This window comes from Pseudarthrobacter sp. J1738 (assembly GCF_050490315.1).
In the GTDB taxonomy this organism is placed as follows: Bacteria; Actinomycetota; Actinomycetes; order Actinomycetales; family Micrococcaceae; genus JBNPEO01.
In genome coordinates this window covers 343,345-401,015 of the sequence record NZ_JBNPEO010000003.1, presented here as the reverse complement: position 1 = coordinate 401,015, position 57,671 = coordinate 343,345, and the positions used below count along the sequence as shown (strand labels likewise).

The following is a 57,671-nucleotide window of genomic DNA, read 5'->3' as shown; positions in this document are numbered from 1 at the left end:
TGGCTCAGTGCTGGAAGTATCCGGGCGTGAGTTCCCCACCAATGGCGGCGGCCTGTGCCGTAAGGGGTGGACCTCCAGCCAGCTGTTGCAGCACCCGGACCGGCTGACCACTCCCCTGCAGAAAGGGCCCGACGGCGTCCACCGGCCCATCAGCTGGGACGTGGCACTTGAACTGCTAGCCTCCCAGCTCAAGCGCAGCAAGGAGATGCACGGTGCAGATTCGGTGGGGGTTTTTGGTGGTGGCGGTCTGACCAATGAAAAGGCCTACATGTTAGGAAAGTTCGCCCGGGTAGCTTTGGGGACCTCACGGATCGACTACAACGGCCGGTTTTGTATGTCCTCTGCTGCTGCCGCAAGTAACCGCGCCTTCGGTATGGACCGTGGGCTACCTTTCCCGGTAGCGGATTTGGGCCGAGCCCAGGCAATTCTGCTGCTCGGTTCAAACGTTGCCGAAACCATGCCACCCTTTATGCGCCACTTACAGTCGGCGCGCGACGCCGGAGGGCTAGTGGTGGTGGATCCGCGAACTTCCGCTACGGCTAAGTTCACCCACGACGGTGCAGGGATTCACCTCCAACCGCTTCCCGGCACGGACTTAGTGCTGCTCTTGGGGCTAGCTCACGTAGCAATTCACGAGGGGTTGGCGGACCTGGACTATCTTCACAACCGCACCCACGGTTTTGAACAAGTTCAGGCCAGCGTTTCCGAGTTTTGGCCCGAACGCGTTGCCTCAATCACTGGCGTCCCTGCCACCCAGTTGCGCGAAACAGCTCGACTCCTTGCAACGGCAGCACGGGGCCGTGGCTGCTACATCCTCAGCGGCCGGGGCGTTGAACAGCATACTGACGGAACGGACACCGCCACAGCTGCCATCAATTTGGCCCTGCTATTGGGACTGCCCGGCACTGCCACCAGTGGCTACGGCACTCTCACCGGTCAAGGAAACGGCCAAGGTGGACGCGAACACGGTCAAAAGTCAGACCAGTTACCCGGCTACCGGAAGATCACCGATCCCGCGGCGCGCGCCCACATGGCCAGTGTGTGGGGTATCAACGAAGCTTCAATCCCCGGCCCAGGGCTTCCCGCCGTCGCTCTTCTCGAGTCTTTGGGAAAAACTGATGGCGTCCGGACGTTTTTGGTCCACGCAGCGAACGTGGTGGTCTCAGCGCCGAACAATCTAGCGGTGCTGGAGGGGCTCCGCAGCTTGGACTTCCTAGCTGTCTGTGACTTTTTTATGTCCGAGACGGCTGCCGAAGCGGACCTTGTTTTGCCAGTACTTCAATGGGCTGAAGAAGAAGGCACCATCACTAACCTTGAGGGCCGCGTCCTGCGCCGTCGTCGGGCAATTACCGCTCCGGAAGGTGCCCGCAGCGAGCTGTGGATCTTCGCTCAACTGGCCGATATGCTCGGCGCCCCCTCAACATTTAGTGAGGAACCTCGCGTCGTCTTTGAAGAACTTCGGGCGGCATCAGCTGGCGGCATCGCTGACTACTCTGGCATCACCTACGAGGCCCTGGACGCTGGCGAGGCTGCCTACTGGCCCTACGGCGAGGCCGGAACTGAGAGCAGCGGCGGGACACCACGGCTGTTCCTAAACAATTTTGCTCACAGTGACGGGCACGCGGTTTTGGTGCCGGTCAAGCCTCGGCGGACCGGCAACAACGCCCCGCGTGAACGGCGGCTTGCCCCGCGGCGCCAGGGCACCGCGGCGAGTGAAAGTAAACTATTCCTTGCTACCGGCAGGCTCTTGGAGCACTATCAGTCCGGGGCGCAAACCCGCAGAGTGAGTGAATTACTGGCCACCAAGCCGGAGACTATATTGCAGATTCACCCCGAAACGGCTGCCGCCCGGTCCATTGCCGACGGCACTTGGGTCAGTGTCTCCAACGGTCGCGGCGAAGTTCAGTGCCGTGCGCAACTAAGTGCCGACGTTCGTCCTGACACAGTCTTTTTACCGTTCCACTTCCCCGCTTTGGGTAGCGCTAACCGTCTCACCAGTTCCGCTACAGACCCGATCTCCGGGATGCCCGAATTTAAAACCTCGGTGGTAACCGTTGAGGCCCTACAGGACTCCAACCGTGCCACAACAAGTCCGCCGTCTGCCGAAAGTGTAGGTGTTTTCTGATGACCGCTGATTCAACTCCGTGGGGCCAGCCGGGGCCGGAACCATCCAGCACGGGCCCGAGGGCGCGTGCCGCACTGCGGATTGTGGTGGTGGGTTTTGGGCCGGTGGCCGCCCGTTTGGTTGATGAACTACTCCCAGCGGTGTCCACCGGTTCAATTCACCTGACGGTCATCGGTGAAGAGGAAGAAGCCGCCTACAACCGGGTTCTGGTAGCCGATCTTGGCGTTGGCCGCACTACGGCAGAGGCTCTACAGCTCACGGACCCCAAAGAACTGCTCACCTCCGGTGTGAACCTCATCCGCAATCAGCGGGTCACCCGGGTGGACCGCGCCCGCCGTCGGGTCCTCTTGGCCAATGGGACAACGTTGAACTTTGACCGGCTGGTGCTGGCTACCGGTTCCAAAGCCGTCATTCCGAACCTCACCGGGCTAAACCCGGACCCGCGCAACCCGGGCCTGCCACAAGGTGTGACCACCTTGCGAACTTTGGCGGACGCTGAGGTTCTACGCAGCGCCGTATCAGCGGGCCGGAGGGTCATTGTTTTAGGTGGCGGAATATTGGGCCTCGAAGCTGCCATCGCAGTGGCCGAAGAAGGGGCAGCTGCAACTCTGGTTTTCAACGGTCCCCACGCCTTGGGGCGCAACATTGACCGCGGTGGCGGAAGCGTATTAGGCGATGCCCTCAGAAATTCAGGCGTTGCCCTCTCCGCAAACGCCCGCTCCACGGGCGTTGAATGCGACCCTCAAACGGGCGCCTTTAAAGCCTTGATCCTGGAAGCTCAAGAAGGAAAAGCCGAGTCGATCGAGGGAGACCTGCTCTTGCTCTCCTGCGGCGTCCGGCCCAACATTGAGCTCGCCGAAGGCGCAGGGCTGCCCACCGCTCGCGGAATCCTGGTGGACCACCGGCTGAGAGCTCACCATGAACCGTCAATTTATGCCATCGGCGACTGCGCCGAGGTTCGCTGCCCTGAGGCTAAGTGTGCCGAATGTTTGCACTCCCCCGGGCCCACTGGACTCATCGGCCCCGCCTGGCGGCAAGCCGAGTGGCTCGCCCAAGAACTCCTGAGTGCTTGCGCTGGCATCCTGGACGTGCCTGGGGAACCACAAGAAAACATTGCCCCCGAGCGCCCCGCGCTGATCCTGCTCAAAGCCCGCGGTGTGAACTTGGCCTTGGCCGGTCAAAACATGATTGACCCTTGGGACGCCGAAGCACTCAGTGCAGGAACAGCGCCCGGACAGCCGCCACTGAGCGTTTCACAATGGGCAGATCCGGAGCACGGGCGCTACGTCAAAATGACCACCCGTGCCGGCGTCCTCGAAGGCCTGGTCTGCGTGGGTATGCCCCGCACGGCCTCGGAGCTGGTGATGCTCTTTGAACGCGGCGCAGAGCTCCCCGCTGACCGTTCGCTACTCTTGCGCCTCGATGGCGCAGCAGCAAGCATTCCAACACCCGGCGGTGGCTCAGCTTCGCTGAATGATCCGGCAGCGACAGTTTGCCGGTGCGCCGGAGTGAGCGTCCAAAAAATTGGCGAAGCCGCCGCTCAGGGCTGTTCCTCAGTGGCTGAAATTTCTCGAGCTACCCGCGCCGGAACCGGGTGCGGAGGATGTCACTCGGACATCAAAACCATCATCGAACAGCACTTTCAACCCACCGCTGCTTAGGCACAGCTTGGCCTCTGTTGGCCATTGAACAGCGACACGCCACGGCACTCTACATGTGAACGTGCAGGCTACATGTGCACGTGCAAGCGCCGGGCAGCCTCAGAAATTGAACCGCTCAGCGAGGGGTACACGGTGAAGGTGCTGGCGACGTCGTCTACGTGAAGCTTTTGCGCCACAGCAACAGCGATCGGGAAGATCAACTCAGACGCGTTCGGGCCAACTACCACACCACCGATCACGGTGCCTGAACCCTTACGAGCGATAATCTTCACAAAGCCGTCTTTGTGATTGCGCATCTTGGCGCGGGCATTGGACTGCAGTGACAGCTTCACCACATCACCCTGATACTTACCAGCGGCCAGATCAGCCTCGGAAACACCCACAGACGCGATTTCCGGCGAGGTGAAGATGTTGGCAGCAACCTGCTTGATACGCAGCGGCTTCACACCGTCACCCATCAAGTGGGCAATCGCTATGCGGCCCTGCATGGCAGCAACTGATGCCAAAGCAAAAACACCGGTGCAGTCACCCGCAGCGTAAATGCCGGGCGCGGTGGTGCGGGAGACGCCGTCGACCTTTACATGGCCACTCTCGGTGAGTGCCACACCGGCCTCTTCAAGACCAATACCGGCGGTGTTCGGAATGGAACCAACGCAGACGAGGCAGTGGCTGCCGGTCACGGTGGAGCCATCACCTAGGGTCACCACAACGCCGTCCTCGGTGCGTTCAACCGTTTCTGCGCGCGAACGGCCCAAAACCCGCACACCGCGGCGTTCAAACACTTCTTCAAGTACCTCAGCAGCGTCTGAGTCTTCGCCCGGAAGCACGCGGTCACGGCTGGAAATCAATGTGACTTTGGAACCCAAACCGTTGTAGGCCGAGGCGAACTCCGCACCGGTAACGCCCGAACCTACAACGATCAACTCTTCGGGAAGTTCTTCGAGGTTGTAAATCTGCGCCCAGTTGAGGATTCGTTCCCCGTCTGGACGTGCTGTGGGCAGTTCGCGCGGGTGGGCACCAACAGCCAGCAGGATCGCGTCCGCTTCGATGGTCTCCGTGCCTTCAGCGGTGAGAACTTCAATGGTTTTGTTGTCCAGAAGTTTCCCGGAGCCGATCAGTACTCGCACCCCTTGGTGCTCCAGACCGGACTGAATGTCCCGGGACTGTTCGCGAGCTAGGCCCAAAAGCCGGTCATTCACTTGCTTCAGGTCAGCGCGCATGGTCGGGACGCAGTCACCGCCGTCGACGTCAAACTTCACGCCCAGCGCACCCGCCTCACCTACACGGGTCATCAGATCAGCCGTAGCGATCAGAGTTTTTGAGGGAACAACGTCCGTCAGAACTGCGGAACCGCCGAGTCCGGCGCGTTCGATAATGGTGACTTTGGCGCCGAGGGATGCTGCAACAATTGCCGCTTCATAACCACCAGGCCCTCCACCGAGGATTGCAATACGGGGGACAGTGAAATCAAGTTGGCTCGTCACACGATCCATTCTCGCCTATGTGCAGGTGCACTTCCACTTCAGGCGGGTTCCGGGTGATGAAAATCCCAGCAATTGACGCACAAATCGGAGTTACCCGGGCAGAGTTACTGTGCATTCGGCGTAAACACGGGTACCTTGATCCGGTGACTATTTCTGAGCCTTTTGACGCCGCCCAAGCCGCCGCAGACTACATCGCCGCCCAAACTGGCGTAGCGCAGCACGACGTAGCCCTGGTTTTGGGGTCAGGTTGGGGTGAATCCGCAGAGCTGATTGGCGGGACCACTGCAACACTAAATGCGGCAGACGTGCCCGGGTTTTCGGCTCCAGCAGTAGTGGGTCACACCGGCACCATTCGCTCTGTTCTCACCAAAGAAGGTAAGCGCGCTCTGGTTCTCGGCGCTCGTACGCACTACTACGAAGGCAAAGGCGTGCGCGCTGTGGTTCACGGAGTCCGTACCGCTGCAGCCGCCGGTTGTAAAACACTTGTCCTGACCAACGGTTGCGGTGGCCTGAATGAAAACTGGGCGCCGGGAACACCCGTCCTGATCAGCGACCACATCAATCTCACGGCCACTTCCCCGCTCGAAGGTGCCACCTTTGTTGATCTGACTGACCTGTACTCCTCACGCCTACGCGATCTGGCCAAGTCGGTTGACCCTACTTTGGACGAGGGCGTTTACGCACAGTTCACAGGTCCGCACTACGAAACCCCGGCTGAAGTTCAGTACGCCAAGCGCATCGGCGCAGACCTCGTGGGCATGTCCACCGCTTTGGAAGCGATTGCCGGCCGTCACGCCGGAATGGAGGTGTTCGGCATCTCCTTGGTGACCAACCTGGCCGCCGGAATCAGCCCCGTACCGCTGAGCCACGCCGAAGTTCTCGAAGCTGGCGAGGCTGCAGGACCACGGATCTCCCGTTTGCTCGCAGACATCATCGCCAAGCTCTAGTTCACTTGCACAGCGACTCCCACCCGATTTGAGGATAGTTTTAGAGCTATGACGCTTCCAGACGCCGACGTACTGCAACTGTGTAACGACGCCCTCGAGTGGGCTTCCCAGGACCCGGATCCGGCCACCGCCGCTGAGCTCAAGGCCCTTGTTGCCAGGTCGGCGGAAGATCCGGCCGCGCTCCAGGAGCTTCAGGACAGTTTCTCAGGTACCTTGCAGTTCGGAACAGCTGGTCTTCGGGCAGCACTGGGCCCTGGTCCAATGCGTATGAACCGTGTGGTGGTGCGTCGCGCCGCAGCGGGGTTGGCAAAGTTTCTCACCGAAAAAGTGAACGACGCCGAAACCTCCGATGCACGTACGGCGCCACGCGCCGTCGTCGGTTTTGACGCTAGATATAACTCAGACATTTTCGCTGAAGAAACGGCCGCAATTTTTACCGCGGCCGGGATCCAAACGTTTCTGATGCCGTCCGCGCTGCCCACACCGTTGCTGGCCTACGCGGTGCGATCCTTGGACTGCGACGGTGGCGTCATGGTGACAGCAAGTCACAACCCACCCCAGGACAACGGCTACAAGGTGTATCTGGGCGGCCGCGCTGTGGAAGAGAGCGGCCGTGGTTCACAAATTGTGGCACCGTACGACGCTGAAATTGCAGCCCGCATTGAAGCGGTTGGTTCCTTGGACAGCATCCAGCTCGCGGAGGAAGGGTGGACGGTTCTGCCCGAATCCATTGCCTCTGAATACCAGGCCGCGGTGGCTGGCTTGGCTGAAGCCGAGCGCTTCCCGTCGCGGGATTTGAAGATCGTTTTGACGCCAATGCACGGGGTGGGCGGTCAAACCGCGATCAACGTTTTGGCGGCTGCCGGATTTACCGACGTTAGCTTGGTTGCTGAACAGGCCGAACCGGATCCTGACTTCCCCACCGTGGCATTCCCTAACCCGGAGGAACCTGGCGCGCTGGATTTGGCACTCGCAGCGGCCGCTGAGTTGGACGCGGATAGCGTTCTGGCCAATGACCCTGATGCTGACCGCGCAGCTGTGGCGGCGAAGGACCCTGCCACGGGCGAATGGCGAATGCTCCGCGGCGATGAAGTGGGCTCTTTGTTGGGTGCTCACGTGGTGGCCCGGCTGGCTAACGGTACTTCAAACGAAGCTGCTATCGATGGTGCCGGCATTTCCACTGGTGCATCCTCTGGCCAGGTTCCGGAACTCAGTGGCGACGCCGAAACCGCCTCGAACGGCGTTTTTGCCAATTCGATCGTTTCTTCGCGTCTACTGGCGCGCATTGCGACCGCTGGCGGCTATTCACATTGCGAGACTCTCACTGGGTTCAAGTGGATTTCCCGTGTGCCCGGGCTCGTTTACGGCTACGAGGAAGCTCTGGGCTACTGCGTGGCGCCCGATCTAGTTCGCGACAAAGACGGTATTTCCGCTGCAGTGTTGATTGCCGAGCTTGCAGCCGAAGCAAAGGCTGCTGGAAAAACGATTTTTGACACCCTGGATGAGCTCTACTTGTTCCATGGCCTGCACGCGAGCGACCAGCTCAGTGTTCGAGTGGCAGATTTAGGGCTTTTGGATGCCATGATGAACCGTCTGCGCGTGGCACCGCCACAGTCGTTCGCTGGCTCTACAGTTGATGTGTTTACTGACCTTGCCGAAGGTACCGAGGAGCTACCCCCCACTGACGGGCTATTGTTTATAACCCGCGACAATACACGGGTCATCATTCGTCCCAGCGGCACCGAACCGAAGCTCAAGTGCTACCTAGAGGTCATCCGCCCGGTGGGCTCCTCAGCAGAGTTACCTGCCGTACGTCAAGACGCCCGGGAAGCGCTCGACGCCGTACTTGAGGACGTGCGCGAAGCTCTCGGTTTGTAGGTACTTCGCTAGCTGGTGGCTGGCTCAACGACTGTTGTTCGCGAGCAAGGGATCTGGTGCGTTCTCGCCAGGCTTTTACGTTGGCCCTGAAGCGTGCCGGGACTAGGTCACCGGGTGGACAGCCACAGGACAAGCAATAGCGCCAGCACCAGCCAAAACCAGGCACTCGGCAAAAAGTGTTCCAAAATCCCCAGACAGCGCCCAGAGTAAAACGCCCTAGGCGGCTAGCTGAATTTCGATTGAGCCCTCAGTGAGGCGTGTGGGGTATGCGGTCAGCCGCAGGGCGGGATTGGACAAGCACTCACCGCTCTGGAGATCGTAAACGTCTTTGTGAAGTGGCGAGGCGATCGTCAAGCGCTCACCCCTGGACCCAACGATTCCGCGAGCCATCACTTGTGCACCAGTGGCGGGGTCTGTGTGGGAAACAGCAAAAACCGAACCATCGGCCATACGGAACAGCGCAACCTGCTGGCCCTGAATCAACGCTGCCTCGCCCCAGCCCGGTTCAAGATCCTCGGTGGCACAAACCCTCAACCACGAGCTAGCCGCTTCGGGCCCAACAACGGACGGCGCCTGAATGTCAGTGACGTTGTATTCGAGTACTGCGGTGCTGCTCATGATGAATGTCCTTCCGGGTGGGCCTGCTAAGGCTGTGTTTTCAGGCTAGGCAAGCGGTGTTTCACGGCGATGCGTTCAATGTGTCTTTTACGTAAAAGCCACCTCACCGAGCCCGAAACCTCAGCGTGACAAGAAAGTTAATGCGCTGTTACACAAGAGAAACTGCTGGGCAATGGCAGTTGCCTAGGCTCGAAGCACGAGCCGCGGTGAACGAGCTGTGGCTGAAGTGAAAGGCCATCCCCGTGACCGAAAAGCAGTTGCACCCGCAGAACATCCGCCACGTTGTGGTAGCCGGCGGTGGCCCCGCCGCGCACCGCTTCACCGAGGCAATGCAGGCCCGCGGGCTCGACGGCTGGCACATCACGGTGCTCAGCGAAGAAGCTCACCTCCCGTACGACCGGGTAGCCCTCAGCAAAGCCCTCACCGAACCGGACGTTGATCTCTCTCTAGGTGAGACCAGCTTGTGGGAACACGCAGCGATTGAGCTGAAAACCGGCGAGCGTGTGGTGAGAATTGATACCAACAACAAAACTGTCCACACAGCTGCCGGCCACACGTACCCTTATAACGAGCTTGTCGTTGCTACGGGTTCGGACGCTGCCCGCTTATCCATCCCGGGCTCCGAATTGACCCATGTCTACCGCACCTTGGACGACGTGTGGGCCATTAACAAGTCCATCAAGGAGCTCGAGATTAAGCTCGGCCGGCCAGTCAATGCAGTGACCATTGGCGGTGGTCTGTTGGGCCTTGAAGCGGCTGCGGGCTCAGCCCAGCTTGGCGCGGTTCCAGCGGTGATCGGCGGCGGAAAGTGGTTGATGAACGCCCAGCTGGACGAGGGCGCTGGCCAAGCACTCGGTCGTCTGGTGGCCGCGAAAGGACTCACCGTTCACAACGGCGTTTACCCGGCGGCCATTAACAGTGATGACGAGGGCAATGTCACCGGCGTTCTTATGGCCGATGACCGTGTCATTCCGGCGGACTTGGTGATCGCTGCCGTTGGTGTGAAACCTCGTGATGATCTGTTCCGCGCAGAAAACAGCCAGGCAGAAAACGGCACAGGGCAGCAATTCTCCTTGGGTCCTCGCGGCGGCGTGGTCATTAACGAAGCTTGCGCCACAGACGTACCTGGCATTTGGGCTATCGGGGAGGTGGCCAACTTTGAAGGTATGTGCCTTGGTCTGGTGGCGCCGGCCAACACTATGGCCGAAATCGTTGCGGACCGTTTGCACAACGGCGAGGCGACTTTCCCCGGTTTTGACACCGCCACCAAGCTCAAGCTCTCGGGCGTAGACGTGGCCAGCTTTGGTGACGCCTTTGCCACGGCTGAACACAGTTTGGAGATCGTCTACGCTGACCCGGCGCGTGGGATTTATCAAAAAATTGTGACCACTGACGATGCCAAAACCCTTTTGGGTGGCATTTTTGTTGGCGACGCCACGGCCTACACATCTTTGCGTCCGCTTTTGGGCCGCGAGCTTCCAGCCGAGCCGGGCGCCTATTTGAGCGCCGCCGGTGGAAGCGCTCCAGAGACGGAACTGCCCGACGACGCCACTTTGTGTTCGTGCAAAAACGTCACCGCCGGGGCTATTCGGGACGCCATTGGCGGCTGTGGAACGTGCGAAGGATCAGATCCCGTCTCCGATGTGACTGGCCTGAAGGCCTGCACCCGGGCCGGAACCCAGTGTGGCTCGTGTGTCCCACTGATCAAAAAGCTTTTGGAAACAGAGCTACGCAAAAACGGTGTGGAAGTTTCCAAGGCCCTGTGCGAGCACATCAGCTTGTCTCGTCAAGAACTCTTTGAGTCGGTGCGCGTGCTCGGCCTGAGCTCCTTCGAAGAGATTATGAACAAGTACGGCACCGGTGCCGGTTGCGATATTTGCAAGCCGACCATCGCCAACATTCTGGCCAGCCAGAACAACGCCTACGTGCTCGATGCCGGTCGCGGAACCCTTCAGGACACTAACGATCGCGCTTTGGCGAATATGCAAAAGGACGGCACCTATTCGGTAGTCCCCCGCATCGCCGGCGGAGAGATCACCCCGCAGAAGCTCGGTGTGATCGCCGCCGTGGCAGAAAAATACCAGCTGTACACCAAGATCACTGGTGGGCAGCGCATCGATATGTTTGGCGCCCGGCTCGAGCAACTACCGGAAATCTGGAAAGAACTGGTTGATGCTGGCTTCGAATCCGGGCAGGCGTATGGCAAATCTCTGCGCACTGTGAAGTCCTGCGTGGGCTCCACCTGGTGCCGCTACGGTGTTCAAGACTCGGTGGCCATGGCAGTTCAGCTGGAGCTGCGCTACCGCGGATTGCGCAGCCCTCACAAGCTCAAGATGGGTGTCTCCGGTTGTGCCCGTGAATGCGCTGAAGCACGTGGCAAGGACGTTGGTGTGATTGCTACGGCTGACGGCTGGAACCTGTACGTGGGTGGCAATGGCGGAGCCACTCCGGCGCACGCTCAGCTCCTGGCCAAGGATCTCGATGACGAAACACTTATCAAGTACATTGACCGGTACTTTATGTACTACATCCGCACGGCAGACCGCCTCCAGCGCACAGCCCGCTGGCAAGAGGAACTCGAGGGCGGCATCCAACACGTTCAAGACGTGGTGGTCAACGACTCCCTTGGTATTGTGGCGGATCTAGAAGCCGCTATGTCCCAGCACGTTGAAAGCTACGTGGACGAATGGGCTGAGACTCTCAAGGATCCCGAGCGCTTGCGCCGTTTCCGTTCCTTTGTGAATGCCCCACACGAAAAGGATGACTCGATTACTTTTGTCCCGGATGAGCGGGGACAGATGCGGCCAGCCACTGCAGAAGAAAAAGCCGCCGCAGCCAAAGAGCCTGTCCTCATCGGAGCATCCATCCCCTTACGGCCAGGTTCCGCCGAACCAGCAGGATTACTGGCACCAGCACGAGTACTAGAACCGGCAGGATCATCCGAACTAGGAGCAACCAGCCGGGTTCGTTCACGCCACACGCAAGAGACTGAGGTGTAATCATGGAGCTTTCAATCGATCTCACGGGCCGCGAAGTGCTCCTCATCGGAGCCGAGCAAGTAGCCCGTCAAGCCATGCGTCGCTACCAGGCAGCCGGCGCGGTCGTATTTCGACTCAGCACCCCACAGGGTGAGAGCACTGACGGCCCGTTGCCCGAACATCCTTTCCTTGTGGCAGCAGTCGACGACGGTCAGCCGGGTTGGGAACCATTGCTCAACCGGTGCCGCGCAGCCGGTATCCCGGTGGCGATCGAGCCGCCTGCTGGGCCCGCAGGTCACGTCACCCTAGTGGGCGGCGGGCCGGGAACTGAGGACCTTCTCACCCTCGGTGCGCTGAACGCTCTGCGGGATGCCGACGTGGTGTTCTACGACCGTTTGGCCCCTCACCACTTGCTGGCCGAGCTGAGCACGGCGGAGCTGATCGACGTGGGCAAAACTCCTGGGCATCACAAGGTCAGTCAGGCCGGTATTGAAGAGCAAATGGTGTCCGCAGCGCTTTCTGGGGCCAACGTTCTACGGCTCAAAGGCGGTGACCCTTTTGTGTTTGGTCGCGGCGGTGAAGAAGTTGCGGCGTGTGTTGCTGCCGGTGTGCCTGTACACGTCATTTCCGGAGTCACCAGTGCCATTGCTGTTCCGGCTGCGGCAGGAATTCCTGTGACCCACCGGGGCGTCAGTCACCTGTTTACAGTGGTGTCTGGGCATGCCCCACTGAACGAAGAAGAGCACCAGCACCTGGCCGGTTTGGGTGGCACCATTGTGGTTTTGATGGGCATTGGGACGCTCCCTTCTCTGGTGGCAGGTTTGCGCCGCGCAGGGCTTTCGGAAACCACTCCAGCAGCAGTCATTGAGCGTGGTTTCGGCCCGGGTCAAAGAACCACAACTGCAAACTTGGGAACTCTGGTGGATGCCTCATCAAAGTGCAGTAACCCTGCAGTATTGGTGATTGGTGAAGTAGTCCGGGTTGCCGAACAAAATCGTGGCCGGACCCTTGGCGCCGCCACGGGCGACGCCGAAACATTGCAAGAACTTGCCGCGTCACTTTTGGGGGCCTAACTCATGAGCACATCTACAGTGGAACGTATGCCTTTGAATTCCCACCCAAGCCATGCAGCACCAAACACACCTGCCAGTGCTAAAGATGAGCTTGGACCAGAGGTCTCGAATCCCTTGGAGGGCTTCCGGATTGGTGTCACCTCCCACCGCCGGGCCACGGATTTGATCGAAGCACTCGAACGGCGCGGCGCTGAAGTGATGCATGCTCCGGCCTTGAAAATTGAGCCGGTAAACCAGGACACGGAACTCATTGCTGATACCCGCGCCATCATCGCGGCAGCACCGGACATTTGTATTGCCACCACTGCCTACGGAATGCGCCGCTGGTGCGAAGCCGCCGACGCTGCAGGGGACGGGGAACGGCTCCTTGAAGTTCTCGGTGCATCGAGGATGTTTGTTCGCGGCCCCAAAGCCCGGGGCGCCGTCCGCGCTGCAGGTCTTGCCGACGTCGGAATTAGCAGCGACGAAACTACTTCAACACTTGTTGACATGCTGCTTCGTGAAGGTGTCCGGGGGAAGTGCATCGCCATGCAATTGCACGGCTACACGGATGCACGTCAGCTTCAGCGGCTTCGTATGGCCGGTGCAACAGTGCTTACGGTAACGCCGTACCGCTGGGCTAAGCCCGAAGGTGAAGACCAATTGCCTCGCCTGATTGAGGCCGCGGTGGCAGGGAACCTTGACCTGATCACGTTCACTAGCGCGCCAGCTATTGATGCGATGTGGAGCACCGCTCACGAACTGGGCCTCTACAACCAGCTAGTTCATGCGCTCAAAACGAACGTAGTGGCAGCGGCTGTGGGGCCCGTAACAGCAGTTCCACTGCTCGACGTCGGTGTGGAACCGATTGTGCCGGAACGGTTCAGGATGGGTGCGTTGATCCGTTTGGTCAGCGAACATTTGAGTCAGAACCACGTAAAGCTACTCACAACAGCGGCGGGCTCGGTAGAGCTACGCGGAAAGTCGTTGCGGGTCAACGGAACACCAATTGACTTAGCCCCCGCTCCCCTCTTGCTCCTACGCGCGCTGCTCAATGCTGGCGGCAAGGTCTTGAGCCGAGATGCTTTAGGTCAATTACTGAGCCAAGAAGATTCCGTACACGCCTTGGATATGACGGTCAGCCGGCTGCGCCGCGCCCTCCCGGATCCTCGAATGATCGAAACAGTGCTTAAGCGCGGCTACCGCCTACGCGTCTAGGGGGTGTTTAGGCCGCATTGTTTCGGCCCGGTAAAAACTGCAAAACGATTGCCGCAAAGCTGGCAATGGAGCTGAAACAAGACGGAAAAGTGAAGTCCCTAGGCTGGTTCTACCGAACACTCGCAGCTGAAAGGACCGGCACCATGACCGCCGATTACTCTCTGGAAATCTCTTCACAAATCAACGAGCAGCCCTCCCGTAATACACGTGTGGTTGTTGCCGGAGCTGGTACGGCAGCCCAACAGCTGGTCAGCCAACTCTCTCGCGGAGGATTCCTCGGGAGTATCACCATCCTCGAGGCATCGGATAGCTGCCCGCCAGAAGTGCTGGACCTTGCTGCTCTGCCCAATGTTTCGGTGCGCATCGGTCAAGACGTCACCAGCATCAACGCCGCGGAACGAACGGTGGTCACCAGAGCTGGCGCGGAAATCGGCTATGACCATCTAGTGATCGCCACTGGCTCCCGCCCGGTACGTCTCCCTGTGGTTGGCGAGAGCAAGTGCCTGCACTATGGAACGATCGACGACGCTGCACGGTTGAGTGAAGAGCTGCTCGAAGCCAGCCGCGTCTTGGGCCGACGCCCCTTGGGAATTCTGCTCGGTTCCGGTGCTGCAGCCGGTCAAGCCGAAGCAGTCCTGCGCTCACGCGGAGTCCGCCCTATCCGAACTACTGCATTGCCCGCACAGATTCTCAGCTCGTTGGCGGGGAGCCCCTTGCCCGTCACAGGCGTGCAGTTCGAGGACGGCAGCAGCATGCACGCCGATCTGGTGGTCATTGCTGAGGACCGTTTGCCGCAGGACGAATTGGCTGCCACCGCCGGCGTAGCCACTGCACCTTCTGGTGGCATCGTCGTCGGAGCGGATGGAAGCACTTCTGTCCCCGGCATCTGGGCGATCGGCGATGCCGCAGCCGTAGACGGTGTGCGCTTGGGCTTGATGGTTTCGGCCAGCGTGTCTGCGAGCGCCTGCACCGGCGCTCTGCTGGGCCTCGCCGCCTGACTCCCCGCCGCCTGACCCCTCGCCGCCTAGTCCAAGGCTCGCGAGCGACTCGCGAGTCGACGGTATGGTTTTTTGGTGCCTAAATCTATGTCAGTGGTGAAATTGAAGTCGGTGTCGAAGCCTTGGGCATTGCTGACCCGGGTCTCGGCGCGTCCCCTTATGGCAAGATAGTCATTTGAGACGCTGCCGCCCGGGCGGCCCCGCCGGCCCACAAAGCCGCACTCCTGGAAGGACCGCCATGAGCGCTGAAATCAGCACCACTGAAACTCCCGGTGGCATTGCCGCAATGATCGATCACACCTTGCTGAAGCCGGAAGCTGGCAAAGCTGATGTGTTGAAGGTCTGTGCCGAAGCAGCCGAGTATCACTTCAAATCCGTTTGCGTAAACCCAATCTGGGTCAAAACCGTCACCAACGCTTTGCGCGGTAGTGGCGTACTGACCTGCTCGGTGATTGGTTTCCCGCTCGGGGCCACGCCTACTGAGGTCAAAGTTTTTGAAGCACGTGGAGCCGCCCTGGACGGGGCCGATGAGATCGACATGGTCATCAACATCGCCGCAGCCCGTGCGAATGACAAAGATGCGCTGATCCAGGACATCACGGCGGTGGCCACAGCCGTTCACAACGAGGGCGCAATTCTGAAGGTCATCATTGAAACGGCTTTGCTCACTGACGAGCAGAAGGTCCTCGCTTGCGAAGCCGCTGCTGCTTCCGGCGCTGACTTCGTCAAAACCTCAACGGGTTTCAACGGAGGCGGTGCAACAGTTGCAGACGTAGCCCTGATGCGCGCCACGGTTGGGCCAGGCATTGGTGTCAAAGCCTCCGGCGGAGTGCGCTCACTGGAGGATGCCCGGGCTATGATTGCTGCAGGTGCAAGCCGCATCGGAGCCAGCTCTGGTATCGCAATTGTTAACGGTGAACAAGGCACATCCGCCTACTAGAACCACTCGCTAACGTCTAAGCGTTAGCGGGATGCGGCGTAATATTTTGTTGTTAGCGGCCCAAGCGGGCGCAGGAGGAGAAGTAGTTTATGAATGCCAAGAGCCGTCCGATCGAGAACGAAAACAATCTCGCACAGTCCATCGTGCTTTTTGTCATCTGCTTCGCACTATTTGCTGGCGCGGTGTACTCCCTAAACTTCCTCACCTTGGACAACGCATGGCCCATGGCTGTGACGCTGGTTCTCTTTGCCTTGGCATTCATCATCCCCCAGCACATTCTGGGCCGTTCTGACTCCGCGGGCGAAGAATAAACCTAGCTAAAAAAGGTGTGGCTTTAGTTCTGATTGTTCAGAAATAAAGCCACACCTTTTTGCTGAGCTGCCCTAGATATTCGCCTAGGCGCCGTCGGTGAAGATATTTTTAATCACGCCATCTGCCCATTGCAGAATTTCGGCGTCTTGTAAGTCCCGGCCACCAATGCGTGCTGTCTTCGGTTTGGGGATGAGTACGGCGTCGAGTGCCGATTTGACCTGGGATCCGGGGAACATACGTGCCAGACGCATCGCTTTGGACTCAGGAAGGTGTGCTGGCGCGAACTTGATGAAGTTGCCCTGCAAAGCAACATCACTGAGGCCAGCTGCGCGTGCATCAACACGGAACCGAGCCACGGCCAGTAGGTTTTGAACCGGCAAGGGAGGCTCACCATAACGGTCCACCAGTTCGGCCTTTACCTCTTCGATGGCCTCAACGCTGGCGGCTGCAGCGAGCTTCCGGTACGCCTCTAGGCGCAAACGCTCGCCGGGAACATATTCGTGCGGCAAGTGGGCGTTCACCGGCAGCTCGATCTTCATTTCGGCAGTCTTCTCTTCTTTTTCACCACGGAAGTCAGCAACAGCCTCTCCCACTAGGCGGATGTAGAGATCAAATCCAACACCCTGGATGTGTCCGGACTGCTCGCCACCCAGAAGGTTTCCTGCACCACGAATCTCAAGGTCCTTCATGGCCAACTGCATACCCGCCCCCAGCTCATTGTGGGATGCCACGGCTTTGAGACGTTCAAGGGCTACCTCGCCCAAGGGCTTCTCGGCGGGGTATAGGAAGTAGGCGTATGCACGTTCACGGCCGCGACCCACTCGGCCACGCAATTGGTGCAATTGGGACAGTCCGTAGTTGTCAGCGCGGTCCACAATCAGCGTGTTGGCGTTAGAGATATCCAAGCCTGTTTCGATGATGGTGGTGCACACCAGGACATCGAATCGCTTCTCCCAGAAATCCACGATGATTTGTTCCAAACGGCTCTCTGACATCTGACCGTGCGCAACTTCTACCCGGGCTTCAGGAACCAGCTCACGGATTTGTGCAGCCATTCGGTCAATGGAAGAAACCCGGTTGTGAACAAAAAACACTTGGCCTTCACGCATGAGTTCACGACGAATAGCAGCCGAAGTTTGCTTGTCGGTATACGGGCCAACATAGGTCAGCACAGGGTGCCGTTCCTCCGGCGGAGTAGCCAAAGTTGAGGTCTCGCGAATACCCGTCAGGGACATTTCCAAAGTTCGTGGAATCGGCGTGGCACTCATGGCAAGAACGTCCACGTTGGTGCGCATCTTCTTGAGCGCCTCCTTGTGCTCCACACCAAAGCGCTGTTCCTCGTCCACAATGACGAGTCCTAAATCCTTGAACTGCATCTCCTTGGAGAGAAGCCGGTGTGTACCGATCACTACGTCGACGGAACCGGTTTTGACCCCTTCTACGGTTTCTTTGGCCTCCTTGCCGGTTTGGAACCGCGAGAGTGCTTTGACTCGTACCGGGAACCCGGAGAATCGCTCGGTGAACGTCTCGTAATGTTGCTGCGCCAAGAGCGTAGTAGGGACCAATACGGCAACTTGTTTACCGTCCTGAACGGCTTTGAACGCTGCACGCACTGCAATCTCGGTTTTGCCATATCCCACGTCACCTGAGACCAAGCGGTCCATCGGAATTTCGCGTTCCATATCCGCTTTGACCTCGTTAATGGTGGTCAACTGGTCCGGGGTCTCCACATACGGGAATGCCTCTTCAAGTTCACGCTGCCAGGGCGTGTCTGGAGCAAAGGCGTGGCCGCGGGACGCCATCCGGGCCGAGTACAAGCGAATCAGTTCCCCGGCAATCTCTTTAACTGCCTTGCGTGCTTTGGACTTGGTGCTGGCCCAGTCCGCGCCACCCATTTTGCTCAGGGCCGGAGCGTCGCCGCCCACATATCGACTCACCTGGTCTAGCTGGTCGGTAGGGACAAAGAGCCTGTCCCCCGGTGCTCCACGTTTGGAAGAGGCATATTCAAGGACCAAGTATTCACGCAGGCCTGCATCGGCCGGGCTGGATCCGGCAACTTTACGCTGGATCAGCTCAACAAAGCGCCCAATCCCGTGCTGTTCGTGCACCACATAGTCGCCCGCGTGCAATTGCAAAGGGTCAACTGCGTTCCTCCGTTTGGAGGGCATCTTGCGCATGTCTTTGGTGCCGCCAGCAGAGGTACGGCCCAGCAGGTCAGCCTCCGTCAAGAGCCCGAGTTTGAGCCCGTCGAGGACAAAGCCTTTACCCGCCGGCGCCGTGGTGACTTCAATAATGCCCGGCTGCGGTAGCTCCGTCAGGGCCTCCACCCGGGAGCAGGGGATGTTTGCGTCATGAAAGAGCTCGGCAAGGCGCTGTGCAGGGCCGGGGCCGTCGGTGGCCACAACAATCCGCCACTGGTCATGAACCCGTGAGCCAATGAACTCGAGCATCTCGGCAACGTCGCCTTGATACCCCCGTGGTTCACGAGCGTTGATGTTCAACACATCGATGTCTAAGACCAAGTCCTCGTCGGTGGCGAGGGAGGAAATGGACCACCATGAGATCTCTTCGGCGAGCGCAGTGGAGCGAGTCTCAGTGAGTGTGCGGAAGCTGGCTGACTGTAGGTCAGCGCTCTCTTGGGCGCCGAGGTCCAAAGGTGCGGCCCCGCCGTCGGACGCTGTAGCCCATGCTGCCTGCAAAAACTCTTCATTGGTGGTGGCCAGGTCATGGGCGCGGGTGCGGACTTTTTCTGGTTCAACCACCACTGTGATGGAACCGGGCGCTAGCTGTCCCAGAAACGGCACCATGGCATCCACAAGCACCGGTGCCAGCGATTCCATACCTTCAACCGCAATACCGCCCGCGATTTTCTCCAGCATGTCTGCGGCGGCAGGCATTTTCGCTTTGAGGGTAGCGGCACGGGACATCACAGAGGGTGTGATGAGCAGCTCGCGGCATGGCGGTGCGTGAAGTTCGGTGGGGTGGATGATGCCGGGGGCTGACAAGGAACGCTGGTCCGCCACAGCAAACCATCGCATTTGCTCAACTTCGTCGCCAAAGAATTCCACGCGAATCGGATGGTCTTCAGTGGGTGGAAACACGTCTAGGATTCCGCCGCGAACAGCGAATTCGCCGCGGTGCGTCACCATATCCACACGGGCGTAGGCTGCATCGGCGAGCTTGCGGACCAAGTAAGAGAACTCGATTTCCTGTCCCACTGCCAAGTGCACAGGTTCCAAGTCGCCCAACCCTTGCACAATTGGCTGCAGCACCGCACGCACCGGAGTAACAACCACACGCAGAGGGTCTCCAGCCTCACGGTGAGCTAAACGGCGGAGAACGGACAAGCGCCGCCCCACAGTGTCCGAACGCGGTGACAATCGCTCATGCGGGAGGGTTTCCCAACTCGGGAATTGAGCCACAGCCCCGGTTGGCAAGTAGGCGCTCAGCGCTGCAGCAAGATCTTCGCTCTCGCGTCCGGTTGCAGTAACCGCCAGTACGACGGCGCCTGCCGCACCGCCGTCGAGCGCGTCCAGTCCGTCAGCCATTTCAGCAAGCAATGCCGCGCGTAGGCCCGCTGGTGCGGCGATGCGGTAGTCCTCGCTGCGGGCTGTGCCGCGTGCGGCTTCTGAGCGGACTCGGGCAAAGGAAGGGTCCGCGTCGAGGGCTGCCCGGAGACCGCTCAGGGCCGGGGCAGGTGTTGTGGGGGCTTGGACGGTGCTCATCGCAGACTCCTGGAGATGGCGGTTGGTGCGGGAAATGCGGCAACACAAAAGCCCGAAATTCATCTGAATCCCGGGTGTTCTTAGCCTACCCGAGCCCGGCTGAGGTGGGTGTAGCCGTAGGATGATTGTCAGCCCAGATACGAACTTACTTTTGTTCGACCCAACCTTTGGAGGACCCATGGCTCTGACTGCATCCACCACTTTGCCCTTTGGCGTAGATCGTGTGACCGAGACCTTTGTGAATGAAGACTTTTTGCGGCACACGAGTGAGCTGGTTGGTGGAACACTCACGTCCGTTACCCGCCAGGGCGAGTTGAACGGCGAGTTTGTTATCACAGTGGTGCGCACCCTGCCCACCACTCGGCTCCCGGAGATCGCCAAGAAGTTCGTTGGCGAATCCTTGACTGTCACTCAGACGGAGAGCTGGTCAGCACCCGCTGCTGACGGGTCACGTCAGGCGAATATATCTCTGAAGGTAGCTGGCGCGCCCGTGGACGTTTCGGCCGTGCAAAAGCTCGTTGCTGAGGGCACTGGGACCCGCATTGACCTTGATGGCAAGGTAAGTTCTTCAATCCCGTTTTTGGGTTCGAAGATTGCCAGCGCTGCCGAGCCCATGGTGGCCAAGGGGCTGAAGCTTCAAGCCTCACAAGCTCAGGCCTGGCTCGAAAGCCACTGAGCACTTCGCGTAGACTAGATGCTGGTGTGCCGGGAAGTCTGGTCGGCGATTTTCCGTTGACCCCAAAACCCTTCAGGGAGCTTTATGACCCGGCCACCAGCATCGGCACTTCGCCGTATCCTTTCCCGCAGCAGTTACCCCGAGTACCAGCGTGTCAGCGCTATCTTGCGCAAAGAGACAGTTGGCGGGGCGCTCTTGATGATCGCTACGGTTATAGCTCTTATATGGGCTAACTCTCCCGCGGCGTCAAGCTACTTTGCTCTAAGGGACTTCACTTTCGGCTACGAACCGTGGCATCTGGAACTCAGTATGGGCCTTTGGGCCGCCGATGGTCTCCTGGCCCTGTTTTTCTTTATCGCAGGACTTGAACTCAAACGCGAATTTGTGGCAGGTGACCTCCGGAATCCGGCCAAGGCGATTGTCCCGGTCGCTGCCGCAGTAGGCGGTGTTGCGGTGCCGGCAATTATTTTCGCCGTGGTGAATCTCAATGACGCTACGGCGCTGCGTGGCTGGGCTATTCCCACGGCAACGGACATCGCATTCGCTCTTGCCGTCTTGGCTGTCATCAGCACTCACTTGCCGGCCGCTCTGCGTACGTTTTTGCTGACTCTGGCCGTGGTTGATGACCTGATTGCCATCGCCATCATTGCGATTTTCTACGCAACAGATCTGCAGCCCTGGTTGCTCGCAGCAGCAGTGATCCCCTTGGCAATCTTTACGTTTTTGGTGCAAAAGCGAGTTCATCAGTGGTACTGGTTGCTACCTCCGGCATTGGCCACCTGGGCTCTCATCCATGCCTCAGGAATTCACGCAACCGTTGCAGGAGTGCTTTTGGGCTTTGCCGTGCCGGTGCTGAATTCACAACAGAAAAAATTCTCCGGTACCGAGCCCGACGCCGGCTTAGCCGAACGCTTTGAGCATTCCCTTCGCCCACTCAGTGCCGGGATCGCTGTACCCGTCTTCGCTTTCTTCTCCGCAGGTGTGGCTCTAGGTGGCGGGCAGGGAATAGCCGAGGCCCTTGCCGATCCAGTGGCCCAAGGCGTGACCCTGGCACTGGTTGCCGGCAAAGCCATCGGAGTGTTCGCTGCAACATGGCTCGTGACCCGAACCAGCAAGGCCAGTTTGGACGACGGACTGGCATGGGTGGATGTAGCGGGTCTAGCGCTTTTGGCCGGGGTTGGGTTCACCGTGTCCTTGCTCATTTCAGAACTCGCCTTTGGCCAAGGCTCGCCACACAATGACCACGCCAAGGTGGCGATCCTCGCTGGCTCCTTGATTGCTGCCCTGCTCGCCGCCGTTGTGCTGCGAATCCGGAACCGTCATTACCGCAAGGTTGAGGAGATCGAATCCCTCGACGCCGACGGCGACGGAATCCCTGATGCCTTCCAACGCCACTAAAAACTGCTCCCTGGTCGCCAGTAGCCGGGACAAAATCACGCTGACGCCCAATGCATGGCAAAATCATGCCTAGGCTCCACTCCGGGGGCCTGAGTACATCACTCAAGGTGGACCCATGCCCCTCTTCGCATCGTCGGACTCTGAGAGCGTCCCCCTGACCCGGATTTTGCTGGGCACAGAGGGAAAGGAATCCTCGCTCGAACGCCATCTGCTGCTCGCCATCCCGATGCTCCTGCTGGGCGTGCTGTTCACCGTGATGTACCCAGAATTGCTCAGTCATGGGGCCTTTGTGGCTGGTTACGCTGTCCTTCTGCTGAGCCTTATTTTTGCCGCCGTTTTTCCTTGGGACCGCTTTCGAGCCAACCCGTCTGTGGTACTGGCGCTCCTCGGTTTCGTGGCCATTATTCTGGCCCGAATCGGCTCTCTGACGGTGCTCGATGTTATGGGACTCCTTGCCGTATTCCCCATGACGCGTTTAGCGGTAAGCATCAAGTACCGCGGTGTTGCCATTGGAATGGGTGCCACCATCTTGATGATGATCGCCCCGCTGCTATTGGGTCTGACTCCCCTGTCATCCCAGGTTGTGGCGCGTTTGGCCGCCCTTCCCTTGGTGATTTTCTTTGTGGGCCTTGCCGTGGCATTTATTACCAGCCGCTTGGAGGGCCAATCGCAGACGCTCCTACGAACCTCACAACAACTTGCCTCAGCACTCGCTCAAAGCCAAGAAAAAGAAGAGCTGTTGCGCTCAGTTCTCTCCGCTATCGATGTTGGCGTAGTAGCAATGGATGCCAGCGGTGTCCCTTCGGTGGTGAACAAACGTGGGTTCCGTGAAGACATGGCAATCTCCGCCGAGTTACGCGAGGCCGGAGCCGCACGTGAAAAGTGGTTTGCCATGGGGGAAGGAAGTAAGGAGCTTTTTGAGCCCGACAAAGTCACCCCCATTCCGGCCGAGCGCAGGCCCTTGGCACGCGCTATCCGCGGTGAAGAGTACAGCAACATGCTTTTTTGGGAACGGCGCGAAGGGCGGGTGACCGCTTACAGCGCCACTGCCAGACCCATCCGCATGGCAACGACCACGCCGGACGCAATCCCGGCCGCTTCAGCCGCAGCTGGGCACGTTGTGGCCTTTGCGAATGTCACCCAGCTGCTTGACTCAGCGAACGCACAACAAGAGTTTGTGGCAACAATCTCGCACGAACTCCGAACACCTTTGACGTCAATCCTTGGTTATACGGAAATGCTTCGTGATGAACTCACCGATGCAGGTATGACCGACGTGCCTTCCTTAAAGGTCATTGAGCGTAACGCCACCAAACTGCGGGACCGCGTCTCGGATCTAGTTTCGTCGGCCGAGTCAACGCTCAGCATTGTGCCAGTTCCTACGGATCTTCGCTCCTGCATCGACGCCGCGATCTCCGCCATTGAACCTCTGGCTACCATTCACCGGGCTGCTCTCCGAACAGAGGCCCCAGAGTGTGTAGTTGCGCTCGCTGATCCGCAGCGCGTGGGTCAAATCCTAGAAAACATCATTTCCAATGCGGTTAAATACAGCCCCAGCACCACTGTGACAGTGGTCTTGGGGCGCGATGCATCAGCTCATCAGGCAGTGGTCAAAGTTATCGATCACGGTGTGGGAATTTCCGCAGAGGACCAGCAGAAAGTTTTCTCACGATTTTTCCGGTCAAATTCGGCCCGCGAGTCCCAAGTGTCCGGTTTCGGTCTGGGCTTGAACATTGCCAAGTCACTGACCGAACGTCACGGCGGAACCCTCGAGTTAGACAGCGAATTAGGAGTTGGAACCACAATTACGCTTAGGCTTCCAATGGCAGGGTCGGAACCCAGTGACAATTCCTGATTCTCACCAGCCCGGCGTCCGAACCACCGGCCCAAGTCTTTTCCCGCGCTACTTCCATCAGCACGGGCTTCGAATGCGAGTGTTTCTGAGCCAATTACCGCTCAGTATTGGAATCGCTTGTGCCATCCTGATCGCCGCTGTTGCTAACCCGAAGGCGTTAGGCGATCCCTTTGTGATGACCGGTATTCTGACGCAGATCCTGCTTCTAGCGGCAACCCTTGCCGTTCCTTGGCACCGGCTGACCTTCGGTTTATTTCTGATAATTCCGGTTTTTGATTTTCTTTCCCTTGCCGTAATTCGTCTCTCCGGCAGTGACACCCTCAACGGTGTTGCCGCTCTAACCCTTTTTCCGGTCTTTTGGTTGGCGGCGTCAGGACTTTCCCGCCGCATAGCACTGCCCGCTATCGTGCTGGGTTCACTGATGGTGGTGTGGTCTCCATTGGTGTTCGATGGCAACACTTTGACTACTGCGCAGTTACTCCGCCCGCTTCTTTTGCCAGTGATTTTTCTTGGCCTGGGCGTGGCCGCCAGTACCCTAGTGGCCAGCATGGAAAAGCAGCAGATGGCTCTGAAGGAGAAGGACCGTCAGCTCGTTGAAACCCTTGGACTGAGCCAGAAGCGCGAACAACTGCTCAACGCCATTATGAACACTGTCAATGTTGGTCTGGTGGCAGTGGATGCAGACGGTAATGACATCCTGATGAACCGCAAACAACGGGACTTCCACCGTCTAGCGCTACCGCCTGACGCCCGAGACGCCGCAGAAGAACAGTTGTTAGTTTTTGAAAGTGACCAAACCACGCCCATTCCCCCTGCGGAACGCCCGGTACGGCGTGCCATCAACGGTGACTACGTTTCAGAGACCCTGATGTGGCTGGGCAACGGCAGTAACCGAAGGGCAGTTTCCAGTACCTCCCGCGCCATTAAAGACACTGACGGTACCGTCACCGGATCAGTGGTGGCCTTCTACGACGTCACCGAAGTAATGCTCGCGCTGCAGGCCAAAGACGACTTTGTCTCCAACGTCTCCCACGAATTGCGCACTCCCCTGACATCGATCCTGGGTTATTTGAGCTTGGCTTTGGAAGAATCCACGCAGCTGCCCAAGCATCTGGCCGCGTACCTACAGGTGGCAGAACGAAATGGTGAACGGCTACTCAACCTCGTCTCCGATCTGCTAGCCACTGCCACACCTGCGGTGGGGCTACACCGGCAATTAGCGGACCTCTCAGAGCTCGTAGAGTTGAGCGTCGATTCCGCCTCGCCTCGCGCCACAGCCAACAACGTGGTGCTGTTAAATCAGAGCACCACGCCGGCGATGGCTGTCTTCGACGTAGGCCGGATTGGTCAAGTGGTGGACAACCTAGTGTCCAACGCCATCAAGTATTCTCCCGACGGCGGTGTGGTTACTGTAACCACCTTCAGCACTGACTCGGAAGTGGGTTGCCGCGTTGCCGACACGGGCCTCGGAATGGAAGCTGCCGACGTCGAACGGTTATTCACCAAGTTCTTCCGCGCCAAATCTGCCACAGATCGTGCCATCCCGGGGGTAGGCCTTGGTTTACGGATCAGTAAAGGCATCGTAGACAGCCATGGTGGCACCATCGAGGTCCAGAGCTCGCCAGGGCAAGGCTCGGTGTTTACCGTCCGTCTTCCGGTCGATCCCGACGCCGACACATCCCTCCCAGCGGAGCCCTAGGGCTTTCTAGTCTTTAGGTTACGTCGTCATTGGGTTACTCGGCCAAGGCCTGACGCAAGGCGTCTTCAGCAGCAACCCAGGCGAGCATGGCGCACTTAACCCGCGCAGGGTACTTGGACACACCAGCCAATGCGGCTGCGTCACCAAGCACTTCCTCATCGGCTTCGATACTGCCACGCGAGCGCATCAAGTCGCGGAAGGTGTCAATCAGTTCCTTTAGGTGCCTTGGGTCAGCTCCTGCTGCTTCTTCGCTAAGGATCGACGCCGACGCCATAGAAATCGCGCAACCGTCACCGTTCCAGTGAATCCCTGCCACCGTTGAACGGTCCGCGGAGAGCTCCAGCCGCAGAGTGATTTCGTCACCACAGACAGGGTTGAGTTGGTGGCATTGCCCAACGCCGGGTGTCCCGGGTGCCGCTGCAGTCTCGGATTCCGGAAGGTCACCGCCACTACGGGTTTTGGAGTGTTCCAGGATGATCTGCTGGTACAGCGAATCGAGCGAACTCATCTTGGTTACTTACCTTCCACGGCGGTCAAGCCAAAGTATGGGCGAACTTGGGCCAGCGCTTCGAGGAAACTGTCAATCTCTGCGGTGGTGTTGTACAGGTACGAGCTGGCACGAGTTGACGCTGTCAGCCCCAAGCGCCGGTGGAGCGGTTGGGCACAGTGATGGCCTACTCTGACGGCGATGCCCTTACTGTCGAGGTACTGACCAACGTCGTGAGCGTGGACGCCTTCGACGTCGAATGCGGCAAGGCCAGTACGCTCACTTCCGGCCGCGGGGCCCAACAGGCGAACACCATCAATGGCGGCGATTCCTTGTGCAAGACGCTGGCCCAGTTGTGCTTCACGGGCGGCGATCCGGTCCATACCGGTTTCACTCAAGTAGTTCACCGCTGCTGCCAAAGCCACTGCTTGGGAGACGGCCTGCGTGCCAGCCTCAAAGCGCTGCGGAGCGGGCATGTAGAGGGAAGACTCCATGGTCACTTTGGTGATCATGGAGCCGCCCGTGAGAAATGGCGGCAGCGCATCCAGCAGGTGCTGCTTCCCATACAATGCGCCTATGCCCGTGGGGCCGAGCATCTTGTGCCCAGAAAACACTGCAAAGTCCACGTCCAGGCTGGCGAAGTTCACGGACAGGTGCGGCACAGACTGGCAGGCATCCAGCACCACAAAAGCTCCTACTGCCCGGGCCAAGGAAACCAATTCCGTCACCGGGTTGACGTTGCCCAGAACGTTAGAAGTGTGCGTAAAGGCAAGCACCCGGGTCCGTGGCCCAATCAATCGGTGAGCTTCATCCATACGCAAGGCGCCGTCGTCGTCCACTGGAATGTAGCGCAAGGTGGCGCCGGTGCGGCGGCACAGTTCTTGCCACGGCACCAGGTTGGCGTGGTGTTCCATCTCGGTGGTGAGAATTTCGTCCCCCGGTCCCACTGCGAATTGTTGGGACTCGGCAGGAACAAGACCGGTGGAAGCGTTGGAGAATGAGTAGGCCAAGAGGTTCAGGCCAGCTGTGGCGTTGGCTGTCCACACGATCTCTTCTTCACGGGCACCCACAAAAGCGGCAACCGTGGCGCGGGCAGACTCAAAAGCGTCAGTGGCGTGTACGGCTAGTTCGTGTGCACCACGGTGGACTGCCGCATTGCGCTGTTCGTAGAACTCCTGCTCGGCTTCGAGCACACTCAGGGGGTTCTGCGAGGTTGCCCCGGAGTCCAGATAGACCAGAGGGAATCCGTTAACTTCCTGATCCAGAATGGGGAAGTCGTTGCGGATTCTCAACGCCTCGGCATCATCTAGCTCACCCGTAGCGGTTCGGACAGACGGCGGTGGTGTAACGGTGCTCAAAAAACCTGCTCCTTGTGGACGGCATCCGGTCGGCCGCCGGTATGCCTTCCTATTGTCCCACTTGTCCTCGGCTGGTTGCCTCACTCACCGTTGAGCTTCGCGGATTGAAGTAAGCGGAGCACTTGCCCACAAAAGAGCCAGCTCCTGCCGGCAACAGACTCCTAGTTTTCTATAGGCTCGTTGCAGATGGGCGTTCACCGTGTTCACAGCAATATCCAGAGCCAGTGCCACTTCGGCACTACTGAGACCTTGCACCACCAAGGTGGCCACTTCGCGTTCGCGATGCGAGAGCCTAGTAACGTCACCTTCCGAAACATTGTGCGAGTCACTGCTGCCCTGCGGGTTGAGATCGTCAAAATTCACCACGGTCAGTTCGCCAGCAACAATTAGTTCCATCAGCTCTGGCGAGATCGGGTGGTCTGTACGAGGCGCCGCCAGCAGCCAAATCCGGCGGTCGGCGAGCAACAGAGAAAGCGTATCCTTGGTTGCCTTATCCACCCCTACGGATCCCTTCCTCGGATTCAGCTGACACAAAAGGCCGCGATAAGAAGGTTTCCTTCCCTCCGCCTTGATGAGAGCAACGAACAAAAACTGAGAAAACTGGGGGGCCGGTGGTGACTGGGGGAAGCCTCGGTCTCAAAGGCTTATTCACCACCGACCCCGTCCTTGTTCCTCCCGGTTGCAACCGGGAGTCCGCCAATCAACGGCAGCCAGTTCGGATGGGTACCCCATCCTCGGCACGGCGTTCCCTATCCGATACCTCAAAGCTAGAGGGACGCCTCATCCAAAACACGAGTATGCCCTACCCGTTTTTGCGCTCCAGAGCCCGCACGTCACTGACGAGTACTTAGGATCACCTTCCACCTTGGGTACCTGTGGCACCCACCAGCGTCACTGGTACCGTCTCAGAACAACGTGTTTAGAGATAGACGCTGATCCGCCCAGCAAGATCGTCGCGGCGGCTAATTCCCAGCTTCGCAAAAATCCGGTACAGATGCCCCTCAATGGTCCTCAGCGATACAGAAAGCTGCAGGGCAATTTCTCGATTGCTGCAGCCGGACTGAACCAGCGTGGCAATCTCCTGCTCTCGTCGAGTCAGTTTGCCAAGGTCGGGGCTATTGGGCTCCCTTAATACACCGCCGGTAGTCAGGGCAGCAATGCGTCGCTTGTAAAGTCGCTGGGCCCCGAATCTACGTGCTTGATCGCCACGAGAATCCAAGATCTTTACCGCTTGAGCTGCACAGTCAGCCGCAGCCAGGTACTGGCCTTCGCGGGCGGCCAATTCGCTCAGATCGGTGAGCTTGACTGCGTCTTTGACCACAATTGCTCGGCAGAATTCGAGAACAAAAGCCGCACTACGGCCTTCACATTTTTCGGCTACGGATGCCAGACGTAACACGAGGGACGCTTCGCCGTGCCGGACGGCCGAATAAAGCACCTCCAGCTCGGCACTTCTGGCGCCTGCCGCTGCGGCTTCGTCGGCCAACAACACTAGCTGGGACAGTGGAAGGCGAGCATTACTCATCTCATTCTGTAGGCTAATCAGTCTGGCGCGGGCCACTAGAGAGAGTTCCCTGCCCACCAAAGGCTGAGCCTTGGCCTGAGCTAGATAACTGACTGCCAGGTCATTCCTGCCGACCAAGTGAGCGGCATAGGCCACCGTAGCCAACGCTTCTGGCAGCAGTCCACGAACGTCTCTTAAGCGCAGCATTTCAACGCTCTGGATCAAGTGCGGAAGTGCTTGGATGAGGGCTCCGCGGTTCAATTCGGCCGCTCCCACCGCAAATTGCAAGAGACTGCCCATATACAAGAGCGAATTTTCGGCTTCTACGATGCGATGGCCAACATAGTCCTCTAGAACCTGATACTCGCCCGCTTGATGTAACGCCGCGAGCTGGATACGTATCAGTTCCGGCCGGTAGTAGTGGTGTTCGGTAACGTCAGTACTGAGCAACGTGGCCACCGAGTCAAGGATTCCTAAGGCTGTTGATGCTTGACCAGTCAGCGCTAAGGATTCACTGAGCAAGAGCCCGGCCTGGATACGATTTTCCAGCAATTCCGAATGCTCCCATAGTGCGGCGAGCTCAGACTGGACGTCACCGTAGCGACCATCGGCATGACTCGCCGAGAGGCAAAGAAGCCGGGCCGCATCTTGCTCGACTGCAACTTTTTGGGCCGAGAGCGTCCCAACGGCAGCTAGGCGTTGCAAGGCAACATTCCAGGCACGAGCTACAAGAGTTACACCGGCAGAACCCGCGCCACGGCTGGCTGCCAACTGCGCGGCCAGAAGGGATGCTTGCCGCAGGGTCAGCGGATCCTCCGCCTCATCTATTACGTAGTTCAGGGCGCTGTTGGCCGCACGATAGTCCCCGCTGTAATACCTGGCCCGTGCCAGCTCTACCGCGGCTTCACAGCGATATTTCGCCGAGTGGATAGCCAATGCCAGCTGCTCCACTTGGCCCGGCAGGTAGAGACGGTTCGCTAAACGTGCAGCATGAAGAATGGTCTCCTCTTCAACAGGTGCGCCGGTTTCTAGGGACCACAGCACAAATCTCAGGAGCCCGTCCATGGTTTCGGGGTTTCCGTCCAAAGCTGCAAGAATCCGATGCCGGATGGCCATGCCTCGGGCTTTTGGCACCAGTTGACGCAGAATTTCGGCAACTAGGGGTTTGACCAAACGAACGTGCCGTTTGTGATCCTCCGCGACGTGGATAAAACCGAGCTCCTGAAGATGATCAATGGAGTTGTTGTCACAGAGCGTCACCAGAGTGTCCAGCGGCAAACTTTCAGCCAAAGCCACGGTCTCTAGGGTCTGCCGATCGCTTTCGTCAAGGCCCAGCACTTGCTGCCGCACAATGTCCATGAGTCCTGAACCCGCGGCCTGGACTGGGGCATTAAGGATCCACGAGTTGTTGCCTTGGACAAGCTGGCCGCTCTGACGCCCCTGCAGCAGTAGTTCCCGCAGAAGCATTGGGTTTCCACTGGATTGACGGAGCAGAACTGCGACTGTGGATGAAACAACCGGTGCACCGAGAACTTCCTGGCACATTTCTACAGCCTCATCAGGTTCCAAAGGCAAGACCTCAAAACGCTCCAGAAGACCCTCAGACCACATAGTCAATAGTTCAGCTGGTGGCGCGGGAAAGGTACGGCATAGGAAAACAACACGAACCACCTCGGCCACCATCAATTGCGTCACCAAAGCCACGCTGTTTTCATCCAGATACTGTCCATCCTCAACCACAAGAAGGGCCGGAACAGCGCCGGTCCGGCGATCGGGGCTAAATTGAACTGAGAGTGCATCAAAGACTGCGATTGGCTGGTCAATTTGTTCCGGCGTGAGCTCCATCAGCAATGGGGCCAGAGCAGCATACGGAACCCGCGCCAGCGAAGGTCCAGCGTTGATTTGATAGGGCCGCACCCGCCCGCCCAGCTCCTCTAATACTTGGTGCATCAGAGCCGTCTTGCCCATCCCGGCGTCACCCAACAGCAGGACACCGGGTCCTGAGGGATCCAGCAGACAATCCACCACACCTTGCACCAAGGCAAAGCGCCCAATGAGCCGTTCAACAATCAGTTCGTCTGTCACGGCTAGACCGTCTCAGGCTCTAGGAAAGAATAAAGCAGTTCTGACCGTTCGGAGATCTTCAATTTCCGGAAGATTCGGTACAAATGTCCTTCAACGGTTCGGACGGAAACGTGCAGCTGGCTGGCGATCTCACGATTACTAGCCTGGTGAGCCGCAATCCTAGCTATTTCAAGTTCCCTAGCAGTCAGCGGTTGCATGTCCTCGCTGCCCACTGACCGAACCCCTAGAACGTGCCTGTACTGATCGGCTAAGCGTTTGGCCAGATATTGTGCGTTGCGGTCCTGCAAGGCCACCGATCTCAACTCCGCCAAGCGAGCGACGTCAAGTGCAAAGCGATGATTCTGTTGCTCAGCCGCTTCCAAGGCGACAGCCACCAGCATCGATGGATCTTGAGCGAGAACGGCGCGAGCAAATTTTCCGCATAATTGCGCGAATGGTCCGTCCGCCAACACGGATGCTTCACTCAAACGCCGCGCCACAGCGAGGTTACCGCTAAGTTCCGCGCACCGTAGTGCAGCGCTGAGGCAGTACAACTCGAGCGTAGTGGCTCCCCGCTGTTGTTCTTCTCCTGCCATGGACAGCAACTCAGTGGCGAGCATAGAACTCCCCGGTGCAGTGTCCAATCCAGTCGAGTTGATCATCCGAGCGAGAGCAGCAAAATACTGTGCTGTGCGTTCCACCAGATAGGTGGCCCGCCGATCTTGAGCAGCTGCTTCAGCTAGAAGTTTCTGGGACTCACTTTTATTTCCGTTCAGGGCATGTGCATAGGCAGCAGCCGAGCAAGCAAGGGCAAGCACACCTTCAGCGTCTCCAACCCGCAGTTGTCCGATTGCGGGGTTCAAGAGCCCAAGAGCAACGCCAGCTTTACCTTGCGCCGCGGCCACAATGGCTGCAGGTAGCTCCGTGGCATTAAACATTTGGTAATGGGTCCGGGCTGCGCTTTGTTCACCAAGACTGATAGTGCTGGCTGTTGTTTCAAGGTGTCCCCCCCAAAGCAGCGCGTACCGAATCCTCGGAATTGCCAGTTGGACCGCAACTGCAACGCTCTCTGGCCGGTGGCATTCAGGCAAAAGTTCCTCGGCGAGGCAGCGCGCCTGCTCCATCTTCCCTGTGACGGCCAGCGCCTCACAAAGCATGCTGCCTCCTAAGAGCCTGAATACCGAGCTACGTGGAACAGGCTGACTGAAAAGGTCTGTTAGCACTTTCACTTGCGTTGCGTAATCACCCGAATAGGAGCGGGCCCCGGCTTCGCTCAAAAGAAGTTGCTCGAAGATCGCCTCATCCTCGCGCGCCAACGCCGGGTCCTTGGCGGCCATTTCGAATTCTTTCCGTGCACGGTCAAGTTGCTGCGCCGCCCCTGGGCCTCCCCCTTGGGTGGCCAGAAGTACCGAACTCCCCGCCAGTAAAAGCCGCACCCGCTGAGCTACGTTCAGTAAGGGCCTTGGCACCTTGCGGAATGGGCCAAGGACCAGTCTTGCCTGACCTATCTTGCCCAAAAGTAAGAGTGAACGTATTTCTTCGGCGGCAGAACTACCGGTTTGGGCATCGTCCAGGAGGGAACGGATCAAGCGCAGAGCCAAATTCGGCTTGGACGCGTCATTGGCAAGTCCCGCACTCTCAACGGTTTCCGCTGTTGTGAGGGCTGCCCCGCAGTCCAGACCCCATACCGCTAAGGCGAGCTTGATGTCTGGTTGAAGGGTGTCCCCCTGGAAGGCTTCTATCACGAGCGCTCGGAGGTGGTTACTGCGGCCCTGAGGTACCGCGCTGCGGACGACGCCGGCCAGTAGGGGGCTGTGGATTCGAGCATGTCGGGGCGCCCTATGATCTAGTTCGAGAAGTCCTTTCTCCTCCAATGAGTCAATCTCGTGAGCCGCTCCGAGCCGCAGCAATACTTCCAGCGGGACACTTTCGGCGAGCGCCACGATGTCGAGGATCCGGTGCTCGCCCTCGTCTAACCGGCCTATCTTGGCCACTATCAGCTCTGTTACTGCCCGCGAATGAACTGATACTTCCCCGCTGAGAATCCAGTTGCCTTGAGCCTTCGAGAGCGCCCCCGATTCGAGAAGTTCTTGACTCAACAACTTGAGGTGGTGGACGTTACCTCCACTGTTCTTCCACAGAGCACGCACGGCCGCTTGGGAACATGGCGCCTGCAATGCTTCTGCCAGCCATTCACGGGTCTGAGTTAAGGTCAGCGGCCGCAGCTCAACATTTGTAACAAGCCCTTCATCGCGCAGACTTAGGAAAGCGTGCGGCAGGCTCGCAGGTTCGGTGGCTGTAAGTATCAGCTGGATAGCACCGTTGCGTGCAAGTTGTGCCAAGGCCACGGCACTAAGCTGGTCAATATCAACCGCGTTGTCCACAAAGATGACTGCCTGCTGGCCGTCGGAGTGTTCTGCCAGCAAGCGCGTCAAGCCAGACAACACCAGAACTGGATGGTTCAGGTAGCTTGAGTCAACGTCTCGCAGTAATACGTTGAGGGCCCCATAGGGTGTGTTAGCGAGCGTGTGGCTGCCCCGCAACGAGACCACGTAGCCATGCTCACGAACGTCCTTGAGTGCCTCTTGGGCGAGGAACGTTTTGCCCGATCCGGCTTCACCAGTGATGAGCGCACCAGAGCGATTTTCGCTCAGGCCTTCGGCGATCATTTCTATGGCTTCTTTGCGACCCACCACAGGCCACAAGGGAGCCGCATTCACATGACTAGCCCCCGAATCCGTATTCAACAGCATTTTTGCCCCCAAGCATAGCCTTCACCGACTTCCTAAGAAGTCGCTTGCCCCATAAGTAGCTAAGCAGGGAGGTGCCGGCCTGCGCACCAGTAGTGAGTACTCGGATTTGCTAAGTACCACCACCCAGATAACGCACGGAACGCGAAGAGTAGATACCAACAGCTAGTAATATGTCACTGAATTTGGTGCTCTTCCAGATGGGCCAAGTACTCCCGCCCGGGTATATCGAGTTTGATGTAGGAGCGGTACAGGTGCCCCTCAACGGTTCGGACAGACAGTTGGAGCTCCTGGGCAATGTCCCTGTCGCTGAGACCTTGACGGGCTAGGGAAATTACCAACTTCTCGCGCTTTGTTAAGGCTGTAGGTGCGCTGGCCTCCGGCCGGATGGCAGCAAGGCCAGAACGTGCCCACTGACGTGCTTCTCGGTTGGAGCCGGTCCCTAGCTCGTTGAGGACTTCGGCATATGCACCGGCGGCCAGCCCGTCGAGTCCGGCTCGCTGGAGGCTCGCGGCTGCCGTTAACAGTCCGTCAGTATTGCCTGTGGCCAGCGCTGCACTGTAGCCGTGCAGAGCCTGCGCCCAAGGGCCTTCGACCTCGGCAGTTAGGGCCACAAAACGCTGCGTTTCGCTCCGATCGCCCAAGTCCATGACAAGGTCTAGTGCCATCATTTCCAGCATCCCTGCACCTTTGCTCCTCGCTTCCGCAGCCAGGCCGAGTAGCAATGACAGTCCGTCCCCGTTTGTGCCGTAATTTGATGGATCGTTTCCCAAAATATCGCTAGCCAGCGAATCCTTGTTCTGCGCCGATACGATGTACTCGCGTGCGGCCGCCGCAAAGGCATTAGCCATGAATCGCAGTAGATAAACTCCTTTGCTACTATCTCGCTGGTGTTCGGCGAGCAAGTTGCTTGCACGTTGCAGTTGACCATCACGGGCTGCACAATAGGCTGCCAGCCCAGCACACACACCAAAAATTTGCTGCGGATCCAAAACCCGGAGCGCTTCCATCCCGGTTTCTAAGATTTCCAAGGCCTCTGGGAAGCTACCGCGGCGGACTGCAATAAACCCTCTGATCGTGTAGTCCCCTCCGCTAAGCGCTGCTGACACGCCAGCTGTAGACGCGAAGTAGCCCTCTACTTGCGCTGTGGCAGCATCCCAGTGGCCAGCAAAAAGCGCACAAATAATGCTCCTTAGGGCAATCCATTCGTGCAATACGAATGCTTCGTTGTGATAATTCTCCAAAAGCGCGATTGCTTCGGCAGCCGCTGCCTGTCCTTTGACTGGGGCGCCCTGCGCGCATAGCCGTTCCGCATCAAGGGCACACATCAAAGCCTGATTGAGGATGTCATCGGGCGAGTCATTATCCGTTCCCAACTCCGCTCCTGATCCGCCCAGGATTCTAGACATTCCGGCATAGTCACCAGATATCGACTGCCCCATCATTTCTATTACGCTGGCTCGGCCTTCAATCACTAGATCCGAGACACCATCCGCCCCGCTGTTACTCCCCGATTCACGCAATGCTGCCGCATCCGCCGCTAGCTGCGCTGGGGCCTGACCCAAGGCCATACGAATCCCGGCCCGCAGCAAACTATTAAACATTGTTGGCCGATGTTGTGGATTATTTGCCACTGACATTCTGGGCCCCCCGTAACCCAAAAATGCCCACGCTTCACCAAAACTGCCAAGGTTGAAATACGCACGAGCTAGCACTGCGCTAGTTTCTGAGGAAAGTTCGTGGTTCCGGACTGCTGGGGCCAGACGGACGGCTTGTTCAGACTCGAAGAGATTGCAAGCAATAACCGCTGCTCGCAATATCAGCTCGTCAGGAACTTCCGAACCACTGTCCAGAGCCCAGGTAACGCGACGCACTAAGCCCATTTCCCCGCCACCGTCGTAACCGGCATGTAAGCGGAAGCGACGATGCCAGTTCAGACTTCGCGCACGTGAAGTTGTCCTACGCAGGAGCTCGCCGATCACTGGAATGGTGAGCTTTATTAGCGGCGCAGGTTTTCCTTGTCCGACGTACACGGATTCCGCTGTTGTGGAAATGAAACCGATTTCCGCGAGTCTGCGCGTCTCGCGTTCGCCCGTAAGCGCCTCAATCAGGTGCCGTTCCACAGGTTCGGCGAGGGCAACAAGTTCAAGACACTCGCGCTCGGAAGGTGTGAGGTCACGAAGGTAACGTTCGACGACGGTAGCCAGTTTGGGTGGACGGATCCCCGTAATGCCCTGATTGAGCCATATGCCGCGACGTTTTTCGAGTTCCCCGGACGCTTGAGCCTCCTCCACGAGGGCTTTGAGAAACAGAGGATTTCCGTTGCTTTCGGCGTACATTTGTTGCGCTGTGCTTCGCAAAACCGGACCACCCAGGAGGGTTTGACAGAATTCCTGTGCGTCCTTTTTGCTCAAGGGGTGCAGGTCAAAACGTTCAGCGGCGCCGTCGATCCAAAAACGCAGTAGCGGGCCAGGAATGCCGGGATATGGCGAAGCGCTGGCAACCAATTTTGCCCAACCTGCCCGGACTATATGAGCCAAAATTTCAGCGCTCGAGGGGTCCAAGGTGTGGGCGTCGTCTACCAGGATCAACGCTGGCTCCACGTTCGGGTCCCCCAGTCCTAGCTGTTCGCGCAGTGCGCGTAACACCGACTGCGGCAGCTCCAGATCCTCTGGTGTCAGGCCAAGCAGGAATGGTGCCAGCGCGCCGTACTCCACAGTGGACAGGCTTGTAGTGGCTCGAACGTCCACGATATGTCTGCCGACGCTTGGCTTGCGGTTGAGTTGATTTAGCAGGCTTGTGGCGCCTAACCCCGGAGATCCCACAAGGAAAACAGCCCAGCAGTGCGGTGAGCTGATCGCTGCTGTTACCCCTGCTAGGACACCGCTGTAATCGTGCCATTGTTCGCTCGGCATCTGTGCCACGGCTAAGTCACCAGTTTCCAGCATCACCAAGTCCACTTCGTGAGGTGATGCCTAGCTTAGTGAACACTTGATACAGGTGTCCTTCAACGGTGCGAATCGAAACTTCAAGGTGGGTGGCAACCTCTTTGTTGCTCATCCCTTGGGCAGCCAAGCGAGCCACTTGCCGTTCGCGTTCAGTAAGCTCTGGTCCCTGGCTATGGGGGGACAAGGGAAGTCCGGGCAGCCGCGGTGTAAGAGCATCTAGCCGACGCTGTGCTTGTTTGGCCGTGGTGGTGTCTCCGGAGGCCAAGGCTACGTCCAGTGCCAGCACCACGCAACGGGATTCCACCACGTCGAGCCTCAGCTCGGCAGCGATTCCAGCAGCTCTCATCAGCGCTCCGGCGTCCTTATGGCGGCTACCTTCTGCCACCAATGCATTCACGCGGGCCATCCGGCCCTGACGCTGAGTTGAAACACTTTGGAGAAGTGCTAGCTCGGCGTCGCTTCCCTGAACGGTGGCTCCAAATAGGGACATGGATGCCGTGACCATCCGGCCCGCCGTTATGTCCTCGTTCGCGGAGTCTATAAGCAATTGTTTGGCACCCGGGTCTCGCAACCATCGGCGCGCCATCTGGACGCAGAACCCGGCCGTCCATTGGGCAAGCCAGCCCTTTGGTTCTGTTTGTAAGGAAGCCTGTTCAAGGAACGAGCGGGCCTCGCGGACATCACCAGCTTGGGCATAGGCGAAGGCTAGTGCCGATAGCGAGAGACCGTAGGAGGATCCGCGAACTCCTTCTGCTAACAAGGCATTTGCAGCACGCAGTACATCGATCGCTCGATCAATCCGGCCTGCGTAGGTGTACACCAACCCCAGGGCCAGCTCGGTCTCACCGCCGCGCTCGAAGGTGAGCGTTGATTGGCTGTCCATAAACGTCTTCAGCCCGTCAAGACATTCCGTCCACTCTCCGGACCACAGCAGGCCGGTGTACACGGCGTTCTCACGCCATCGGCGAACGTAGGGCGGTAGATCAGAAGCATTGACTCTTGCTTTGATGTCATTGGCTAGGGCTACGCCGTCAATTTCGCGGCCCACAATAGTCCAGCAATACGCCAATAAACTTGCGCATCCAAGGCCAAAGTCGCTCGTGCCGTGCTTCTGGAAGCCTTCTTCGAGCAGTGGCACTGCCTGGGCAAGGCCACCGCGGTGGACGAGATATTGCAACTTAGCGAGCCGGATCATCAATAATGCTTGATCACGTGCGCGCGAATCGCCGCCATTTCGTGGATCGGCCGGATCCCCTAGCCGCGTTTCAGCGGCCATCAGCGCACTGTCTACTCGAGCGTAGCCGCCGTCAATTTCTAACAGTGCGCTGCACAGATCCAAGACATGTCTGCCGTAGGCCAGCGGTGGCGCGGAATCTAGTCGTTCGCGAGAAACCTCATCCAGGGCAATGACGGCACCTCGGTAGTCCCCAAGCGTTCCGTAAGCTCGAGCGCGCTCTAGCGCCGCACCGAGCCATTCCGGATTTTTTTGGGTGATCTGCTCAGTACACGCAATCGCCAATGTTGGATGGAACAGGGAATTAGCAGCTTGGGCTGCCTTGAGCGCAAAACGTGATGATAGCGACTCGCCGCATTCCAAAGTCCATTCCGCGAAGCTCATCAGCTCCGCCGGCGTTGCTGATTCACTGATGCCAGCAAGTACGTTGGAGACCTTGCTGTACAAGGATCTACGCTGCCATGAGTCCATCCATCCGCGGATTGCCACGCCTATATACGGTTCGTAAAGTGTTACCCACGCCCGTCCGTCGTCCACAATGCTCAGCAAACCGGAGCGTTCCATCACTGAAACCGTTGCTGGACCCACAAGTTTGAGCAAGTCGGAAACCGGCGCCCGCCGGCGTAAGGACAACCATTCGAGGGCCTCACGCACATCCTCCGGTTCCTCGGCAAGCCGGCTTCGAACCAGTTCATCCAGCGGTCCATCAGGATGCGCGATGACGGGAGCGCGCAAGACCCACACAGCACCGGCCAAATACAAGTTGTTACAGTTCAGTTGCTCCACGACCATCGCTTGCAGCGCCAAAGGGCTTCCACCGCTGGCGTGAGAAAATATTGTGATTGCTGTGCGAGAAACGGGGGCTCCCAACACGGCTGAGAGCAACGCTGAAATTTCGTCAGATTCCAAAGGTGCGAACTTGAGCTCCTGTAGGAGCCCATCCTTGTAAAGATCCACCAGATCCAGTGGTAAGTGGGCAAGCTCTTGAACGCAGGCCACTAGCTTTGCCGAACCGCCCAGTAGCAAGCGCATCACCACTGCCGTGCTTAGGTCATCCATGTCTTGGACGTCCTCCACAATCAACAACACAGGGCTGCCGGCCGCGTCACTGAGGATCATGTGGGCTAGTGCTGCAACCACATCCCGGTGCGAGTCCGAGGCGTCTGGAAGCCTAGCTAAAAGGTGCGAAACTTGTGAAAAATGCGGCAGCCATCGGGAGTCCGCGCCCGAAAGGTGCACAACGTGGGTGGTCCCGGAGAGTTCAGTCGCTAGGGTCCTCGCGAAAACCGATTTCCCCATCCCGGGTCCGCCACAAATCACAACGCCAAAGTGCTCATCACTGATGCTCAGGGTTTGGATTGTCTGTTCCAGCGCAGCTTTTCGGGCAAGGGAAGTCCATTGCCGACGATCAGCCATGCCTAATGTGGGCAAGGACGTCGGAATCATCCCTATGGGGATGGTGCCCTGCACGTGCCGCAAATCCATCACGCCGCCTTCTGAGCCCACCCCCCCAAGTGGGGCGCCCTCCACGGCCAGGGTCCGTGTTCTCGGCAGCCGGACACTAATCATGCCCGGTCAGGTGGCGCTTGAAGCTTAAACTACCACAGGCCGCTGAACCAAACAATGGATGTTTGTCTCAAACGCTTCCGTGAAATTTTTGCTGTGCGGCGAGTAGACCCTCACGGACTAGAAGGTCCACGGCGTCTGCCGCAGTGTCGATCAGGAAAGGCAGCTCTTTGCGCTCCGTTGAGGAGAAGTCTTTGAGGACGTAGTCGGCGGTGTCCATACGGCCTGGCGGGCGGCCCACTCCAACGCGCACACGCAAATATTCCTTTGTTGCCAATGCTTTCGAGATGTCTCGCAGACCGTTATGACCTCCCTCTCCCCCACCGAGTTTGAGCTTGAGGCTAGCGAAGGGGATGTCGATCTCGTCGTGAACCGCCACCACGTTCTCAGGGGCCACGTCGTAAAAGCGCGCCAGTGCCGAGGTAGCGCCACCAGAGAGGTTCATGTAGCTCATCGGCTTGGCTAGAACCACTCGTGGGCCGCCAATACCTAGCCTGCCCTCAACTACTTGAGCCCGGGCCTTGTGTATTTTAAAGGAGCCGCCGATTCGCCCGGCTAGCTCGTCCAATACCATTTGACCCACATTGTGGCGATTGCCTGCATACTCGGGCCCAGGATTTCCAAGGCCCACAACAAGCCACTTGTCAGTCATACGTTCCATCCTAGGTGTGTGCTCACGGCAGTCCTTGCCTCACGGGCAGCCCTGCCGTACAAAAACCTCCGGCCGGGACTGTGTCAGTCCCGGCCGGAGGTGGTGAATCAGTGTGCGTTGGGCAGAATTACCCTGCTGCAGCCTCTTCAGTAGCCTCAACAGGTGCTGCAACTTCTTCAGCTGCCTCATCTGCTTCGGCCTCGTTGTCAACCTCTTCAGAGACATTGACAATCAGGGTCTCAGCGTCAGCCAAAAGTTCTGACCCCTTCGGCAGAACCAAGTCCGAAGCGTAAACGTGCTCTCCAGCCTTACGGCCTTCGATGTCTACCTCAATGGCGGTCGGCAAGTGGGTTGCCTCAGCTTCGAGGGAAATGGTCATTGCTTCCTGGTTAGCTACAGCACCCGGAGCAACTTCACCGGTAACGTGTACAGGAACGTCAACGGTAACCTTCTCGCCGAGCTTAACGGTCAAGAGGTCGATGTGCTCGATGATCTGCTTGATCGGGTCGCGCTGAACATCCTTAACCAAGGCGAGGTGCTTTTCACCGTTGATGTCCAAATGAAGCAGGGCGTTAGCTGCGCGCACGGCCAAGGTGGTTGCGCGGCCGGGCAGGTTTACGTGCAACGGCTCAGCACCGTGACCGTAGATAACGGCCGGGATGAGGCCGGCGGTACGTGCACGACGTGCGTAGCCCTTACCAAATTCGGTGCGAAGCTGTGCTTCAAGCTTGATGTCAGCCATGTGGCTCTCCTTGAGTTACTGGGCCGCGCGAGCAGAAATCTTCAAAAGGTTATTTCGAAGCAGCTCTTGTGGTGCGACGTTGGTTGTTCAGCAAGGGCGGAGGTCTGTATGCGACCTTCTACGCCGGCCAGATTGTGGCTGCTTGAAGGAGTTTCAGACCCAGTCGATCACGGAGACTAGTACCGGATTGCTCCGAACTTCTCCCTCGCCAAGGTATCGAGTAAATCCTACCAGCTCTACCGCATCCCCCAAAAACGAGGCAGGGCCCCAGCATTTACGCTGAGACCCTGCCGGAACAACAATTGTTTAGGCGGCGCCGTCGAACAGGCTCGTCACCGAACCGTCGTCGAACACTTCGCGAATCGCGCGGGCGATCAACGGTGCAATAGAAAGCACTGTCAGCTGCGGGAAACGCTTATCAGCGTCAATGGGCAAGGTATTGGTGACCACTACTTCACGGGCGCCGGACTCCGCGAGACGTTTAGCTGCAGGATCCGAGAACACAGCGTGCGTGCAAGCGATAATAACGTCTTTGGCTCCGGCATCCTTGAGTACCTTTACAGCGCCGGAGATGGTTCCACCGGTGTCGATCATGTCATCAATCAGCACACAGGTACGGCCTTCGATCTGACCAACAACGGTCTTGGAAACGGCCTGGTTAGGGACGGTAAGGTCGCGACTCTTGTGCACAAACGCCAGCGGAGCGCCACCCAAACGCTCGGCCCATTGCTCCGCAACACGGACACGTCCAGTGTCAGGGGAAACCACCGTGACGTTGTCAGCGCCCACCTTGGTACGGATGTAGTCAGCCAAGAGCGGGATAGCCATAAGGTGATCAACGGGGCCGTCAAAAAAGCCCTGGATCTGTGAGGTATGCAGGTCAACACTCATAATGCGATCAGCACCAGCGGTCTTGTACAGGTCTGCAACCAAGCGGGCAGAAATAGGCTCGCGACCCCGGCCCTTTTTGTCCTGACGAGCGTAAGGGTAGAACGGTGAAACAACAGTGATGCGCTTGGCAGAGGCACGTTTGAGGGAGTCAATCATAATCAACTGCTCCATCAGCCAGTTGTTCATCGGTGCCGGGTGGGCCTGAATCACAAACACGTCGGTTCCGCGCACGCTCTCGCCTGCGCGTACGTAGATCTCACCATTAGCGAAGTCGTAGGCATCGATGGGAAGCAACTCGGTGCCCAGTTCTTGAGCGATCTCGCGAGCGAGTTCGGGATGGGCCCGGCCGCTTGCCAGAACCATCGTCTTCTCGCCAGTAGCGGTAATTTCAGACATCTTTAGTTGCCCTCTTCCGTTGAATCGCCCTGCATAGATGTTTCTTGTGCACTACTGGCCAATTGTGCCGATTCCGATTCCGGTCGGTTGGCAATCACCCAGCCCTCGAAATTACGCTGCGGCGCCACATTCACACTCAGCGCACCGGCCGCAACGTCCTTGCGAATAACTGTTCCGGCACCACTGTAAGCGCCGTCTCCAACAGTTACCGGTGCCACAAAGACGGTATTAGAACCTGTCCGCACGCCCGAGCCGATGACAGTGCGATGCTTTTTCTCGCCGTCGTAATTAGCTGTGATGTTTCCGCAGCCAATATTGGTGTTTTCGCCAATTTCAGCGTCTCCGGCGTAGCCCAAATGCGAAAGTTTGGACCCTCGGCCAATAGTGACGTTCTTTGTTTCGTAGAAGGCGCCGATTTTGCCAACCTCACCCAACACGGTGCCAGGCCGAAGGTACGTGAAGGGCCCCACTGAAGCGCCTGCGCCAATCTGCGAGCCACTTCCGTGAGTGCGTGTCACCTTTGCACCCTGACCGATCTGAACGTCGGTCAGCGTGGAATCGGGGCCAACGACGGCGTCCCGGGACACCGTGGTGGTGCCGTGAAGTTGCGTGTTGGGCAAGATTCGAACGTCCTCTTCAAGACGAACTGTTGAATCAATCCATGTGGTGTTGGGGTCAACAACCGTAACGCCCTGACGCATCCAAGCTTCAACAGTACGGCGATTCAATTCGGCACCCAAGGCAGAGAGCTGGACACGGTCATTGGCGCCTTCAACCTGCCAGCGATCCGTGGTGACAACAGCGGCCACACGCCCATCAGCCTCACGGGCCAAGCCAAGAACATCAGTCAAGTACTTCTCGCCCTGAACGTTTTCCGTGGTGATCTTTTTGAGCGCCTCACGCAAAATTGCCGCATCAAAAGCGTAAATTCCGGAGTTGACCTCCGTGATGGCTCGCTCAGCTTCCGAAGCATCTTTGTGCTCCCGAATACCCACAACAGAATCATCTTCGGCCCGGAGAATTCGTCCGTACCCAGTAGCGTCCTCAAGAACCGCCGACAACACCGTAACGGCGTTACCGTCAGTGTTGTGAGTAGCAACCAATTCTTGCAAAAGCTCACTCGTCAGGAGCGGAACGTCGCCATAGGTAACCACCACTGTGCCTTCAAGGGGAGCGTTGGCGTCAAGCGCGTCAAGCGCAACTTCAACGGCACGGCCAGTGCCGGGAATGTCATCCTGATCAACGATCAAGGCATCAGGGGAAATTTTACTTAAGTGTTCAGCAACGCGGTCGCGTTCATGGCGAACCACCACAGCCAATGCTTCAGGATTGATTCTCCGTGCTGCGTTGATAGCGTGGCCCACCATAGACAGGCCACCGATTTCATGCAGGATCTTGGGGGTTCGCGATTTCATCCGCGTACCGGCGCCGGCGGCGAGGACAATAACAGCGGCAGCACCGGATTCGGTGGTCATCACGGATAAAGCTCCTAGCTCAAGAGGTTCGTTTAGCTTTCCGGCGTAGCTTCACCACTACCGAAATCAAGCAACACGACCATCTTATCCCGCACCGAACCCGGACTAATCCCGGCCACATCCGGCATAGCATGTTCGTTCCGCCCATAGGATTCGAACCTATACTCCACGGCTCCAAAGGCCGGGGTGCTGCCATTACACCAGAGCGGAATGTGTGCAGTGAAAGCGCTTGGCCTCCGCACACAGGAATATAGTTTGCCATGCCGGAGGCACTGATTGCGACTCGCCCTCTTTGAATGGGGCATGATTGAAGGGTGAGCACCAACAATCCACGGCCCCCAGCACCTTCCACGGCCGGTGTTCAGGCCCGCCGTGTTCGTATGACGGCAAGCCAAAGACGCTCGCAATTAATTGAAATTGGGCGAGGACTTTTTGCCGCTCGGGGCCTCGATGGCACCACCATTGAAGAGATTGCGGCTACAGCCGGGGTGTCCAAACCTGTCATCTACGAACACTTCGGATCCAAAGAAGGCCTCTACACCCAAGTGGTGGAACACGAGTTCCGCATCCTGCTCAGCAGCATCACCGATTCTCTCTCGGCCGAAGACAAACCGCGGGCTCTCTTGGAACGCGCGGCGCTTGCACTGCTGAGCTACATCGAAGAACGAACCGACGGTTTCCGGATCCTGATGCGGGACGCTCCCCCGTCGCAACCTGAAGGTGCGTTCTCCACCCTGCTGTCCGTGATTACGGCGCGCGTGGAATACATCCTTTCGGACGAATTCGCCCGACGCGGCTTCAGCTCAGACGACGGCGCCATGTACGCCCAAATGCTCGTGGGCATGGTGGCGATGACTGGCCAATGGTGGCTGGACTCACGGCGCCCAGACAAACGCGAAGTTGCCGCGCACCTAGTGAACCTGGCCTGGAACGGTCTCACCGGGCTGCAGAAGGATCCGCAGTTGCACCTCGAGGACTAGGGCTTGGCGTTCGACGGCGGGTGGTTAGGACCGGCGGTAGCTGGTGCCACTCCTCCGTGTGCTCGCTCGTTCCTCGCTTAGACGCACACTTCCGGAGGACACCGGCTACCGCCTTGTTGCGGCCCGCGTTCTTACTCGCCGAGGATTTCGGCGGCTTCCATCCACTCGAGTTCGAAGCCTTCTTTGTCTCGCTGCAGCTCCTGAAGCTTGGCGTTGGCCTCTGACAGGGCTTTTGCGTTGCCGGACTCTGATGCACTGGCCAGTTGGGCATGGAACTTTTCTTCCTGCTGGGCGAGTTTGCCCAACTGGCGCTCAAGCCGGTTCAACGCCTTGCGGGCGTCGCGTTTCTGCGACTCTGAGGGGCCCGCGGGAGCGGAATCCTTGGCGTTCGCATTTTTGGACGCAGAAGCTCCGTTGGTTCCCGTGGCAGAACTCAGCGCTGCTTCACGCAGTTCCAAGTACTGGTCAACACCGCCGGGAAGACCGCGCAGTTGTCCATCGCCGAGCAGCGCCAACTGGTGATCGGTCACTCGTTCCAAAAGGTACCGATCGTGGCTGACCACTACCAGCGTCCCGGGCCAACCATCCAGAACATCTTCCACGGCGGCAAGGGTGTCAGTGTCGAGGTCGTTAGTGGGCTCATCGAGCATCAAAACGTTGGGCTCACCCACCAAGAGTCTCAGCAATTGCAAACGACGACGCTCACCACCGGAGAGGTCCCGGACCGGGATCCACTGCTTTTCCTTGCTGAAGCCCAATTGCTCCACGAGTTGACCGGCACTGAGGTCCTTGCCACCAACGCTGAATGTCCGTTTCTCACGTTCAATCACCTCAACCACACGCAAGTCAGCAAGCTCATCGAGCTCTTTGACCTCCTGAGTCAGAACAGCTGTGACAACGGTTTTGCCCTTTTTGAGGCGACCGGACGTTGGTGCTACCTCGCCGTTGAGCATCTTGAGCAGCGTCGTTTTACCGGCGCCATTAACCCCGACAATGCCTAAGCGCTCACCCGGCGCCAAACGAAGGGTGATGTTCTCAAAAAGCGGTTTTCCGGCGTCGTTAGAACCGGGCGCCGCTAGACGGGTAAGCGAAACGTTTTCGAGGTCCAGAACGTCTTTTCCGAGGCGCGCAGTGGCCATTTTGTTCAGCGCCAGGGAATCACGGGGCTCGGGAACGTCCGCGATCAGTTCGTTCGCCGCTTCGATCCGAAATTTAGGTTTCGCAGTACGTGCCGGCGCACCGCGGCGCAACCACGCAAGTTCCTTTTTCACCAGCTGCTGGCGTTTATTTTCGACGACGGCGGCCATCCGGTCACGCTCGACGCGCGCCAAAACATAGGCGGCGTATCCGCCGTCGAACGGGTCAACAATGCCGTCGTGAACTTCCCACGTGAAGTTACACACTTCATCGAGGAACCACCGGTCGTGAGTAACCACCAAGAACGCGCCTTGGTCAGCACGCCAACGTGTCTTGAGGTGACGAGCCAGCCAAGCAACACCCTCAACGTCGAGGTGGTTAGTGGGCTCATCAAGCATAATCACGTCGTGATCTTCAATGAGCAACTTAGCCAGAGCAACACGACGCTTTTGGCCACCGGAGAGTGTGTGGACGTTCGCGTGCCAATCCACGTCCTCAACCAGGCCACCCATAATTTCGCGAATGCGCGGGTTGGAAGCCCATTCGTGATCCGCTTGATCCCCCACGATGGCGGCGCCCACTGTCAATTCGCCGTCTAGGACGTCACTCTGGTCCAGGTAACCAACGTTGACGTCTCTACGCTTGGTTACACGGCCAGAATCGGGGGTGCTGCGTTGAGCAAGCAGGCGCATCAGCGTTGATTTACCATCGCCGTTACGCCCCACCATGCCAATCCGGTCGCCCTCTTCAAGGCCCAGAGTGACCCCGTCCAAGATGGTTCGGGTTGCAAAGGATACGGCGAGGTTTTCGCCGCCGAGCAGGTGAGCCACAACTACCACTTTCCACAATCGCTGGGCGACGGATCAGATTCCGGGCCCCCTCTACGGTACCGGAGCAATCGCCTCAGCCGCGCTGGGTGTCGCTGAGAATTCGCGCGCCATGAACTGGGCCGTGTACGGCTTGGGCGTCCATGCCGGCATGACGCAAGCGTTCTGCCATTTCCAAAGCATCCCCGCGGCCCGGCATCAAGAGTGCAACAGTGGGGCCAGAACCTGAGACAATCCCAGCCAATGCGCCCCATGACTCCCCCAAACCGATGGTCTCTTTGAGCTGCGGGGCCAAAGAAATCGCTGCCCGTTGCATGTCATTTACTAACACTTGACTCAGCGCTTGAGGATCTGCGGCCCGCACGGCTTGGACTATTGCCGCATCAACTTCATGTGGCGGTTCTACGTCCCGTCCTTCGCTCGCCCGCAGCCTGTCCAGCTCGGCAAACACAGCGGGGGTGGACAAACCAAAACCTGCACCCACCAGCACCCATTCCAGCGGTTCCTTAGCTAGAGCGGGCGTGAGTTTATCGCCGACGCCCAGCCCAACTGCAGCCCCACCCAAAAGCGCAAAGGGAACATCTGCGCCCAGTTCTGCAGCCAGCTCAGCGAGCTCTTCCCGTGAGAGACCCGCGTTCCAGAGTGTGTTGCACGCCAAGAGCGCAGCTGCCGCATCCGCTGAGCCGCCACCCATACCTCCTGCAACCGGGACTCGTTTGAGGATATCCAGGTGAACCCCAGTGGATTCCGTTGATACCTCCGCCATCAGTGCAGCAGCACGGTAGGCAAGGTTCCGCTCGTCGAGTGGAATGTCCACACCATCCAAGTCCAGGGTGCTAGCCGGATTGATCGAGACCGTAATCTGATCCGAGGCCGTAGCAGTCGCTGTCACTTCCTCATACAGGGAAACAGCCAAGTAAACGCTTGCCACCGAGTGGTAGCCATCGTCACGAAGCGGACCAACTTTGAGCGAGACGTTTACTTTCCCAGGAGCTCGCACGCTAACGCTTCGTCCCACGACGCTCAGGTTTTTGTTCATGCTTTGAGGTTATGCTTCAAGCGGCAATTTGGCTTCAGCGATCCGGGCAAAAGCGTTGATGTCAATGACTTCGCCACGAGCACTCGGATCTACCCCGGCAGCTACTAAATACCGTTCGGCTTCTGCTCCGCCGCCGGCCCAACCGGAGAGCGCAGCGCGTAAGGTTTTGCGGCGCTGGGCAAAGGCCGCATCAATCACGGCAAAAACTTCCTTGCGGGTTGCACGGGTCTCTGGTGGAGTTCCGCGGACGAATTCAACCAGGCCAGAGTGGATTTTGGGGGCTGGCCAGAAAACGTTCATCCCAATCACTCCGGCTTTGCGCATGTTCCCGTACCACGCAGCTTTGACCGAAGGGACTCCGTAAATCTTTGAGCCCGGGCCGGCGGCAAGCCTGTCTGCTACCTCGTCCTGGACCATCACCAAGCCATGCTGAATGGAAGGGAAGTGCTCCAGCAAGTGGAGCACCACTGGCACCGCAACGTTGTAAGGGAGGTTCGCGACTACTGCTGTTGGTGGCCCCGGAAGCTCTGTGACCTTCATAGCGTCGGAGAGAATAAGTTCAAAATTCTTGGCTGCTTCGGGACGCCACTTAGCTACCGTCTCGGGGAGTTTATTGGCCAGAACTGGGTCAATCTCAACGGCTACCACCGCTGCGGCTGCGTCCAACAAGCCCAGGGTGAGTGAGCCCAAGCCCGGACCAACTTCAAGGACCGTCTCCGCTGGATCTATCTTGGCGGCAGCCACAATTCGACGAATGGTGTTCCCATCAATCACAAAGTTTTGACCCAATGTCTTTGTGGGCCGGACACCTAGCTCTTCGGCAAGACGACGAATATCCGCAGCTCCGAACAGCGGAGCCGGCGCAACAGTCTTCGGGACGGAGTTCGTAGCGGGATCCGGGATGGCTTCAGTCACCTAGGTATCGTATCGTCTCCCCACAAAATGGGCCGTCAGCGGTGACTAAACAGAACTGGGCCGGACCAACCGGCCCGGCCCACTTCTCTCATCGCTATTCAATGTTCGGTTTGCACCGAACTATGAGGAGCTATTTAGGCTCCAGCAGCCCAACCACAGCCCCACGGGGACAGACCACGCTGAGCGTAAACGCGGTTAGCAATGTCGATCTGCTGCGCCTTGGTGGCCATAGCTGCGTTTGGGGCGTAAGCGCCGCCGCCGGCACCAAGCCACGTACCGATGTCGAACTGCAGGCCACCGTAGTAGCCGTTGCCGGTGTTGATGGACCAGTTACCAGTGGATTCACACTGCGCAATCCGGTCCCACATGGCCTCATTCATCATGGCCGGAGCAGCAGCACCACTGTTGCTGCTGGCTGCAACTGCTGCCGCAACCTGAGGCTTGGGCTTGGACTTGGTGCCAACCGTGACCTGCTCGGCAACCGGCTTGGTGATCATTTTCTGCGTCAAGAGTGTGCGGCTGACTTCTTTACCATCAACCAGAACAAGCTTGTAGACCTTGGTGAGTTTTCCGGGGACACCTTCAACGGTGACTTCTTCCTCGCCCTTGTACAACTCACTGCTGTAGCTCTTGACAGTCTGGAAGTCCACAGCCTCATCCACGTTGGCACGCTTGGTGGTGTCAACACGGGCAACCTTGATCACCATATTGTTCACCACTGCGGCACGCATCGGTTGGGAGCTGGTGTCATCGGAGTCGAGTTTTACTCCGGCGTCTGAGAGAACTTTGCTAACTAGCGTGGCGGTGGTGACGCGCTTGGTGGTTTTGCCATCCGCCACAATGGCGACGTTCTTCGGCGTCGAAATGGTGACTACGGTGCCGCTAACGGCGAGCTCCATGTCCTTGGGAACCGAGATGGCCGAGGCAGTTGATACACCGAGCTCGGTCACTAGACCTTCAACATTGCGTGAAGTGGTCTGCACGTTCCGGGACGTACCATCCAAGCTGACTTTGACCTGTTTGGCGAGGTTCACGTTGATGACTGTGCCGTTACTGACGGTGGAGTCCAATGCAGGGCTCACGCGGTCGGCGGCTTTCAGCTCAACTTTTGCGTTCTTTACAACTTGTTCAACGGTGCCGCCGAACGTTTGAACAGAACTGACTTTTCCATCAACGCTGATGGTGACGGTTTTGTTGTTACCAACAAACGCCACGATGCCCAAAACGAGTGCGCAAAGCACTACTACTTGGGTTCCTACCTTGAGGAAACTGAATTTTCCGTTCGTTGCAAAGAACTTAACCATGATTGCCCATAACTCTGAAAGCGTCCGGGCACGGGGATAAGCACAGTGGTATCGCTGCGGCACGTTCAGGATCTACCGCAAGGGCTTTCCTGGCGCGCCGTCTCGAAAGATGTGCTGCCTTACTCCACAACTTGGGCCCACCCGTGGCAGGCACTTTTGGACGAATTTCTAGATGAATCTAGTCAGCATCTGGCGGGCGCGCGGGGCAGTTCAAGCAGGAGTAAATAATCCGAAGGCCTTCCCCGACCCCGGCTATTTGTTATCCACTGTAACCGAAGCGTTATAAAGCGGCCAAGAAAACACCATACTAAGTATGCATTGGTGGAGGATCGTGTCCCCTCTCCCAGACTTCTTCAGATGGCGTTACTCCCAGCTTCCGTAAGCTTTTTCGGTGTTATCACAGAGCAACTGCCCCAGCTCGGAAAGCTCAATTCCTGTCAATTCCGCCATGCCGCGAACCGTGTAGGGAATCATGTAGCTCGCGTTGGGCTGACCCCGATACGGGTGCGGCGTCAAAAATGGCGAGTCGGTTTCCACCATAATCAATTCGCGCTCAGCCACCGCCAATCCTTCGCGAATACCAGCGGCGTTTTTGAAGGTCACAGTGCCGGCGAAGGACATAAACCAGCCGTTCTCATTACAAATCTTGGCCAGCTCAGCGTCGGCAGAGAAGCAGTGGAAAATGACCTTCTCCGGCGCCCCTTCTTCTTTGAGAACTTTGACTACTTCACTGTGGGCATCGCGATCATGGATTTGGAGTGCCAAGCCAAGACGCTTTGCAATGTCAATGTGCCGCCGGAATGAGTACCTCTGCTGAGCCAAGTCCTCGTCTCCATCGGTACGGAAAAAGTCCAGCCCGGTTTCTCCTATGGCCCTAATCCTGGGGTGTTGGGCCATTTCTTCAATCTCGGCGAGCGCACTTTCCAGTTCGCCGCGTGCCGCATACTGTGGCGCATCGTTAGGGTGAATCGCCACGGCGCCCAGAAGCCGCGCGTCGGCGTTTACCGCTTCTACCGTGAACCGGGACGATTCAAGGTCACAACCCACCTGAACCACAGCTTTAACGCCCACGGATTCGGCAACGTCCATCGCCTCGCGTGCGCTGACCTCAACCAAGCCATCACGGAAGTTGAAGTGGGTGTGGTTGTCAATGACGGCAACCGGCAAAGGCGCCGGCGCCGGCGGATATTCAAGCTTGCGTTTTGAGCCAGAGGAACTTTGCTTGGGGCGCACACCGGAAACGTCGGGGTCCTGATCACCAACGGGGGCAGTCTGCGCGTCAGCAGGCAATTGGTACGGGCTCGGCGTTGAAGAATTGCACATGCCTTAACCCTAGGGCCACGAATGGCTATGGCCACAGCCACTAAGTCAGTAGTCTGAAGGGAAATGTCTAACCCGTGAGTTACATCACTCGAAAGGACACCGATGGAAACCCCCTCGCGTGCCATGGCCCCATCCCCTTTGCCTGCACATGGGGCAAATGTGGACCGCCCAGACATCAGCGAAGCTACCGAAGCCGCTGGGAACCACTTTCACGACTCCGCTTTACGGATCTTGGCTGCCATCAACTCGGTGATTGACGGCAAGCCCGAAGCCGCAAGGCTGGCCCTCACCGTTCTTTTGGCGCAGGGGCATCTCCTCTTGCAAGACGTCCCTGGTGTGGGCAAAACAATGCTCGCTAAATCTCTAGCTCGCAGCATCGATTGCTCGGTCAACCGCATCCAGTTCACCCCAGACTTACTCCCTTCTGACGTCACCGGAGTCTCGATTTATAACCAGGCTTCGAATGAATTCGAGTTCCGGCCAGGCGCCGTTTTTGCCAACATCGTGATTGGGGACGAGATCAATCGCGCATCAGCGAAAACTCAATCCGCACTTCTGGAGTGTATGGAGGAACATCAAGTCACCGTTGACGGACATTCCTACACCCTGGGTGAGCCTTTTATGGTGGTGGCTACGCAGAACCCCATCGAAATGGAAGGAACCTATCCCCTTCCAGAGGCACAACGGGATCGGTTTATGGCACGTATCTCCATGGGCTATCCAGACAAGGCCGCGGAGTTGCAGATGTTGGAAACCCACCAGTCTTCCTCACCTCTGGAGCGCATCTCCCCGGTGGTCCATAGCGGTGACATCGCCCGAATGATCGCCACCGTACAAAACGTTTATGCTTCGGCCACCGTCAAGGATTACATCGTGGAGTTGGCCCGTGCCACACGTGAGAGTCCACAGTTGCGCTTGGGTGCAAGCCCACGCGCCATGCTGCATGTTCTGCGCGCTGCCAAGGCAACTGCTGCCCTTGAAGGACGGGACTTTGTGCTTCCGGACGACGTCGTCAAAGTCGCCGAATCCGTATTAGCGCACCGTTTGATCCTGGAGCGAAAGGCTACCAGTGCTGGCGAGAGCGCTGTCACGATTCTTCGATCCATCCTGAACCACTTGCCTGTAATCGAGGTAGATGATGATCGAAGTAAGTGATCCCGGCGCTCCACATGGCTAGGCCAATCAGAGGACTGTTCACGTCAAGGGGCTGGGGGCTACTCGCCGCTGGCGGTGTAGCTTTGCTTGCCGCCGGGGTGATGGGCCGCCGTGACCTGCTTTATGTGGCGGTGCTTTTGCTGGTTTTGCCGTTAATCTCCTTGGCTAGTGTGCGTTGGGGGAAACCCAATTTCGCCATCCAGCGCGACTTCCGCCCCGGCATGGCAGACACCAACACCACTGCCACCATCACCTTGTCTGTATCCCGGTTGGTTCCGGGCGGTGCACGGGTGGTGATGAAAGAGCAGCTGCCAAGAAATTTTGGTCAGTCGCCGAGCTTTTCTTACCCTTCTCATTCGGCTCGTGGAGCGCGCACCAGCCGCTACGAATACCGGCTGCGTTCCGCACAGCGGGGACAGTTCTTGATTGGCCCAGTGAGCGCTGAATTCGCGGACCCCTTTGGTTTGTCCATGCATCGACTCGACTTGGACGCCGGTGAGTTGCTCACTGTGACCCCGGCCGCCGTCGAACTTCCATCCCTGAACCTTAACGGCGCACGTGGCAACGAAGGGCTCGCACCAACTCAGGCCCGTGCGAATCCCAGCGACGACGACGTAATGACGCGCGAATACCGGCACGGGGACCCGATGCGACGCGTCCACTGGGCCGCCACCGCCCGCCACGGTAAGTTGATGGTCCGGCAAGAGGAATCGGTGACGGCCGCTGAAGCCACACTGATTTTTGACCAGCGCCACAGTGCCTTTGCCACCAGCAAGAACGACGACGCCACCTTGGCGCGACTCGAAACCTTTGAATGGGCGGTTGTGGCGATGATGTCACTAAGTGCTCACCTGATAGCCCGCCAATACGCTCTTCGTGTTCTCACCCCTAACGGCGCCGCCGGGTTCAAAACCTCCACCTCGGCTCCAGATCCGCTCGCTGAAGAATTCAGCGGGGCCGCAGGATTAGCCACGATTGCCGAGTCATTAGCTGCAATCACCGTGAGCAGCACAACGGGATCCGGCCCGGCGGGTTATGGCAGCGGAGTCCAGCAAACTACCAGCCCGGATTTTGGCGAGGACCTCTACAATCGGGTGGCTGCCCACCGGATGCGCGGACCCCTCGTTGCCGTGTTGGGCCGCCTCGGTGTGGAGGAAGCCCATCGTCTAGCAGAACTTGCGGGTGTGAGTACCTTGACCGCGGCCATTATTGTGGCCGAACGTCCAGAAGAGTTCGGCGAGGCGGCGACGGTTCTCCGGCTGGCCGGTTGGCGTGTTGCCTTGGCCAGCCCCGCATCTTTGTTGCCCGCGGTATGGAGCGAAGTGGACCAGTGGCCAACCGCGCTCCCCACTGCCTCCGGTGGCCAGGCATGAACCAGACCCGCACCAAACCCGGCGTCTACCCATGGGCCATGGCGGGTGCTATAGCTTTGGCTATTTTGGGCTGCTCGCTCTCCCTCAATGGAGTCATGCGAGGGTGGACATGGTTTATGCCCGTAGCAACAGTGGTAATGATTCTCAGCTGCGTGCTAGCTCTCACCCGAACCCTGCGCTTTTCGCCGCTGCTCACGAGCCTGAGCGCTTTTGTGGCGCTCGCTTTGACGCTAACAAGCATATTCTTCCGCCAGCACAGCATTCTGGGGCTGATTCCCACCGCCGAAACTTTCACCGAAGTTGGTAGGCTACTCAGCAGGGCCGGGTCCACGGTTGTCAACGAGAATGCACCGGTTGTACCCAACGCTGGCATAGTTCTTGTGACGTGTACGGTCTTGGGCCTGATGGTCATCTTGGTGGACGCTCTGGCCGTCCCTCTGGCCATGCCAGCCACCAGCGGCTTAGCTTTGATAGCAATTTTGGTGGTGCCGGCCATGCTCAAACCCCTCGGTGTGGGCTGGTTGGGATTTATCGCAGGGAGCTGCGGTTACCTTTTGATTCTTGCGGTTGGCCAGTGGTTCGCACCGAAGGCAGCGATGGAGGCGGAAAGCCCCCGCGCCTCGGGCCACTTTGGCCGAGCAAGCGTTGCCGCAGCCGCAGCCTTGGTCCTGACTCTTGCCGTCCCTTTAGCAATCCCGGGCTTCACCGAGGGCGTCTTCCCTCAAGGTTCGCGCCTGGCACAGTGGGGCAAACCCAATGGACTGAACCCGATGATCTCTTTAGGTTCATCGCTGCGATCCCCCAGCGGCGGCGGGCAAATTACTTACGCCACTGATTCTGCCTCGCCGCTCTATTTGCGTTCCACCACCATTGATTCCTTTAGCGGTGACACATGGGGACCGGATGATCGGAACTCAAGCCGACGTACCAGCCTCGAATCGATCGACCCACCCGTCTACCAGACCGGCCTGGAAATTTCCCAATCTCTCACAAGCATCAACACCGGAAATTTTGTCAGCCCATACCTGCCCGCACCCTACCCACCCTCAAAAGTCATTGGCCTGCGGGGCGATTGGACGTGGGATCCGGAGACACTTACGGCCAAGGGCCAAGGAACCAACACCGAGAATCAGCGATACCTCGTGGAAAGCACAGCGCCAAAAATCACGGCTGCCCATTTGAACACCGCTTCCACTGACAACCGCGAGCTTCCAGCGATATTCACCCAACTACCCTCGGGAATTCCGGCAGTTGTATCCAAGACGGCTGAAACGCTAGGGAGATCGGCCAGCACACCCTTCGCGAAAGCCCTTGCCATTCAAAACTATTTGCGGGGGCCAGAGTTCAGTTACTCCCTCGATGCACCGGTGCAAGGGGGCTATGACGGCACGGGCTTGGATGTTCTGGGTGAGTTCTTGACCAAAAAAAGTGGATACTGTGTCCACTTTTCCTCAGGGATGGCCGTGATGGCCAGGCTGCTTGGCATCCCCAGCCGAATTGCAGTGGGCTATGCACCGGGGCGGCTCACCGGAAACAAGGTGACACTCTCTGGCCAAGATCCCTTTGCCGAATATGCCGTAGATGCCCGTGATGCTCACGCATGGCCAGAATTGTATTTTGAGGGTGTTGGTTGGGTTCCCTTTGAGCCGACCCCTTCGCGCGGGGTGCTTCCGGACTACACCGTTGGGGCGTCAGCTAGTGCTTCCACCAACCAAGACGAAAACAATGACGGCTTGATTAATGATCCACGGCCAACAACCACTGCGAGCGCTGCAACTCCGGTTCCAAGCACCACACCCACCGTGGCGGCAGCAGCCCCCAGCCAAAAAACCGATCCAAGCACGTGGTTAATCGCTATTGGGGTGTTTTTGGCGGCCGTTTTGCTAGCCCTTACACCGCGCCTGGTGAGAGAACGACGGCGTTCGCGTCGCCTCCGGGGGCCTGCCGACGAACTGGCCGACGCCTCTGCTTTGAGTGCGGAGTTGGCTATTAGTGCTTGGCATGAGCTTGAAGATTTGGGTCACGATTTTGGTATCCCTCGTGCTGCTCATGAGACGCCACGAGTTTATTCTGGGCGCTTGCGCGGCTCGGGACTATTGGGGGTGGACTCCAACATTGATGCCCCCGCTCACCGTGCTGTCCAAGCCATCAACCAAGACTTTGAACACGCCACTTACGGCCGTGTGAGCAGCCCTGACGGGCCCAGCAACACCGAAGCGAACCGGGCGCAGACTGTTCGCGAAACTCTGCTCACTCATGCGCCGCTGGGAGTGAGGTGGCGCGCTCAGTGGCTACCGCCGTCGACCTTTGCTCACTGGGCCGCGGTGCTGAGGCACCCTGTCAACGCCGCCAGAAGTTACTGGCGGCGCCGAAGGGGCTAGTGTCACTGGGTTGGTGTCACTGGGTTGGTGTCACGGGGTTGGTGTCACTGTCCTGGATGGGGCAGCGACTGCCTTAGCTCGCGTAAGGATCAGCGATGCCGATGTACTGCGTGTAGAGGTACTCTTCGATGCCTTCGAGGCCACCCTCGCGGCCCAATCCGGACTGCTTGACACCACCAAAGGGAGCCGCAGCGTTGGAGACCACCCCGGCATTTAGGCCCAGCATGCCTGTCTCTAGTTGTTCGCCCATCCGCAGACCACGGTTCAGATCCTTAGTGAAGACATACGCCACCAGACCGTATTCAGTGCTGTTAGCAAGGCGAACCGCCTCTGCTTCGGTCCCGAACGTCACAATGGGCGCCACCGGGCCGAAGATCTCTTCGCTCAAAATCCGGGATTCAGCCGGGACCTCACTCAAAACAGTCGGCTTATAGAAGTAGCCCTCACCCTCGGTGGGCTCACCACCAACAAGAACCTTGGCACCGGCGGAAACAGCATCCGTAACCAGCTCGTGAACCTTATTACGGCTCTTGGCATCGATCAGCGGGCCGATGGTTGACGTCGCCTCAGTGCCTCGAGCGGTGACCGTCTGGCCCACCTTCTCAGCGAACTTTGCACCAAACTCTTCGGCCACCGACTCGTGAACAATAAAACGGTTTGCAGCCGTGCAGGCCTCGCCCATGTTGCGGAGCTTGGCCACCATGGCGCCTGCAACAGCAGCGTCCACATCGGCGTCTTCAAACACAATAAACGGAGCGTTGCCGCCCAATTCCATCGAGGTCCGCAATACAGTCTTGGCAGCATCGGCCAGCAAAGAACGGCCCACCGGTGTGGAACCGGTAAAGGAAAGCTTGCGTAGACGCGGGTCCTGGATCAATGGGCCAGTGGTCTCCCCTGCCGTGGAGGTTGGGATAACGTTCAAAACACCCGCGGGCAATCCGGCATCCAACATAATCTGAGCAAATAGCTGAGAAGTCAGCGGTGTCAGGTTGGCTGACTTAAGGACCATGGTGCAGCCTGCAGCAACGGCCGGCGCAATCTTGCGGGTGGCCATGGCTAGCGGAAAGTTCCACGGGGTAATAAGAAGGCAAGGGCCAACCGGCTTTTTGGTCACCAGTAAGCGGGACTTGCCGTCCGGAGACACCGAGTAGCGGCCAAAAGCGCGGACTGCTTCTTCGGAGAACCAACGCAAGAACTCGGCACCATAGGTAACTTCACCGCGGGCTTCAGCCAGAGGCTTACCCATTTCCATGGTCATCAGCAACGCGAAGTCATCAGCGCGCTCGGTCACCATTTCGAAGGCGCGTCGCAGAATTTCGCCACGTTCGCGCGGAGGAACCTTCGCCCACTCTTCTTGCGCGGCAGCTGCAGCATCCAAGGCCGCCATGCCGTCTTCTGGACCAGCATCGGCGATGCTCAACAAAACCTTGCCGGTAGCGGGGTCCTCTACCTCAAAAGTTTTGCCCGACGCGGCCGGGCGCCATTCCACACCGATCAGCAGACCCGTGGGAACGGTAGCCAAGAGTGCCTTTTCGCGCTCGGCGGTAATTGCTTCAGTCATAAAAGACTCCTTCGTCGGCCCGGCCTAAAAAGTCACCGGTATTTG

At 58.4% G+C, this 57,671-nt stretch carries 38 protein-coding genes and 1 tRNA gene (1 of these 39 running past the window's edge); 18 read left to right on the top strand and 21 right to left on the bottom strand.

The annotated features are described in order from the left end of the window. Window positions 1-2,125: the 3' portion of a molybdopterin oxidoreductase family protein gene (locus ACQR35_RS07625; protein WP_430269687.1), read on the top strand. It extends 113 nt beyond the left edge of the window; the window shows 2,125 of its 2,238 coding nt (coding positions 114-2,238); its start codon lies beyond the left edge, outside the window; its stop codon occupies window positions 2,123-2,125. After that, a complete protein-coding gene (locus tag ACQR35_RS07620) occupies window positions 2,125-3,786 on the top strand; it encodes an FAD-dependent oxidoreductase (protein ID WP_430269686.1) in 1,662 nt (553 codons plus the stop codon). Before ACQR35_RS07625 ends, ACQR35_RS07620 begins: the two co-directional genes overlap by 1 nt. A 68-nt stretch (window positions 3,787-3,854) precedes the next feature. On the opposite strand, the gene ACQR35_RS07615 is transcribed toward ACQR35_RS07620, so the two are convergent. Continuing rightward, window positions 3,855-5,279, bottom strand: coding sequence for an NAD(P)H-quinone dehydrogenase (locus tag ACQR35_RS07615; RefSeq protein WP_430266989.1), 1,425 nt, complete (start codon window positions 5,277-5,279; stop codon window positions 3,855-3,857). A 47-nt stretch (window positions 5,280-5,326) separates the two neighbouring features. Between ACQR35_RS07615 and ACQR35_RS07610 the strand changes: the two genes are divergently transcribed. Both ACQR35_RS07610 and ACQR35_RS07605 read left to right on the top strand, forming a co-directional pair. Beyond that, the gene (locus ACQR35_RS07610; RefSeq protein WP_430266988.1) at window positions 5,327-6,217 is read left to right on the top strand and encodes a purine-nucleoside phosphorylase; all 891 of its coding nucleotides are present in this window, start codon (window positions 5,327-5,329) and stop codon (window positions 6,215-6,217) included. 48 nt (window positions 6,218-6,265) lie between these two features. Next, entirely contained in the window at window positions 6,266-8,095 is a 1,830-nt protein-coding gene (locus ACQR35_RS07605) for a phospho-sugar mutase (RefSeq protein ID WP_430269685.1), read from the top strand. A 216-nt stretch (window positions 8,096-8,311) separates the two neighbouring features. Here the strand turns inward: ACQR35_RS07605 and nirD are convergent, their stop codons facing one another. After that, window positions 8,312-8,713 carry a nitrite reductase small subunit NirD gene (gene nirD, locus ACQR35_RS07600; protein WP_430269684.1) on the bottom strand — a complete coding sequence of 134 codons (402 nt, stop codon included), beginning with the start codon at window positions 8,711-8,713 and terminating at the stop codon, window positions 8,312-8,314. A gap of 242 nt (window positions 8,714-8,955) precedes the next feature. On the opposite strand from nirD, the gene nirB reads away from it, so the two are divergent. The 6 genes from nirB to ACQR35_RS07570 all read left to right on the top strand — a co-directional run bounded on the left by nirB (window position 8,956) and on the right by ACQR35_RS07570 (window position 16,210). Next, window positions 8,956-11,712 carry a nitrite reductase large subunit NirB gene (nirB, locus tag ACQR35_RS07595; protein WP_430269683.1) on the top strand — a complete coding sequence of 919 codons (2,757 nt, stop codon included), beginning with the start codon at window positions 8,956-8,958 and terminating at the stop codon, window positions 11,710-11,712. Between the two features lie 2 nt (window positions 11,713-11,714). Then, on the top strand, window positions 11,715-12,764 hold the full coding sequence (cobA, locus tag ACQR35_RS07590; RefSeq protein WP_430266984.1) for a uroporphyrinogen-III C-methyltransferase: 1,050 nt from the start codon (window positions 11,715-11,717) through the stop codon (window positions 12,762-12,764). Window positions 12,765-12,791: 27 nt separating this feature from the next. After that, window positions 12,792-13,961 (top strand): uroporphyrinogen-III synthase, encoded by a 1,170-nt coding sequence (locus ACQR35_RS07585; protein ID WP_430269682.1) that lies wholly within the window; start codon window positions 12,792-12,794, stop codon window positions 13,959-13,961. A gap of 143 nt (window positions 13,962-14,104) precedes the next feature. After that, complete coding sequence (locus tag ACQR35_RS07580) at window positions 14,105-14,959, top strand: FAD-dependent oxidoreductase (RefSeq protein ID WP_430269681.1); 855 nt, start codon at window positions 14,105-14,107, stop codon at window positions 14,957-14,959. 238 nt (window positions 14,960-15,197) lie between these two features. Continuing rightward, the gene (gene deoC, locus ACQR35_RS07575) at window positions 15,198-15,899 is read left to right on the top strand and encodes a deoxyribose-phosphate aldolase (protein ID WP_430266981.1); all 702 of its coding nucleotides are present in this window, start codon (window positions 15,198-15,200) and stop codon (window positions 15,897-15,899) included. Between the two features lie 89 nt (window positions 15,900-15,988). After that, window positions 15,989-16,210: a hypothetical protein gene (locus tag ACQR35_RS07570; protein WP_430269680.1), complete on the top strand. Its 222-nt coding sequence runs from the start codon at window positions 15,989-15,991 to the stop codon at window positions 16,208-16,210. Between the two features lie 84 nt (window positions 16,211-16,294). Here ACQR35_RS07570 and mfd read toward each other — a convergent pair whose 3' ends face one another. Continuing rightward, window positions 16,295-19,936, bottom strand: a complete 3,642-nt coding sequence (gene mfd, locus ACQR35_RS07565) for a transcription-repair coupling factor (RefSeq protein WP_430266979.1) — start codon at window positions 19,934-19,936, stop codon at window positions 16,295-16,297. 178 nt (window positions 19,937-20,114) lie between these two features. Here mfd and ACQR35_RS07560 point away from each other — a divergent pair, with 178 nt between their 5' ends. The 4 genes from ACQR35_RS07560 to ACQR35_RS07545 all read left to right on the top strand — a co-directional run bounded on the left by ACQR35_RS07560 (window position 20,115) and on the right by ACQR35_RS07545 (window position 25,564). Continuing rightward, a complete protein-coding gene (locus tag ACQR35_RS07560) occupies window positions 20,115-20,612 on the top strand; it encodes a DUF2505 domain-containing protein (RefSeq protein WP_430269679.1) in 498 nt (165 codons plus the stop codon). Window positions 20,613-20,696: 84 nt separating this feature from the next. Beyond that, entirely contained in the window at window positions 20,697-22,010 is a 1,314-nt protein-coding gene (nhaA, locus tag ACQR35_RS07555; protein WP_430266977.1) for a Na+/H+ antiporter NhaA, read from the top strand. A 115-nt stretch (window positions 22,011-22,125) separates the two neighbouring features. Further along, window positions 22,126-23,865: a sensor histidine kinase gene (locus ACQR35_RS07550; RefSeq protein ID WP_430269678.1), complete on the top strand. Its 1,740-nt coding sequence runs from the start codon at window positions 22,126-22,128 to the stop codon at window positions 23,863-23,865. Continuing rightward, the gene (locus ACQR35_RS07545; protein ID WP_430269677.1) at window positions 23,852-25,564 is read left to right on the top strand and encodes a sensor histidine kinase; all 1,713 of its coding nucleotides are present in this window, start codon (window positions 23,852-23,854) and stop codon (window positions 25,562-25,564) included. The genes ACQR35_RS07550 and ACQR35_RS07545 overlap by 14 nt, the downstream gene beginning before the upstream one ends. A gap of 34 nt (window positions 25,565-25,598) precedes the next feature. Here the strand turns inward: ACQR35_RS07545 and sufU are convergent, their stop codons facing one another. The 12 genes from sufU to ACQR35_RS07485 form a co-directional block, all read right to left on the bottom strand. Beyond that, window positions 25,599-26,072: a Fe-S cluster assembly sulfur transfer protein SufU gene (sufU, locus tag ACQR35_RS07540; RefSeq protein ID WP_430266974.1), complete on the bottom strand. Its 474-nt coding sequence runs from the start codon at window positions 26,070-26,072 to the stop codon at window positions 25,599-25,601. A gap of 5 nt (window positions 26,073-26,077) precedes the next feature. Further along, window positions 26,078-27,409, bottom strand: coding sequence for a cysteine desulfurase (locus tag ACQR35_RS07535; RefSeq protein ID WP_430269676.1), 1,332 nt, complete (start codon window positions 27,407-27,409; stop codon window positions 26,078-26,080). An 84-nt stretch (window positions 27,410-27,493) separates the two neighbouring features. Continuing rightward, window positions 27,494-27,907, bottom strand: coding sequence for a helix-turn-helix transcriptional regulator (locus ACQR35_RS07530; RefSeq protein WP_430269675.1), 414 nt, complete (start codon window positions 27,905-27,907; stop codon window positions 27,494-27,496). A 421-nt stretch (window positions 27,908-28,328) separates the two neighbouring features. Then, on the bottom strand, window positions 28,329-30,998 hold the full coding sequence (locus ACQR35_RS07525) for a LuxR C-terminal-related transcriptional regulator (RefSeq protein ID WP_430269674.1): 2,670 nt from the start codon (window positions 30,996-30,998) through the stop codon (window positions 28,329-28,331). 2 nt (window positions 30,999-31,000) lie between these two features. Beyond that, a complete protein-coding gene (locus ACQR35_RS07520) occupies window positions 31,001-33,697 on the bottom strand; it encodes a LuxR C-terminal-related transcriptional regulator (RefSeq protein ID WP_430269673.1) in 2,697 nt (898 codons plus the stop codon). Window positions 33,698-33,903: 206 nt separating this feature from the next. After that, the gene (locus ACQR35_RS07515; RefSeq protein ID WP_430269672.1) at window positions 33,904-36,675 is read right to left on the bottom strand and encodes a LuxR C-terminal-related transcriptional regulator; all 2,772 of its coding nucleotides are present in this window, start codon (window positions 36,673-36,675) and stop codon (window positions 33,904-33,906) included. Further along, window positions 36,659-39,394, bottom strand: coding sequence for a LuxR C-terminal-related transcriptional regulator (locus ACQR35_RS07510; RefSeq protein ID WP_430269671.1), 2,736 nt, complete (start codon window positions 39,392-39,394; stop codon window positions 36,659-36,661). The genes ACQR35_RS07515 and ACQR35_RS07510 overlap by 17 nt, the downstream gene beginning before the upstream one ends. 151 nt (window positions 39,395-39,545) lie before the next feature. Continuing rightward, the gene (gene pth, locus ACQR35_RS07505; RefSeq protein ID WP_430266967.1) at window positions 39,546-40,127 is read right to left on the bottom strand and encodes an aminoacyl-tRNA hydrolase; all 582 of its coding nucleotides are present in this window, start codon (window positions 40,125-40,127) and stop codon (window positions 39,546-39,548) included. A 127-nt stretch (window positions 40,128-40,254) separates the two neighbouring features. Further along, window positions 40,255-40,869, bottom strand: a complete 615-nt coding sequence (locus ACQR35_RS07500; protein WP_430266966.1) for a 50S ribosomal protein L25/general stress protein Ctc — start codon at window positions 40,867-40,869, stop codon at window positions 40,255-40,257. 306 nt (window positions 40,870-41,175) lie between these two features. After that, window positions 41,176-42,156, bottom strand: coding sequence for a ribose-phosphate diphosphokinase (locus ACQR35_RS07495; protein WP_430266965.1), 981 nt, complete (start codon window positions 42,154-42,156; stop codon window positions 41,176-41,178). Between the two features lie 2 nt (window positions 42,157-42,158). Continuing rightward, complete coding sequence (gene glmU / locus ACQR35_RS07490; RefSeq protein ID WP_430269670.1) at window positions 42,159-43,631, bottom strand: bifunctional UDP-N-acetylglucosamine diphosphorylase/glucosamine-1-phosphate N-acetyltransferase GlmU; 1,473 nt, start codon at window positions 43,629-43,631, stop codon at window positions 42,159-42,161. A gap of 138 nt (window positions 43,632-43,769) precedes the next feature. Next, window positions 43,770-43,841: transfer RNA gene (locus ACQR35_RS07485), tRNA-Gln, on the bottom strand. 170 nt (window positions 43,842-44,011) lie between these two features. Here ACQR35_RS07485 and ACQR35_RS07480 point away from each other — a divergent pair. Beyond that, window positions 44,012-44,611 (top strand): TetR/AcrR family transcriptional regulator, encoded by a 600-nt coding sequence (locus ACQR35_RS07480; protein ID WP_430267038.1) that lies wholly within the window; start codon window positions 44,012-44,014, stop codon window positions 44,609-44,611. A gap of 131 nt (window positions 44,612-44,742) precedes the next feature. Here the strand turns inward: ACQR35_RS07480 and ACQR35_RS07475 are convergent, their stop codons facing one another. The 5 genes from ACQR35_RS07475 to ACQR35_RS07455 form a co-directional block, all read right to left on the bottom strand. Beyond that, window positions 44,743-46,578, bottom strand: a complete 1,836-nt coding sequence (locus ACQR35_RS07475) for an ABC-F family ATP-binding cassette domain-containing protein (protein WP_430266963.1) — start codon at window positions 46,576-46,578, stop codon at window positions 44,743-44,745. Window positions 46,579-46,651: 73 nt separating this feature from the next. Then, on the bottom strand, window positions 46,652-47,614 hold the full coding sequence (locus ACQR35_RS07470; RefSeq protein WP_430269669.1) for a 4-(cytidine 5'-diphospho)-2-C-methyl-D-erythritol kinase: 963 nt from the start codon (window positions 47,612-47,614) through the stop codon (window positions 46,652-46,654). A 9-nt stretch (window positions 47,615-47,623) separates the two neighbouring features. Continuing rightward, window positions 47,624-48,517 (bottom strand): 16S rRNA (adenine(1518)-N(6)/adenine(1519)-N(6))-dimethyltransferase RsmA, encoded by an 894-nt coding sequence (gene rsmA, locus ACQR35_RS07465; RefSeq protein ID WP_430267037.1) that lies wholly within the window; start codon window positions 48,515-48,517, stop codon window positions 47,624-47,626. A gap of 146 nt (window positions 48,518-48,663) precedes the next feature. Next, a complete protein-coding gene (locus ACQR35_RS07460) occupies window positions 48,664-49,833 on the bottom strand; it encodes a transglycosylase family protein (RefSeq protein ID WP_430266961.1) in 1,170 nt (389 codons plus the stop codon). Window positions 49,834-50,196: 363 nt separating this feature from the next. Continuing rightward, window positions 50,197-51,156, bottom strand: coding sequence for a TatD family hydrolase (locus tag ACQR35_RS07455; RefSeq protein WP_430269668.1), 960 nt, complete (start codon window positions 51,154-51,156; stop codon window positions 50,197-50,199). A 102-nt stretch (window positions 51,157-51,258) separates the two neighbouring features. On the opposite strand from ACQR35_RS07455, the gene ACQR35_RS07450 reads away from it, so the two are divergent. Genes ACQR35_RS07450 through ACQR35_RS07440 form a run of 3 tightly spaced genes read left to right on the top strand, consistent with a single transcriptional unit; the run spans window position 51,259 to window position 56,065 of the window. Next, complete coding sequence (locus ACQR35_RS07450) at window positions 51,259-52,311, top strand: AAA family ATPase (protein ID WP_430269667.1); 1,053 nt, start codon at window positions 51,259-51,261, stop codon at window positions 52,309-52,311. Between the two features lie 14 nt (window positions 52,312-52,325). Continuing rightward, a complete protein-coding gene (locus tag ACQR35_RS07445) occupies window positions 52,326-53,684 on the top strand; it encodes a DUF58 domain-containing protein (RefSeq protein WP_430269666.1) in 1,359 nt (452 codons plus the stop codon). Continuing rightward, a complete protein-coding gene (locus ACQR35_RS07440) occupies window positions 53,681-56,065 on the top strand; it encodes a transglutaminase TgpA family protein (RefSeq protein WP_430269665.1) in 2,385 nt (794 codons plus the stop codon). The genes ACQR35_RS07445 and ACQR35_RS07440 overlap by 4 nt, the downstream gene beginning before the upstream one ends. 73 nt (window positions 56,066-56,138) lie before the next feature. Here ACQR35_RS07440 and ACQR35_RS07435 read toward each other — a convergent pair whose 3' ends face one another. Next, complete coding sequence (locus ACQR35_RS07435; protein WP_430269664.1) at window positions 56,139-57,626, bottom strand: NAD-dependent succinate-semialdehyde dehydrogenase; 1,488 nt, start codon at window positions 57,624-57,626, stop codon at window positions 56,139-56,141. Between the last annotated feature and the right edge of the window lie 45 nt (window positions 57,627-57,671).

Excerpts from the sequence above, each read along its gene's own strand:
- ACQR35_RS07620 (WP_430269686.1), top strand. The coding sequence starts at position 2,125 with ATGACCGCTGATTCAACTCCGTGGGGCCAGCCGGGGCCGGAACCATCC.
- ACQR35_RS07615 (WP_430266989.1), bottom strand. The coding sequence starts at position 5,279 with ATGGATCGTGTGACGAGCCAACTTGATTTCACTGTCCCCCGTATTGCA.
- ACQR35_RS07610 (WP_430266988.1), top strand. The coding sequence starts at position 5,327 with ATGAAAATCCCAGCAATTGACGCACAAATCGGAGTTACCCGGGCAGAG.
- ACQR35_RS07605 (WP_430269685.1), top strand. The coding sequence starts at position 6,266 with ATGACGCTTCCAGACGCCGACGTACTGCAACTGTGTAACGACGCCCTC.
- nirD (WP_430269684.1), bottom strand. The coding sequence starts at position 8,713 with ATGAGCAGCACCGCAGTACTCGAATACAACGTCACTGACATTCAGGCG.
- cobA (WP_430266984.1), top strand. The coding sequence starts at position 11,715 with ATGGAGCTTTCAATCGATCTCACGGGCCGCGAAGTGCTCCTCATCGGA.
- ACQR35_RS07585 (WP_430269682.1), top strand. The coding sequence starts at position 12,792 with ATGCCTTTGAATTCCCACCCAAGCCATGCAGCACCAAACACACCTGCC.
- ACQR35_RS07580 (WP_430269681.1), top strand. The coding sequence starts at position 14,105 with ATGACCGCCGATTACTCTCTGGAAATCTCTTCACAAATCAACGAGCAG.
- deoC (WP_430266981.1), top strand. The coding sequence starts at position 15,198 with ATGAGCGCTGAAATCAGCACCACTGAAACTCCCGGTGGCATTGCCGCA.
- ACQR35_RS07570 (WP_430269680.1), top strand. The coding sequence starts at position 15,989 with ATGAATGCCAAGAGCCGTCCGATCGAGAACGAAAACAATCTCGCACAG.
- mfd (WP_430266979.1), bottom strand. The coding sequence starts at position 19,936 with ATGAGCACCGTCCAAGCCCCCACAACACCTGCCCCGGCCCTGAGCGGT.
- ACQR35_RS07560 (WP_430269679.1), top strand. The coding sequence starts at position 20,115 with ATGGCTCTGACTGCATCCACCACTTTGCCCTTTGGCGTAGATCGTGTG.
- nhaA (WP_430266977.1), top strand. The coding sequence starts at position 20,697 with ATGACCCGGCCACCAGCATCGGCACTTCGCCGTATCCTTTCCCGCAGC.
- ACQR35_RS07550 (WP_430269678.1), top strand. The coding sequence starts at position 22,126 with ATGCCCCTCTTCGCATCGTCGGACTCTGAGAGCGTCCCCCTGACCCGG.
- sufU (WP_430266974.1), bottom strand. The coding sequence starts at position 26,072 with ATGAGTTCGCTCGATTCGCTGTACCAGCAGATCATCCTGGAACACTCC.
- ACQR35_RS07515 (WP_430269672.1), bottom strand. The coding sequence starts at position 36,675 with ATGCTGGAAACTGGTGACTTAGCCGTGGCACAGATGCCGAGCGAACAA.
- ACQR35_RS07510 (WP_430269671.1), bottom strand. The coding sequence starts at position 39,394 with ATGGATTTGCGGCACGTGCAGGGCACCATCCCCATAGGGATGATTCCG.
- pth (WP_430266967.1), bottom strand. The coding sequence starts at position 40,127 with ATGACTGACAAGTGGCTTGTTGTGGGCCTTGGAAATCCTGGGCCCGAG.
- ACQR35_RS07500 (WP_430266966.1), bottom strand. The coding sequence starts at position 40,869 with ATGGCTGACATCAAGCTTGAAGCACAGCTTCGCACCGAATTTGGTAAG.
- ACQR35_RS07495 (WP_430266965.1), bottom strand. The coding sequence starts at position 42,156 with ATGTCTGAAATTACCGCTACTGGCGAGAAGACGATGGTTCTGGCAAGC.
- glmU (WP_430269670.1), bottom strand. The coding sequence starts at position 43,631 with ATGACCACCGAATCCGGTGCTGCCGCTGTTATTGTCCTCGCCGCCGGC.
- ACQR35_RS07480 (WP_430267038.1), top strand. The coding sequence starts at position 44,012 with ATGACGGCAAGCCAAAGACGCTCGCAATTAATTGAAATTGGGCGAGGA.
- ACQR35_RS07470 (WP_430269669.1), bottom strand. The coding sequence starts at position 47,614 with ATGAACAAAAACCTGAGCGTCGTGGGACGAAGCGTTAGCGTGCGAGCT.
- ACQR35_RS07460 (WP_430266961.1), bottom strand. The coding sequence starts at position 49,833 with ATGGTTAAGTTCTTTGCAACGAACGGAAAATTCAGTTTCCTCAAGGTA.
- ACQR35_RS07455 (WP_430269668.1), bottom strand. The coding sequence starts at position 51,156 with ATGTGCAATTCTTCAACGCCGAGCCCGTACCAATTGCCTGCTGACGCG.
- ACQR35_RS07450 (WP_430269667.1), top strand. The coding sequence starts at position 51,259 with ATGGAAACCCCCTCGCGTGCCATGGCCCCATCCCCTTTGCCTGCACAT.
- ACQR35_RS07445 (WP_430269666.1), top strand. The coding sequence starts at position 52,326 with ATGGCTAGGCCAATCAGAGGACTGTTCACGTCAAGGGGCTGGGGGCTA.
- ACQR35_RS07440 (WP_430269665.1), top strand. The coding sequence starts at position 53,681 with ATGAACCAGACCCGCACCAAACCCGGCGTCTACCCATGGGCCATGGCG.
- ACQR35_RS07435 (WP_430269664.1), bottom strand. The coding sequence starts at position 57,626 with ATGACTGAAGCAATTACCGCCGAGCGCGAAAAGGCACTCTTGGCTACC.